We start from the raw sequence: 42,375 nt of genomic DNA on the forward strand, positions 1-42,375 counted from the left end.
TGGCGAATGTAGAGTAAAGCCATCAGATTAATGCCATCGAGGCGAATACTGTTAAGCACATGCCAGATACCGACTGGAGTTAAAAGTTTGCAGCGCCATAGCGCTTTAATGGCTTTCAACATTGTTTTCTCTTTACATAATAATAATTCATTTTTAACCAGATACCATTAAACAGTACTGAGATCAGTTGAACCGCAAGTGTCCACCAAGGTTTGTATTGGCGTTTACCTTTCAGTAATAAACGACAAATTATGTTTGCAGCCTGCTGGGGTCGTAATGCTGGTAATTGCTTATAAAGTCGCGTTGGCTCAATCATTCGGGTTTTAACCAGTGGAAGATAAGCGGTAGCAACACGAATATGTTGGTTTTCCAGCTCAGCGCTGGCACAACGTAGCCATTGATCAAAAGCTGTTTTGGATGCCTGATAGGCAGCCCAGTTAACGGTTGGCGCAAGCAAAACATTGATGGCTGATACGTTAATGATCTGTCCTTGTGTTTGTTGTAGCGTTGGAATCAAGGCAAGACAAAGCCGGACGGGGGCAAAATAGTTCAGTTGCATTGTTCTTTCGAAATCATGCTCTCTTTGTAAAGAATGCATGATGGGTCGGCAAATCGATATCCCTGCATTGTTGATGAGTATGTCAATGGGTTTGTGCTGAATATGATTGATAAATCGATCTAACTGAACGCGATCGCGCAAATCGATGGGGAAAATTTCTATTTGGGCTTTTCTATTAATAAGGAGTTGCTGAATTTGTTGTAATTTGCTTTCTGTTCTAGCCAGCAGGATGAGCTGGCAGTTGATATCGGCTAGGCAATGACAGAGTGCTTCTCCAATTCCGTAGCTGGCACCAGTAATGATGATGGTCTTATGCTGTAAATGCTGCTCCAGCTGCTTGAAATCAGGCTTAATAATGGGAAAAAGGACACAACTAAGTAGTGAATTCAGCGATCGCACGGTTCTTTTGCCGGTAATTTAATCAATTGAGTATAAATTGACGGCGAAATAAGTCAATGCAAAATGGGTCATTGAGCAGCTAAATTGCTCTATAAATTTGATGTTGTTTCGGTTTCATCGATGAGTGTAGGTGTTGATGCGGATGAAAAGTGGTGGAATTAAGGTGAAGAATGTGGCGCAAACGGATTGTTTACAGCGTTTGAATCAGCTTAAACCGTGCTTGTTGCTCGCCATTGATGCTGACTGTTTCATTAAACATTGATTTGGGGCGGACCCAAAAAGTGAAATCACCATACAAACACTGATAGACCACCATTTCTTCTTCTGTTTCACTGTGGCGGGCAGTGCCCAATACCTGATACAGTTTTCCTTTGTAATGTTGATAGATACCGCGCTGCATGATTGTTCCTGTTGAAAGGGGGTAAAAACCATTATTTTCGGGTTTACAGGCAATAATAGAAGATTTTGGGTATAGCTGACAAGCTGTGGACTCAGCCGTTTGAGCGAGCTCGAAGTGAGTCTCTAAAAGGTCTATTTTTTTGTCGAGGAGTAGATTTGACTGGGGAAATTTAATGGGTATCGGTCAAAACTAAGGGTGATTGTGCCGAAAACGTGGTTGGTAAGTTTTGGTTGGATAGATATAAAGAAAAAAAACTGTTTGGATTCAATCTTTGCTTAATTGAGATGTTAATTTGCGCATATGGATAAGAAACGTGTGGGTTGATCAACCTAACTGTTGAGGAAAATCAAGTTTAGTTCAACATTGCAGCCAAATGGCCATGAATTTAATTATGATTAAAATCATATTTTTATATCATTAATCATTGCAAAATAAAAAGTCTGAGTATGACATTAATTTGAAAAAGTTGTGGCAGACTGTTATAAACGCTTTAATTTTAACTGGTCGGATTGAGAAGGTTGCATGAATAAACCGAATGCAGGGATAGCAGCAGAAAAAAAGTTGTTAACACGGGAAGATACACGAACGCTGGTGCTATCATCGTTTGGTGGTGCGCTTGAATTTTATGATTTTGTAATTTATGTTTTTTATGCCAAGGTGTTGTCAGAATTATTTTTTCCTGCCGGTCTAAGTCCATTCTGGGCAATGCTTAATACCTACGGCATTTTTGCTGCTGGTTATCTGTTCCGCCCATTGGGTGGCATTGTGATGGCACATTTTGGTGATCTGTTCGGGCGAAAAAGATTGTTTGCCTTGTCTATTTTAATGATGGCGTTGCCTACATTATGTCTTGGTCTGATGCCCACCTTTGCCACCATCGGTTATGGCGCACCGGTTTTATTGTTAATCCTGAGAATGATTCAGGGTGTGGCCATTGGTGGTGAGATACCAGCAGCGTGGACTTTTGTTTCGGAGCATGTACCTGATAACCGGGTTGGTATGGCCAATGGTTTTCTGACCAGTGGTCTGTCTTTGGGAATTCTCCTGGGTTCGTTGATCGCTTTAGCCATGACAAAATGTTTTAGTGCTGAAACCATTTTGCAAGGTGCTTGGCGCATTCCCTTTATTCTCGGTGGACTGTTTGGGTTACTGACTTTGTATTTACGCAGTTATTTGCAAGAAACGCCAGTATTTCAGGCAATGCGGCAACGCAAGCAACTGGCTACGCAACTGCCTCTTAAGACACTGCTATCTCAATACAAAGAGGCTGTCTGCATTGGTATGTTTATGACGTGGTTTTTAACTGGTTGTGTGGTGGTTATTTTATTGGCGATGCCACAATTATTAAGCGGTACATTTGGTTTTTCCAGTGCTCAGGCTTTTCAAATGCAGAGTATGGCTATCGTGATGCAAATGATTGGTTGTATTCTGTATGGTTTTTTAGCCGATAAATTAGGGGTAGGTCGCGCCTTTACTATTGGCACATTGCTCACGGGGGTGATGGCTGGGTTGTTTTATTCTTCTCTAGGATCATACGGCTATAGTGTTATTTCGGTTTTATATTTGTTGCTCGGGCTGACTACGGGTGTCGCTGGTATTGTTTCTGCGGCTATGGTAAGCATGTTTCCGGCGCCTATTCGCTTTACGGGAATCTCTTTTTCATACAATGTGGCGTATGCGATTGTAGGGGGAATGACCTTACCTTTAGTGCAATGGTTGAACCGGTACAGTTCGATCGGAGCGGTGTATTACATTTTGCCTTTGTGCATGATTGGTGTTTTCAGCGGGTTGGTGTTTATGTATCGTTATAAATCTTAAGTGGTTTTAAGCTAAATAACCGTACATATTGATGGTTTGTGTGGTTGAAAGCAGTTTGAATTACTTCAACTTTGCAAGCTATTTTGCTGTAGTGATATTAAAGCTGGGGTAACAAAGTGATAAAAAAAGCTGCAGTATTTCGGGTTTTCCTGAAATACTGCAGCTTTTTACTTGATTATTGTTACGCGTTACCCGCGTTGGCCTGTTCTGCTTGATACATGGCTTCGAAATTAATCGGTGCCAGCATGACTGGTGGGAAGCCAGAGCGTGTGATGGTGTTAGAAACCGTTTCACGGGCGTATGGGAACAAGATATTGGGTGCGGCCACGGCCAGAAGGATATCGACATCTTGTTGCTGAATATTGGCAATGCGGAAAATACCGCTTTGAGCCACTTCATTTAAGAACAAAATACGTTCATCTTCCATTTTAGCGGTGACGGTGACGGTGACTGTAACGCCATAAAATTCATCTTCCAGTTTTTCTGCCGCAGTGGCTACACGAACTTCGATTTGAGGTTCGCCACCATCCAGAAAAATCTGTGGTACGTGCGGTGCTTCCAGAGACAAATCTTTCAGGTAAATTTTTTCAATGCTGAACACTGGCTGGGCATTTGCCTGTTCATTAATGGTTTCTTTATCGCTCATTCTTTTCTTTCAATAAAGGATGTAAGAAGTCTTTCAGTCCTCGTAGCATAACAGGATACGTGAGGTTAAGGAAAGTTAATCTTGGAGTAAAGGGTCTAGTTTACCTGCTTGGTTCAGTGCATTCAAATCGTCAAAACCACCAACATGGGTCTCACCGATGTAAATTTGTGGAACGGTTCGGCGACCAGTGCGCTGCATCATCTCATCCCTTACCTTTGGATCAGTATCAATACGGATTTCGTTAATTTCAGTGATACCCTTCTGTTTAAGCAAGGCTTTAGCCATCTGGCAATAAGGACATACAGCTGTGGTGTACATGGTTATGGCTGGCATGATTATCTCCTTGTGGGCTGAGAGTCAGAAACAGGAATATATTAGCATACGTAGTTAGAGGCTGCTGAATAGATGTATGCTTTCAACTACGTTAGGCTCGGGTATAATCAGAGCTAATTTAAACAAGCGGACTCAGACAGATGATTCGTTTTGAGCAGGTTTCTAAAACCTATCCTGGAGGATTTACTGCACTGAAAAACTTAAGTTTTTCAATCAGTAAAGGAGAGATGATTTTTATAGCCGGTCATTCAGGCGCGGGTAAATCTACCATTTTGAAGCTGATCAGTGGCATTACCAAGCCTACTCAAGGCAAAGTTTGGCTTAACAAACATGATCTTGGGCAGTTAAATGACAATCAGCTCGGTTTTTTGCGACAACATATTGGTATCGTGTTTCAGGATCATAAATTGCTGTTTGACCGTAATGTGTTACAGAATGTGATGTTGCCGCTACGTATTATCGGTTATGAATACAAACAGGCTGAACGGCGTGCACGCATAGCCATCGAAAAAGTGGGTTTGGCTGGTCGTGAACAGGCTGATCCCATTACCTTGTCAGGAGGTGAGCAGCAACGCTTATGTATTGCCCGTGCGGTGGTGCACCAGCCCAGTTTACTGATTGCAGATGAACCTTCTGCTAACCTTGATCGGGCTTACGCTCTGGATATTATGGAATTATTTAAAACATTTCATGAGGCCGGAACGACGGTCATGGTGGCCGCACATGATGAATCTTTGATGGCAGATTATGGTCATCGTATTATCCGTTTGCAGGAAGGCAGGTTATACGCATGAAGCAGTTAATATCATTGCATTGGGAAGCTGCCGGTAAGGCTTTACGCCAACTTGTGCGCCAGCCTATTGCCACGTTGCTGATATTATTCATGCTGGCTATTGCCATGACTTTACCCTTGGCGCTGTACCTTGGCATCCAAAGCGGGCAGCAGGTGTTGGGGCAGATGAATGAAACGCCTACCATGACGCTGTATATGCAACTGAATGCCAGTGCAGCGGATAATGCTGTGGTGCAAAAAGCGTTGGAAAGCAATCAGCAACTGGACAAGATTATTTTTGTGAGTAAACAACAAGGGCTGGAAGAATTGCAGCAAAGCATGGGTGGGCAGGATCTGGTTTCTATGCTGGAAAGTAATCCTCTGCCTGATGCGTTTACAGTGATGCCTAAAGTTGAAACACCCGCGCAATTGGATGCCTTACAGGCACAACTGGCACAGCTGCCGTTGGTGGAAAGTGTCAAAATGGATGCGGAATGGACGCAGACGCTTTATCAGATTAATCAGTTTATCCATCAATTGTTGTGGTTTCTGGGAATCACTTTGGGCTTAACCTTTGCGCTGGTGGCGTATAACACTATCCGCCTGCAAATTCTTAGCCACCGTGAAGAGATAGAAATTACCAAGCTACTGGGTGCGCCAGCATCTTTTATCCGTCGCCCGTTTTTATATTTGGCCGCATGGCAAAGTCTACTGGCCGCAGCAATCAGTATTGGTTTGTGTTTTTGGCTCAATCAGTTGACTCGTCCGTTAGTCAATGCCATTTTGCAGCCATATGGGGTCAACATGAGCTGGCGGTTTTTTAATTTGCACGAGATATTAATTATATTGCTGGTTGTGTACGCGCTTGGCATGCTTGGCGCCTGGCTTGCTACTCGTCAACATTTGCTCAGCTTTAAATCAGTACGCTAAGGGTTATAAGATTTATAGACTAAAACTACCCGCGCTAAGATAATTCAGACCAATATCTGAGATTGATGTAATCGAGAACCAAGTAGGGTTATTACATCTGTGGTTATGTAGCAAGGCGCAAGATTATCTCAGGTATGAAATTTTTGATGCGTTTTGGGGCGTTTTAAATGTTTTTGAGGCTGTTGTATCCCCAATAAAGTTTTGCGAGCTCATGGCAAAACTTACCGCTAATCCAGACATTCGCCTCCATTAATGCCTCGTTTAGCTGTGTTATCTCCCAACAAAAAACCAACCAGAATCGTGACACTGGTTGGTTTTTGTCTTTAATTTCAGATTTTCAAGCTTGTTGGCGCATCTGAGCTGCTTGTGCCAATAAGGCCAGCATAGCTTCAGTTTCTTCCCAGCCAATACAAGCGTCGGTGATGCTTTGTCCGTACTTTTCCGGTTTATCCTGTCTGCCTTCTGCTAAATTACTTTCAACCATCACCCCCATAATATGCTGTTCACCAGCCTGAATCTGAGCGGCAATATCCTTTGCCACAGTCATTTGCTGGCGGTAGTCTTTATGGCTATTGGCATGGCTGCAATCGATCATCAGGAAGGGCGTAACCTGATTATTCTGTAATTGCTCAACTGCTGCTGAAACATGCTCATGGCTGTAATTCGGTTCTTTACCACCGCGCAAAATAATATGACAATCAGGATTGCCGCTGGTGCGGACAATGGCTGAATGTCCTGCTTTGGTTACCGACAAAAAATGATGTGGATGACTGGCCGCACCGATAGCATCAATGGCAATCTTCAAATTGCCATCTGTTCCGTTTTTAAAACCCACCGGACAGCTTAAACCCGAAGCAAGTTCACGGTGAACCTGACTTTCAGTTGTGCGTGCCCCAATCGCTCCCCATGAGATCAAATCAGCAAAATATTGGGGCGTGATCATATCCAGAAACTCAGTGGCGGCGGGCATGCCCATATTGTTCAGTTCCAGCAATAATTTGCGCGCCAAACGCAGCCCGTGATTAATGTCGTATGAACCATTTAAATAAGGGTCGTTGATTAAGCCCTTCCAGCCAACTGTGGTGCGCGGTTTTTCAAAATATACCCGCATCACAATGAGGAGCTCTTTGCTGTATTTTTGACGCAATACATTTAATTTTTGAGCATATTCTACTGCGGCATTCGAATCATGAATGGAACATGGTCCAATAATCACCAGTAAGCGCTTGTCACGACCATGGACCAATTCGGCTATGGCCTGACGAGTATCATGCACCACTTCGGAAGCCTGTTCCGTAATCGGTAGTTCGTACAAATGAGCTATTGGCGGCAGCAGTTCTTTGATTTCGTTTATTCTAACGTCGTCTGTTTGACGCGATACTGCGTGATTCATATTCTTTCCTGTTTAATGCTTTATTCTGATAATATGGTTAGCAGCCTATAATGAAAGCCTTTAAAAAGCAAGGATTAAACTTTTTAAGAGCAATAAAATTGCTTAATATCTCACAATATAGCTATAAAATTACAAAATAAACTATTAATTAAATTGTTGTTGATATTTTATGTCAATAATAACCATTTTGTTGTGCATTGAGCACTATTATAGTGGTCAAAATAGTCATTTTGAGTCTGTCAGACTTTCGGGTACAATCTGCCTCCCTGTGGTTCGCAAACCTCCCACATTAAAAAACTAGGAAATCAAATCTATGCGTGCAAAGAATAATCTGGGCACGGTTAGCCAGTTGGGTAATCAGCATACTGTCTATCACAGTGATTATACTCCTGAGCTGCTGGAAGCCTTTGATAATCAACATCCTGATAACGATTATTTCGTTAAATTTATTTGTCCTGAATTTACCAGCTTATGCCCGAAAACCGGTCAACCGGATTTCGCTACCATTTATATTAACTATTTACCTCATCTGAAAATGGTTGAAAGTAAATCGTTGAAGCTGTATTTGTTCAGTTTTCGCAATCATGGCGATTTTCATGAAGATTGTGTCAACATCATCATGAAAGATCTCATTGCATTAATGCAGCCGAAATATATTGAAGTCTATGGGGAGTTTACCCCCCGTGGCGGCATTGCCATTCATCCGTATGCCAATTATGGCTGGGCTGATAGCCAATATGCTGAAATGGCAAAGCAACGGTTATTGAATTTTCAATTGAAATAATTCCCAAAATATTACCGAATTTTTGACAGATTAAATGTCCGCTGCCCGTCATATTTTGATGGCTTTTGCAGCTGGTTTGATCTTGTTCATCATTCAACAGGATAAAATTATGTATGAATTTTCCTCAGCCCAGCGTCTTAAAGCTTTGCGCTGGCTCACCTTTTGGCACATGCTGGTGATCGTAACCAGTAATTATTTAGTACAGTTTCCCTTTACCATCTACGGTCTGCATAATACGTGGGGCGCATTCACCTTTCCATTTATCTTTTTGACCACCGATCTAACTGTCCGTATTTTCGGTGCCCGATTAGCTCGGCAGATTATTTTCTGGGTCATGCTTCCTTCCCTTTTCTTCTCCTATGTCATCTCTGTGCTGTGGCAGGATGGGCACTGGATGGGTTGGCATGCTTTGGGTAATTTTGATCTTTTTGTCGCCAGAATTGCTCTGGCCAGTTTTGCTGCCTACGTGGTGGGTCAACTGATGGATATCATGGTTTTCAACCGGCTGCGCCGCAGCAAACACTGGTGGCTGGCGCCCAGTGCTTCAGCGATATTTGGTAGTGCCATGGATACGCTCGTGTTTTTTGCCGTGGCTTTCTATCATTCGCCCGATGCATTTATGGCGGAAAATTGGTTACAAATATCTCTTACCGATTATGGTTTTAAAATCACCATAGCCGCCCTGTTCTTTTTGCCAACTTACGGCATTGTGCTGCAGTATCTATTACGCCGGTTAACCACCTTGTCGCAAAATGAGCCAGCATGCCATAAGCGGGAAGTTTTGAATGTGGATTAATCTCCACCAACTATTGCATCAATCAGGCCGCCCATATTGCGGCCTGAAGGCTATATAAGACTCTGTTATAATATGTGCCTGTTTTTAAATATCTGGCTGAAGAGAACAATATGGAAGCGGAGCGCATTAATCAGTTAAATAATATTCTGGACGACATGCAGAGCCGGAATGATGATTTACGGAGGTATCTTTGACTACGCTGGCAAAAAAGATCGTTTGGAAGAAGTAATCGGGCTATCTGAAGACCCGGAATTGTGGAACGATCCTAAAAAAGCACAGGAAGTAGGAAAAGAACGCAAAGTACTTGAAGGAATTGTCCTGACTCTGGATCACTTGCATAATGGCATAGAAGACAGTCGTATGCTGTTGGAGATGGCTGTTGATGAAAATGATGCCGATAGTTTTGCTGCAGTAGAAACCGATATTCATACACTACAAGAAGAGTTGGCTGGGCTGGAATTCAAACGAATGTTCAATCAGCCGGCCGATGTGAATAACTGTTTTATCGATATTGTGGCTGGGGCAGGCGGCACCGAAGCAGAAGATTGGGCTGGCATGTTACTGCGAATGTATATCCGCTATGCTGAGCGCAAAGGCTTTAAAGTAGAAGTGCTGGAGGAAGACGAAGGTGAGATTGCCGGTGTCAATCGTGCAACCATTAAATTAGATGGAGAGTATGCATATGGTTTATTGCGTACCGAAACCGGTATCCATCGTTTAGTTCGTTATTCTCCTTTTGATTCCAACAATAAACGTCATACCTCGTTTGCTTCAGTTTTTGTCTATCCAGAAGTAGATGACAGTTTTGAAGTTGAAATTAATCCTGCTGATTTACGCGTGGATACCTATCGCGCTTCCGGAGCAGGGGGTCAGCATATTAATAAAACGGATTCAGCCGTACGCATCACTCATGAACCCACAGGTATCGTTGTGCAGTGTCAAAATGACCGTTCACAGCATCGTAATCGAGAAGAAGCGATGAATATGCTGAAAGCGAAATTATTTGAACTGGAAATGCGTCGGCGTAATGAAGAGAAACAAAATCTTGAAGCCAACAAAGATGACGTGGGCTGGGGACATCAAATCCGTTCTTATGTCTTCGACTCTTCCCGAATAAAAGATTTACGCACCGGCTATGAAGTCGGGAACATCAAAGCAGTCATGGATGGTGATCTGGATGGTTTCATTGAAGCCAGCTTAAAACAGGGCGTCTAATGACCTATGACTATAAGGCTGTTGGAATGATTCCGACAGCCTTATTTCTTATCTAAAATCTTTTCCATAGCGTGAATAAACAATTAAAAGCCTGGTATGAAAATACCTCTGGACAAATGAATGATTGAATCATCGTGTCCTCTATAATAAATTTCATGATCGTCAGATTTAAATATTTTATATGATCATAACCAATCAATAGACTAGACGAATTCGGAAATATTAAAAAAGTAATCACAACTTTTTTCTCAAAATAGTGCATCCGTGAGATAAGATTAGCATTGAGGAGTGGCTAAAAAAACTGGAGATAGCAATCACGGTAATATGCCAAAGATCATTATGTCTTTGAGATGGTGCTTAAACACACTTAGTCTATTTTGCTAAACAAATATTAAAGCATCTTGAGGAATTTGCCGTCGATATAGCGTCAGGGCAATGCAGCTTCGGCGCAGTCACTAAGATCAAATTAATTCCAATATATTAATCCCATGATAATCAATCAAATTAAACCCCATGCTTGAACCAGACAAGTTATCGCTATAGCAGATTGATATTAAAAAAATGGCTTCAAGGCCGTGTTTAAAAAAAGATTGATCAGAGCTGGAGCCAAAATAAATAATGAATTATTATTTGGTTAGCCGATTGATTAAATATCAATAATTGTATTTATTAAATTAAAAAAAAGAATCAAAAATAGATAATCTGCATCAATAAGAACTAGGATTTATCATGTAAAGCAACATGCCCAAATTTTAAATAAAAAAGTCAGTTAAATAAATAATAATAAAAAAATCGTGCAAGCCTAAAACAGCGGAGGTAATATACCTTACCCAGCAAAATGATCGTCATGCTACAGCGGATCATACGCTTAAAACGGAAACATCAATAATTCAGTAAATGTTAGTGCCCAGTACTAATAATATTTTGTTTTTTACTGTTCTGGAAATAAATTCAACATGATAAATCCTTTATTAGCCTTATCTCCTCTAGATGGACGTTATGCACAGGCTGTTGCCGATCTTCGCCCGATTTTCTCTGAATATGGTTTGATGCATGCACGAGTAACCGTAGAGCTGGGTTGGCTGAAAGCACTGGCTGCAGAACCTGCCATCAGCGAAGTACCCCCGTTCAGCTCAGCAACCATACAACAAATCGATCAAGTCATCGCCAACTTTTCCCCAGAAGATGCAGAAGCAATTAAGGCCATTGAAGCAACCACCAATCATGATGTTAAAGCCATTGAATACTGGTTGAAACAGCGTTTGGCTCGGGTGCCAGAGGTGATGGCGGTCAGCGAATTTATTCATTTTGCCTGTACCAGTGAAGACATCAACAATTTATCTCATGCATTGATGCTAAAACAAGCACGCGATGAAGTGTTGTTACCCAAATTAAATCAGTTAATAACCGAATTACGTGAGCTGGCACATACCCATGCGACTTTGCCAATGATGTGTCGCACCCATGGACAGCCTGCTACGCCCAGCACTTTAGGTAAAGAGATTGCTAATGTGCTTGCACGTTTGCAACGACAAATGCATTTGCTCGAACAACAACAATTTTTGGGCAAAATTAATGGCGCAGTGGGCAATTACAATGCTCATTTAGTTGCCTATCCTGCGGTAGACTGGGAAGGACTTTGCCGTCGGTTTGTTGAATATAATTTGGGCTTAACGTTCAACCCTTACACAATCCAGATCGAACCTCATGACTATATGGCTGAATTTTTCCAAAACATCAGTCGAATTAATACCATCCTGATTGATTTTAATAGAGATATCTGGGGCTATATTTCAATTGGTTACTTCAAGCAGAAAGTGAAAGCCGGCGAAGTCGGTTCTTCAACCATGCCACATAAAGTTAACCCAATAGACTTTGAAAATTCCGAGGGTAATTTAGGCATGGCCAATGCGGTGTTGGGATTTTTGGCAGAAAAATTGCCTATATCACGCTGGCAGCGTGATTTAACCGACAGTACTGTCCTGCGTAATATGGGTGTTGGCTTCGGCTACACATTACTGGGACTAACCGCGCATTTGCGTGGTTTACATAAACTGGAAATCAATACTGATGCTTTTGCCAATGATTTGGAAACAACGTGGGAATTGCTGGCAGAACCTATCCAGACCGTCATGCGTCGCTATGGTATTCCCAATCCATATGAACAATTGAAAGAACTTACCCGTGGCAAGCAAGTCATCACGCCAGCAAGCTTACAGGCATTTATTCAGCAATTAACCATTCCAGATGAGGCCAAAGCGCAGCTACTAGCCTTAACCCCCGCACTATACCTCGGCAAAGCGCAGGAATTGGCACAGCGCATCTGAAGTATCACTGCAAAGTTGGGCGACAGACTTGCCGCCATACGCACAACATGGTCTGCTGCAATCCAGGATTGCAGCAGTTTTGTAATTGATTTAAAAAATACGACTAACCACTCATCCAAAATAATCGATAGGATTGGTTTGCCTGAATAGGTTGCCATTGACACTCACCGATCATATTTAAGCGACACAACAGAATCTAAGTCGTTATTACCGCCGAAACGACAACCAATCTCAGCAGAATTATCTGTCAAAATGCGAGATTGAACATTGGTACCCGAATAAAAAAAACCACATAAAAATGTAAATTATTATAAATAATGTTATAATAACTAGTGTGACAATTTGTCAGATGTCATTTGCGCAAGTCTATAAATAGTTTATTTAAAGGAGTAATAATGAAAAAGAGTCTATTAATCACAGCGTTGGTAGCCAGTTTTTTTACTTTAAGCGGATGTGCCAGTGATGACTATGGTCATGTTTCAAGAAGTGGAGTTGGTTACAACATAAAATGTTCCGACGGATCGCTTGTGGGCAGATCAGGTCGCTGTGCCAATGATCCTGCGGGATCAAGCTTGACTATTGAGGTGCAATAACGCTCAGTGATAGCTAGCAATCATTAAAGAAGATGCTTAGACAGATAAAACTACTTGCTGTGATTGGGTGTTATTCAGCGATAATGCAACAAACAATCATGGCAAAGTAGTTCAGTTTTTTACATTGAATCATTTTTATTTTGAAAATCTTGATTCACAGAATAAAAATCCTTTTGTAGATTAAATTGATAATAGCCAATAAATGACAAATAAATATTGTGTTGGCAACAAGCAGAAAATAAAAGCGTTATTTCAATGCTGGTGTAAGTAAATACATTCAGTTGGGCGTAGCAAAATGTGGTGATATTTTCTTTTATCCATGGTTAGCTACCAGCGTGGCTAGTGGTGAAGAAAATAAATATTTGCCAGTTATCCCCAGCGGAAAGATCAGTTTATGTTAACCAGAGAATGATTATTTTGTGTATATCTACGCATTATAGATTTCAAATACTGAGCAAAATTAGTTAAGCATAAAGAATATCTATAGGAAAAAAATAAGGCTCAGAATGTTTTTATTCTTTATGATAGCTGATCATAATGAATAATTGGACAGCTCAATTAAATTATCATCTGGATCGCGGATATAAACAGACTTAATTTCTCCATTTGCCCCGCTTCTGCTGATCGGTCCCATTTCAATAGCCACCTGCTTTTGCTGTAATGTGGTCAGCACTTCATCCAAAGGTTGTTCCACAATAAAACATAAATCCGCTGAACCCGGTGTTGGATGCTGTGCTTTGGGTGCAAACTCGTGTCCTAGTTGATGTAAATTAATTTTCATGTGGCCAAAATGTAATGCCGTGCGGTTTTCCGCGAACGTAACGATGTCCATACCCAAAACATCAGCATAAAAGCGACATGAAACCTGAATATCCTTAACGGTTAATACCAAATGATCTAATGTTTTAACCTGCATTTTTTCTCCTTAAAAGTGTGCACTGATCGCCTAAAAATCATCTTTTTATCTATTATGTTCAGGAAACAGATAAAGAAGTCATCAATTATGCAAAACATAATCAAATAATCCTTTGATCAAGCAAAATTTAATTGAAAATGACGGATTTTGTAGTATGAAGACATATTGAAAATGATTGACGCTATTTAATTCGTTTTCAGCTTAATTTAAGGAGTAACCAATCAAATTGATTGATATTGGATATGTCTAAAACCAAATTAAAATAACCTTACCATATTGTATTCAGGCGAGATTACCCTACTGGAAAATAATGACTTTTTAATTAAGACCAATAAGTTAGCTTGAAAAATGGCATTCTCAATCCGCAGGTGCATCATTACTGCCATCAAAATTGATCATTATATGGATCAAACAAAGAGTTTACTGATAAGTTATTTAGACGAATATCATACAATTATATTGCTAAAGTGGATTTTTCTTAATTAAAAGATAAAAAAACCACCAACCTGCATCGGTGGTGGTTTTGCTTCATAAAAAATTATTCTGAGCGCAATTCTGCAGCACGTGCATGCGCAGTTAAGCCCTCGCCATGGGCAAGAATACTGGCAATCTGGCCTAATTTTTGTGCACCCTGAGCAGAAACCTGAATCAAACTACTGCGTTTTTGAAAGTCATATACCCCTAGTGGTGAAGCAAAGCGGGCTGTGCGACTGGTTGGCAATACATGGTTTGGACCGGCACAATAGTCGCCCAAACTTTCACTGGTATAAGCCCCCATAAAAATGGCTCCGGCATGACGGATTTTACTTTGCCATAAGTGCGGTTGCTGCACCGATAATTCCAAATGTTCAGGTGCCAGTGAATTGGCAATCTGACAGGCCTCTTCCAGATCTTGCACTAAAATAATCGCTCCACGATTGCTGAGTGAGGCTTCAATGATGGCTCGGCGTGGCATTTCTGCCAGCAAGGCTTGCATTTGAGCTTGCACTTCACTGGCGTAAGCGGCATCAGTACAAATTAAAATAGCTTGGGCGATTTCATCATGTTCAGCCTGACTGAATAAGTCCATTGCAACCCATTTGGCTGGGGTGGAACCGTCAGCAATGATCAATATTTCGCTGGGGCCAGCAACCATATCAATACCGACCACCCCGAATACCCGTCTTTTGGCGGCAGCGACATAGGCATTACCTGGTCCGGTAATTTTATCCACAGGTGCAATCGTGTCAGTTCCATATGCCAGTGCTGCAATGGCTTGAGCACCGCCAATAGTAAAGATTTGCGACACACCGGCCACATAAGCCGCGGCCAGAACGATATCGTTGCGCTCACCATGGGGCATCGGGACAACCATGATGATTTCCGCCACCCCTGCCACATGTGCCGGAATGGCATTCATCATCACCGAGCTAGGATAAGCCGCCTTGCCTCCAGGAACATAAATACCGACTCGATCCAGCGCGGTAATTTGTTGCCCAAGCAAAGTGCCATGGTCATCGATGTAATGCCAGGATTGCTGTTTCTGATGTTGATGATAGTCTCTGATCCGCGCTGCGGCTTGTTCTAATGCCATCTGCACAGGAGCAGGGAGGCGATTAAAAGCCGCAGCCAGATCAGCTTGAGTCAGCATCAAATCAGCCATAGACTGAGCCTGAGTGTGATCAAATCGATTGGTATATTCGATCACTGCCTCATCTTTGCGTTGCTGTACATCAGCACAAATCGCCGCAACGATGGCATCCACTTGTGGATCCTGCGCTGTTTCAAACGCTTGTAAGGCTTTCAGCTGTTCCTGAAAATCGGCGTCTTGGCTGCTAATATATTTCATACTGTTGTACAGCAAGTGCAAGCACTACACTGCCCAAAAAGTTAAATTAAATGCTGTTACCAAAGTTGTCATCATCAACATCGTTGGTGTTCACTTGGGTTTTGGCAGCCAGTTCATGTGCTGGAATGGTATTACCATCAACTTCAACATCATAAGGTTTAACTACACGCACACGTAAACCACGACCAGCTTTGCGGCTATCAATCCATTCGCTATTGATGGCGGTGATCGCATTATTGGCATTGTCAAAGCCATAATCTCTGGCATTGAAACCACCTTCACCGGTTACTAACTCACGTGCTACAGAGCTAACCGTTGCCCAGCCTTCGATATCACAAGTGCGCTCGATTGCCTTCTGAACCATGGGTACCAGACGGTTCCAGTAATGCTGATTAGAAATTTCTCCGTTTGACCGCACGGTTTTGCCGGTACGGGTATTGCCAAAGCTATTTTTGCTTGGACGACCGCGACCACGATTAACTTCTGGTTGTTTCGTCACACTGTCAAACGTGGTTTTACGTGGACGTCCACGACCGCGTTTGGTCTGTTCTGCTTTATTGTAATCATAACTATTGCCGTAATCAGTGGTTTGCGTTTCTACCTGAACCAGAACAGGTTTCTTTTTTTCTGGCTCGATGGTTACACTGATTTTTTCATTAGGCATTTCAGTGCTAACTGCCGGAATAGTAATAACTAGCGGTGCGTCGTCTTGAGCGACAACCGGTTCGGGCAGAGTATTAAACGGCTTGTTTTCGGGTTTACTGATAAAACCATTATTGCGTTTTTTCAGACGTAACCACAAATGATTACCATGCATCTGCGTCTCGAAGATATCTATAGCATTAATCAGATATGATAACTTGGTATAACCATAATTGCGGGCATCGAAATCTGAATTAACCTTATTGATATATTGACCGACTACACCAAGAGAAGTCCAACCCTCATCGTCAGCATGCTCTTTGACCGCATTGCGAAACAAATTCATCAATGCAGTATCTTGCTTCAGTTCAGCAGGAGATTTACGTTTGGTATGGAAAATCGGTGCTTGTGCTTTATCTTCACAAATTTCTGTCGCCGTATGACTCAGTAAATTTTCAGTATAAATAAATTTATCACAAGCTTTACGGAAAGATTCAGGCGTTTTTTTCTGACCAAATCCATATACAGTCAGACCATTTTCTCGTATACGCGAGGCCAAACGAGTAAAATCACTATCGCTGGAAACAATACAAAACCCATCAAAAGTATTACTGTAAAGTAAATCCATCGCATCAATGACCATGGCCATATCAGTAGCATTTTTACCTTTGGTATAAGCAAATTGCTGAACCGGTGTGATGGCATGTGGCAATAGAGCATCTTTCCATTTAGATAAACCAGAGCTCCAGTCACCATAAATGCGTTTAACACTGGCAATGCCATATTTGGCAATTTCTTCCAGTAAAGATTCAACAATGCTGGCAGATGCATTATCCGCATCGATCAGCACCACTAATTTAGCAGAATTTTCTGTAGTCATAATTTCGGTTTCCTATTGTTATAATGAATTATTCATATTCAAATGCGTTGTTTGAGCAAATATATCAATAATGGGTTGGATAGAAGAATATTTAAGTTTTAACACCGCCTTATTCACCACAAGCCGGCTGGAAATATCCACAATATGTTCTACCGCTTCCAAATTATTGGCTTTTAAAGTGTTTCCGCTGGAAACCAGATCGACAATGGCATCAGCCAAACCGACTAAAGGTGCCAATTCCATCGAGCCATATAATTTAATTAAATCTATATGAACACCTTTATTGGCAAAGTGTTCTAAAGCAATATTCGGGTATTTAGTGGCAACTCGTAAGCGACAACCTGGCTGAGATGCCGCCGTATAATTAAAACCTTTTCGCACTGCAACCATCATCTTGCAATTAGCAATATGTAAATCCAATGGCTGATATAATCCTTTGCCATTATGCTCAATCAACACGTCTTTTCCAGCTATGCCGAAATCTGCAGCACCATATTGAACATAAGTAGGTACATCAGAAGCACGCACAATAATCAGACGAATATTGTCGTGGTTGGTTTTAATGATTAATTTACGCGACTTTTCCGGATCTTCAACTGCGTGAATGCCCGCTGCTGCCAGTAACGGCAGAGTCTCTTCGTAAATTCTTCCTTTCGATAATGCAATAGTTAATTGTGCATTCATTTTTCATCAGTATAAAGATATGGCAAAATAATTTTGCATAATTTTATAAATATATTAATTATGAATATTAATTCAACAACACTTTTTATGGCATAAACCAGACAATTCAAGCTGAGTCTAATAATTTGTTTTCTTCAGAGAAGGCTAAACTGCAGTGAAAAGCATGATAAAAACCACTTAAATAATTAAATGCTACGCTGCTATTCAGTAAATCTGCTGAATTTCTATATGAGAAATATGCTTATTAAGCTCCTCTTTTTGAAATTTGTCTACTCGCAATGCCATAAAAGCCCAAATAGAAGCTGACATAAACCAAAAACATCTTTTTCTTGATAAATACATCGTCATAATCAGGCTGATCTTTCAACCAAATTGCAGCAGTCGGCTGCGAAACCATAAGCCTGTTGACTTTCGGATGCTGAAAATACCCTGAAATAAAACTTTTGTGTTTGAGTTTCGTCAACATAGAATACCGTTTTTCTATTTTAGTTATCCGTTTCATTGCTCCGCGAAAAATTTTGTTGCAATTTTTTTACGGCAAATGGTTGTGCGGACAATATTGCTAAAACGACAGCAGTAAAATTCATGTTTATAATTTCATTCTAATCAATCTCATCCAACAGACTGATTCAATCTCTACAGTGCAAAATAAATTTTCCAGAAATAAAAACTTAGTTAAAAAATAAGATGATGAGTTGTCATTTTTAAAGAATGAATAAAATATAAAAAAAATCAAATACAAAATCAACCTTATAAAGGTAAATCCCCAAAAAAACCGCTCAAATAAAAAAATACTTTACAGCTGCTAAAAATCCGTTATAATGCTGCTTCTTCGCTAGCCCAGGTGGCGAAATTGGTAGACGCAGGGGACTCAAAATCCCCCGCCGCAAGGTGTGACGGTTCGAGTCCGTCCCTGGGCACCAAATTTTAAAACACTGCTATTATGTTTAATAGCAGTGTTTTTGTTTCTGCGTACATGTCTTCTATTTTAGATTTATCCTATCTTGCTGCCATCGTGGACAAACAACGGGTCTGTAATTCAAGTAAACGATTCAAATCGATGTGCCGTTGCTGCACAGCAAATTCATAAACAGACAGCGTTATTTATTCAAGAGTTTTTTATGCATCATCACAAATTCAACGCCATCCCAAAATTCTGCAAATAATTAATGGTCATCACAATATTTTTATTAATTAGACAGATGTAATGTTTAGCCTAAAATCCGCTATCACGACAGCTATTTCTTCTCCACGTAAGCAAATTTGCTACCACCATATCTATATCCGTTAGAACAAGATCATCTTTAAACATGAATCGGGCAAATAGGCTGCAGCACGTAAAGGAGCAATAAATGGCTAAGCTTACCTCAACCACCATGATCACAAAATTTTCTGGTATGAGAAAGCATCAATTTTGTATCAAAATGTTAATAAAAAATTAAAATAATGACAAAACTTTACAAAATGGAATAAAAGAGCTAATATACCGAATAGATATGATTTTATTGCAAAATTTAGGGTGATATTTGTGTCAATATTTAATGAATGACATATCGTCTCCCATTATTTAAAGACCAGCATGATTATTAAAGAGATTGCCGATAAGTCACAAGATAAAAATATATTGCAGCAATTATTGCGCCGTCCAGATCTAATCCAGGGTACGCGGCAGAAAATAGAAGAAAAATTAAAGTACCTCAATTCAGGCATTAAAGGTGAAAATAAATCTGCTTATCAACTGAACTTTTATTATCGTAATAGTGAGGACTGGATTGTTATCCATGATCTGCGATTGGTGTTTCAACATCAGATTGCGCAGATTGATCATCTGTTGATCAATCGGTTCCTACAAGTTTTTGTCTGCGAAAGCAAAAGTGTGTCTGGTGATATAATCATCAATGAACAAGGTGAGTTTTCATATAAATATGCAACCAACACAAAAGAAGTGGCTTCACCTTTACGGCAAAACCAAAGGCATATGGCTGTACTAGAAAATATTTTTCGCTCAGGGCTAATTACCTTGCCGAAACGGTTGGGGATCAGACTACAACCAAGTTTGGAAAGTCTGATACTGGTGACGGAAAATACCAAGATAGTGCGACCGCAAAATCAGGTAGCTGGGATTGAGCGAATTATTAAAACTGATCAGGTCAAAGCCAAAGTGGAGGAATATACGCAAAAGTTACAGTGGTTGCGGTTATGCAAAAAAATTTCCTCTTCTACTTTGAAAAATATAGGCCAGCAATTGTGTGACTTGCATCGGTCGGCGCCAACCACCGATTGGTATGAACAGTTTGGTATCTATCCTTCTGATGAATTTAAAGCCGAAGCGGCTGCAGGAGCGTGTCCTGCGCCTGCAAGTACCAAAGCAACAGCCGAAGCTACCTTGGGTGAGCTATCCCAGTGTGCTGGCTGTGGAAGAAATCTAACGGCAGCAGAAAAACAATTCTGTGACCATCACCCAATGAAATTTAACTCACAGGCTTATTGTTACCCTTGTCAGCGCACGGTAGCAGCAAACGAAACCAGCCGTTGATATTATTTGACGCGAGCAGGAAAACTAAAATTGGCATATCATCGATCTAATAAACTGCTTAATTTAGCTATAACAATAGTACTGCTATGCGCTCGCATTGAATAGGTTCTAACATCTAAAATAGGCATGGCAACATTGTTCAAACAGAAAAGAATGATGTTATTAGTTTCCCGCAACCGCGACTGATTTGGTGGTAAAACCACGCTTTGCTTTGCTGTAGTCAACGCCACAAAGCCTGAAATAACATCTTGCAATTATGAATAATATTCATTATTCATAAATATAATGTGCTGCATAACCACTCAGCATTAGGTTTTAAAAAATGCGATTTTTTGAGCAGCTTAACTTAGAGTAAAAAAGATTAAGACGATCTAAATGATCTTGCAATGCGTTTACAAATTAAAACAGCAGATATATATTGTTTACCCTATTGTTCTGAGTTTAATTGAATAAAATTGTATGTCAAAAAAAAATTATTTAACGAGTAAATATATTATTTTTTTCCTGTTTGTCATCGTGTGTTTAACTTGGGGAACCACTTGGATTGGGATCAAATTTGCGGTTGAAACGGTTAATCCTCTTTTAGCTGCCGGTTTACGGTTTATTATTGCGTTTCCTTTTTTATTACTAATCACCTTTATCTCCAAATCCCCGATTTTATTCCCGCGGAAATCGTGGCCTTTCTTTATTCTCTTAACCTTATTTTATTTCACCATTCCATATTATCTGATCAGTTTCGGCGAACAGTACGTATCTTCAGGGCTAACGTCTCTTTTGTTTAGTTCAATGCCTATATTTTCGATCATCTTTTCTAAGATATTTCTCAAAGACAAAATATATTTAAATCAAGTCATCGGCATCACATTGGGTTTTCTTTGTCTGATTTATATACTGATCTCAGAAGGATTGGTGATCTCATATACCGACTTTTTGGGTGTGGCATCCATCCTATTGGCTGCTATCATGCATGGGTTTTTGTATGTCTATTCCAAAAAAGCCGGAGATGGCATCAATGTATTTACTTTCAATACTCTGCCGATAGGCGTGGCGGGGGTCTTGCTGTGTTTGCTCAGTTTTGTCTTTGAGAAAAACCAGTTGCACGCGATATCTTTAAATAGCTGGTTGGCATTAATATATCTTGGCGTGGTGGCGTCAGTAGGCGGCTTTATTGCCTATTTCTATTTACTCAAACGGATGAGTCCAGTCATATTGTCATTTATTTTTATCATTTTCCCGGTGGTTGCCATATTTATTTCAGCCATTTATGAAAATAAACCCATATCAACCCATTTTATTATTTCTACCTTCATCATGTTATGTGGTTTCGCTATAACTAAATTACCCACCAACTTGCGGAAAAATCATTAATCCAACAAAAAGTCACCTGATTCATTCGACACGATGTGGTCAGAATCAGGTGATGGATGGTGATCACCTTCCGTACGGCATTTTTGCATTAATACTGCCGACAGACAGGAAAGTGGCTAAAATCTCACTTACCAGGATAGTAGTGCTCAGGCACGTGGTTGTTTGGTGTAGGACGATAGCGCTCTAATAACAAATTTCTGAATTTATTGGTCGGATCCAGTTTCGATTTGAGTTGAAAAAATTCTTCAGCTCGTGGATAAGCCTGTTTAAACTGTTCTTCAGTGGCGTGTAATTGATAGGGTAAGAAATAACTACCGTTATTCGCCAATGCTGCATCAATTAACTCACGTGTCCAGATTCCCACCTGTTGTTGACTTTGTTGATCTTTATTTTGCTGATAATAAATTACAAAAGCATATACTTCAGTCTTGGCCCACGCCAGCAAAGATCCACTGTCAGCATTGGCATGGCGAATAGAAATATTGATTACATTAACATGGTGTTTTTTCAATATTTCGACCATTTGTGGATAGAATGCATCAAATTGATCAATAGGGATAAAATATTCTTGTAATGCATAGGATTTCTTTTTGTTTTGGATTGGTTCCAGCTCAGCTACCCGATGACTGGCTTCATAATTACGCCACATAACCGGTTGATGATGAAATTCAACATTGTCATGAAGCTGACGCAACTTTTTACCCGAATCTGAAGAAGAAACTATTTTTAGCTGTTGTTTTTTGATTGGATATTTTTTATGCAGTGGTCTTAACCGATCTTCAATGGTTAATGGTTCCTGTGTTTCAACAAAGGTTACGGCACGCACTTGCTCAAATTCAGGCGGATAAATTATGCCATTATGAAAAATAGCAGCTTTATCAGAGCGAATATGCTCAACAAAATAACGGTGATATTCAGCTATTGGCATAAGTTGGTTAACACGTTTAACCTTAACATTATCGCTTAAGCGTAAAGTCACTTCGGTGATCACGCCGATACCACCATAACCCCCAATAGCTGCGTAAAAAATTTCCTGATTTTCATGCGGGCTGGCCATCACGATTGAGCCATCAGCCAGCACCAATTTAATTTTTTCAACCGATAGAATAATGGGACCTTCACCAATATAGCGACCATGCACATTGACCCCTAACGATCCGCCAATACTGAAATTGGCAAAGCTTTGCATAATTTTGACGGCTAATCCATAAGGATCAATCAGTTGTTGTACCTGTTGCCAACTGGCTCCAGCCTCAATCGTTAACAGATGATGTTCAGGGTCGAACGCAATAACGTGGTTTAATTTACTGGTATCGATCTGCACCGCGTCGGTAAACGCTGTCTGCCCGCCCATGCTGTATTTGCCCCCGGCGATACTGATTGGCCCAGACGTGTTTTTGACCAATTCCGCTACTTGCTCGGTCGATTCTGGTTGAACCACCTTTTTAACCTGAACAGGAGTCATGCCAGTTACATCATTTACCTCGACTGCATAGGCCGAAAGAGTCAGCAATAATCCACAACAGTAACAAATATATTTTAATATGTTCATTATTTCACCAGTCGTTTAGTTGTTAGTATCGTCGTTTGGGCTTAACAAAACCTATTGGCTAAAAGTAATATGGAAGTTTAATCTACATTCTGAAGTAATCATTCTTATTCAGCAGAGGCCTTTTTGCGTTTGAGTGAACTCCTTGAATATGCTCTGTCGCCTACCGATACACAGCTTGATTACATCAAATATCAACTGAAAATGCAATGCGAATATTTGATTGCCTTCTAAGCTTAATTGGTGTCAAAACTAGTTGACAGGTCTATGAACAGCCTGTAGTTTTTCTAATCATTAAGCGTTTTGCTTGATTCGGCATCTTTTCCAGCTGCACTTTAAATTATTTTCCATCGCAGACATTGATGTGCTTTTCGCTCGCGATAGCAGAGGTTAATTTAAAGCAATGCATGATGCACAGTCTATCCGCACATTCAAATGCTTTATCACTGACATGCTGCCAAAATCTTGGTGCCTGTAGAAAACAGGCTGATACACTGTATGAACCTGTCTCTATTATTGAGTTAGATTTACCGCCTTGCAGTGCAGCGGTAAATGGATAACATTGCTGAAACGCTGGACAAGAATAATAGCATCATTTCTCCCAACAATAGGAAAGCCATATGAACATAGTTGATATTTCAAAACAGCGTTACACCACTAAACATTACGATAAAAATAAACGTATTCCTGCTGAGCAATTAGCTCAATTGTTGGAAGTGATCAGAAACAGTCCAACTTCAGTGAACTCACAACCCGGTCATTTTTTTGTGATAGATAATGATCAGGCTCGCGCTAAAATCATGCCGGCCATTATGGAGCCCAATCAGCAACGTATTGCTGATGCCTCACACACAATCATATTCTGTGTAAAAAGCCCGTTAAGCGAACAGCACTTACAAAATCTGCTGGCTCAGGAAGACAAAGATGGTCGCTTTACCTCTGCAGAAGACAAACAGATGATGGATCAGGGACGGCGTATGTTTGTTGAATACAACAGCAACACACCGCAGTGTCAGCTTGAGTGGGAAGCAAAACAGCTTTATATCTCCTTGGGGCAATTGTTATTTGCAGCAACAGCCATCGGAGTAGATTCAACCGCGATGGAAGGTTTTGATAAAGCCAAAATGGATGAAGTTCTTGATTTAAACCAGCAGGGCTTACGCAGTGTCTTGGTGGTTACCCTAGGATATCGCAGCGCAGATGACAGCAATGCCAGTCGCCCAAAATCCCGGTTGCCAAAAGAGCAAATATTTACTCAATTATAATACCGATAAAAAATTAAGCCATCATTGAATTGCTGGTTTGCGCACAAATCACTGGGTGCCTGAAACAACCTCGGTGCCTAGTGATAAGCTTATTCTAAAAGCTCATTTCTTAACTGACCACCGTTCTATAGCATCAAAAACGATCCAACTTGCTGAAAAAAATTATAAACTCGCTAAGTTCCATATTAGATAATTTTCTATGTATCGATGTCAAAGCCAATAGCCTAAACAGCTCTGTGCTTTGTTAACATGATAATCTCATCATTATGTTCATTTCAGACTCTTCAATCCATTTTCTTGCTTTGCTTGTAGCAAGAATATTTTATTAGTAGGCAATGATTTGACGTGAAAATAGCTAACTATTGTATAGCGGATAGCGTCAATATGAGCCAAATAACCCAACTAAATGCTCTAATTATGATGATTGAAAATACTGATAGCCTTGTTCACTGACAAATACTGGGATAGTAATATCGTGTTGCTCAGTCGCAATGTGTTCAACTTGTTGGCAACTAAAACCGACACCAATTAATCGCGGCTTAAGCTGGTGATGTTTGCCTAGGGTAGCATCATAGTAACCGCCTCCTTGTCCCAGCCTGTGCCCTTGCGAATCAATACCCAGTAGCGGCATTAACAAAGTATTCAATCGATGCACTCGAATTTTGTCACCCTTGAACTGCGGGATTCTCCCCTGCCGCCCGTACAAATTCTGTAGTCGCAGATCGCGCTTAGTCACACGTTGACCGACTAGACGTGGACATGGGGTAAACCATAACTGACGAGAGTGTGCTTCAATATAGGGTAAATAAACGGTTGCTCCACGTTGTTGTGCAGTCACAATCCACGATAAAAGTGACAGTTCACTACCCATAGCCCAATATACACCAATACGCTTTTGACGGCGGATATAACGATACAATAGACGATTCACCCGCTTAGTTGCCGCTTGTCGGCTATCTCGGCTCAGTGACTTACGTCTTTGTCGCAACTTGAGTCTTAATTGTTGTTTTTCTACGTGGGGAGTCATCGAAATCGCTTTATCATTTAAAGTGCAATGAGGAATATAATTTTATTTGTTTTAAGCATAATACCGCTTCTACTGACTTGTAGAAACCGGTTTTTTTCTGTATTATTTCACCGTTTTGCCTCGGTAAAATTTTTTGAAACGCTCGCATCGTACGCGAAAGGGTGCTCTGAAAAGAGTTCTATGTGTGGCGATGTCAGGCTTTAACCCTTTAAGGATAAGAATTATGTCACAAATTACTATGCGCCAGATGTTGGAAGCAGGCGTTCACTTTGGTCACCAGACCCGCTACTGGAATCCGAAAATGGCTGAATACATTTTCGGTGCTCGCAACAAAATCCACATCATCAATTTGGAAAAAACTTTGCCAATGTTTGTGGAAGCTCAGGATGTAGTTCGTCGTCTGGCTGCTAATAAAGGTACAGTGCTGTTTGTTGGTACCAAACGTCAAGCGCGCGACATCATCAAAGAAGAAGCGATCCGTGCAGGTGCGCCTTATGTAGACCATCGTTGGTTGGGCGGTATGCTAACCAACTACAAAACCGTTAAACAGTCTATCAAACGTCTGGAAGAAAAAACTGCTGCATTGGAAAATGCTACTGAAGCAGGTTACGGTAAAAAAGAAATTCTGGAAATGCAGCGTGAAGTAGCCAAACTGGAACGCTCTTTAGGCGGTATTAAAGACATGAAAGGTCTGCCAGATGCCATTTTCGTTATCGATACTGGGTACCAAAAAGGTACTTTGGTTGAAGCGGCTAAACTGGGTATTCCAGTAATCGCTGTTGTTGATACCAATAACAGTCCTGATGACGTGAAATATGTGATTCCTGGTAACGATGACTCTGCCAAAGCAATCCGTCTGTATTGCCGTGGCATCGCTGACGCTATTTTGGAAGGTAAATCTCAGTCATTGCAGGAAGTGGTTCAGGCTGCTCAAGCTGCGGAAGAAAAACAGGCTGCCGCTGCTGCTGAATAATCTGATATTTACAGTTTTTGTAAAAGAAGGGGACATCAGTGCCCCCTTTTTTTAAATAATTTTCCGGTCGGAGGGTGTCCGACTGAATGAAATCAAGTTTAAGGAGTAAAACATGGCTGCAATTACTGCAAAAATGGTAGGTGATTTGCGCGCTGCTACCGGTCTGGGCATGATGGAGTGCAAAAAAGCATTGGTAGAAGCTGACGGTGACATGGAAAAAGCTGAAGAAATCCTGCGCATCAAATCTGGTGCTAAAGCCGGTAAACTGGCTGGTCGTACTGCAGCTGAAGGCGTTGTGGCTGAATATGTTGATGGTCAGGTTGGTGCTTTGGCTGAAATCAACTGTGAAACCGACTTCGTGGCTAAAGATGCCAGCTTTATGGCATTTGCTCAGTCAGTAGCAAAAGCCGTTGCTGTACATAATCCAGCATCATTGGAAGCATTGGCAGAAGTGAAAACTGATGACGGCGTGACTGTGGAAGAAGCCCGCAAAGCCGTGATTGCTAAACTGGGTGAAAACATCACTGTTCGCCGCTTCGAACGTATCGAAACCGCAGGTGGGCTGGTTACCTATATGCATGGCAACAAAATCGGCGTTATGGTAGAACATACCGGTGGTGATGCACAGGCTATCCGTCAGGTAGCGATGCACATTGCTGCGTCTAAACCAAAATGTGTATCAGCCGCTGAAGTGGATCCAGAATTGGTTGCTAAAGAGCGTCATATTTATGAAGAACAAGCTGCTGCTTCTGGTAAACCAGCCAACATCATTGAGAAAATGGTTGATGGTCGAGTGCAAAAATTCCTGGCAGAAGTAACTTTGCTTGGTCAGCAATTTGTGATCAATCCTGATCTGACTGTGGAAAAATTCTTAAAAGAACAAAACGCCGTTGTGAATCGTTTTGTGGCATTCCATGTCGGTGAAGGCATTGAGAAAAAAGAAGTGGATTATGCAGCAGAAGTAGCCGCCGCTTCCAAAGTTTAAGGGAGCTAAAGCCATGGGCACTCTTGATTCAGATTCCTGAATCAGGGTGCTTTTTTTTCAGCCATTTGTTTTTCAGCAAACAGAGAACTGAAATAAAAGTTCCCTAAAGTACGATTTAAAATTAAAGTGATAGCTAAAGGCTATCCAGTGCAAACGACAGAAAGAGCGATTATGACTAAACCAGCAAAATACAAGCGAGTTTTATTGAAATTGTCCGGTGAGGCATTAATGGGGCCTGATGCTTTTGGTATCAATCGCGACACCATCATGCAAATAACCGCTCAGGTCAAAGAAGTGGTAGAGATGGGTGTAGAAGTGGCCATTGTTATTGGTGGTGGAAATATTTTCCGTGGTATGGCACAGTCAGCCAAGGGTATGGAACGAGCCACTGCTGATTACATGGGCATGATGGCCACCGTGATGAATGCACTGGCATTAAAAGAAGCATTTGAAAGTCAGAATGTTAAAGCACGCGTTCAGTCGGCACTCAGTATGCAGCAAGTGGCTGAAACCTATGCCCGACCAAAAGCGATTCAGTATCTGGAGGAGGGCAAAGTAGTCATCTTTGCCGCAGGTACTGGCAACCCATTTTTTACTACCGATACTGCAGCCAGCCTGCGTGGTGTAGAAATGAACTGTGATATTATGTTGAAAGCAACTAATGTCGATGGCGTTTATGCCGCAGATCCGAAAACCAATCCTGATGCTAAACGCTATCAGGAAATTACCTTTGATCAGGCGATCAATCAGAATCTTAAAGTAATGGATGCCACCGCATTTGCTCTGTGTCGTGAACAAAAACTGAATATTGTGGTGTTCGGTATATTCAAGCCGGGGGCATTGAAACAAGTTATTATGGGCGAAGATGTCGGTACATTGGTACACGTTTAATCTAGTCCATACAATCCTAAACAACTTGTGGCAACGAGTATACTGGGTTAGTATGCGCGTTTGCCGCTAGCCGGTAGCAGAAAATTCTGCCCGGAATGACATTAACGCAGCCGAATCAGACAGGAATTTTCATGATTAACGAAATTCAACGCACTGCTGAAACCAAAATGCAGAAATCCATCGAAGTATTGCGCGAAAACCTTTCAAAAGTTCGTACCGGACGCGCACATACTGGTCTATTGGATCAGGTAGAAGTAGAATATTATGGTAGTATGGTTTCAATCAGTCAGGTGGCCAGTGTTACCTTGATTGATGCACGCACTATCGGTGTTAAACCGTACGAAAGTAAAATGGCTGCAGCGATTGAAAAAGCCATTCGCAATTCAAGTCTAGGTCTTAACCCTGCGGCAATGGGTGATCTGATTCGTGTACCCATGCCAATGCTGACCGAAGAGCGTCGTAAAGACCTAATAAAAGTTGTCCGCGCAGAAGTAGAAGATGGTCGGGTAGTGGTGCGCAATGTCCGTCGTGATGCCAATAATGATCTAAAGCGTCTGCTGAAAGATAAAGAAATCAGTGAAGACGAAGCGCGTCGTGGTGAAGAAGGCATCCAAAAAATTACCGATAAATATATTGCAGACATCGATAAAATGTTGGCCACCAAAGAAGCCGATTTAATGGCCATCTAGACCTTACATGGCAAAAAGGAAGTACATTGACTATCAGTAGTACTCAAAACGTTCCTGCACATACCGATATACCACAGCACATTGCGGTGATTATGGACGGTAATGGTCGCTGGGCAAAAAAACGCCTAATGCCTCGCATAATGGGGCACAAAAAAGGGCTGGAAATGCTGGAAGAAATGACCGCCAATTGTTCGCGTATGGGGGTTCGTTATCTCACCGTATTTGCTTTTTCCACTGAAAACTGGCGTCGACCGCTGGACGAAGTGAATTTTTTAATGGGGTTATTTTTGCAATCATTGCAAAAACGAGTGCAGAAACTGCATAAAAACAATCTTCGTTTACGGGTCATTGGTGATCGCAGCCGTTTTGCGGCTGAAATTGTTGCTGGTATAGAAGCTGCGGAAACACTGACAGCCAATAATACCGGCTTAACCCTGACTATCGCTGCTGATTATGGCGGTCGCTGGGATATTCTTCAGGCAGTCAACCAGGCCATTGAAGCAGGCGAAAAACAAATTACCGAAGCATCGATTTTGCCTTATTTATCTTTGGGTGATGCTCCGGAACCAGACCTGTTTATCCGTACTGGTGGCGAAACCCGTATCAGTAACTTTCTACTCTGGCAGTTGGCTTATACCGAATTGTATTTTACCCAAGTGCTTTGGCCAGACTTTGATAAGACCGAACTAACCCGCGCTATTGAATCATATCAACAACGCGAACGTCGCTTTGGTCGTACTTCCGAGCAATTACCCATAGCTGAACAGCGCCCATAACACTTATGCTTAAACAACGTATACTCACCGCCTTAGTGATCTTACCCTTAATGATAGGAATGTTGTTTTGGGCAAATAATATCGTGTGGGCAGCATTTTCCGGACTCATTGCTTTATTAGCATTGTGGGAATATGGGCGGATTGCTGGATTGAGTCCATGGCAGAATGGTTTTTATCTACTCATTACTGCGTGTGGTGGTGCTTACTTGTATCATCAGCATGGACAATTAACGTCATGGTTGCAATGGTTGGTGCTGTTCTTCTGGGTGATTATTGTTCCATTGTGGTTGAGGTTTAAATGGAAAATCAAAGCCAACATCTTTGCCCCATTGATTGGCTGGATATTGATGCTGCCATTTTGGTATGCCTTGGTTTACCTGCGTCCAGATAGCGCCGCTGCGTGGTCATTGTTGACCATTCTGGCTTTAATTTGGATAGCAGATATTGCCGCATACTTTTGTGGTCGAACCTTGGGCAAACACAAACTGGCCCCTACCATCAGCCCGAATAAAAGCTGGGAAGGTGCCATTGGTGCTGTCGTCTTTGTGGCCATTTATACCTTTATCTTACAACAACAAGGTTGGTTGCCGATTAAATTGCCTTTATGGCAGACCCTGTTGCTGGCATTGGTTTTGACGGCAGTTAGCATTATTGGCGACTTGCTGGAAAGCTTATTAAAACGTTCTGCTGGCGTTAAAGACAGCAGTCAGCTTCTGCCAGGACATGGTGGCGTGTTTGACCGTGTTGATTCCATGATTGCTGTGTTAAGTGTCTATGCTGCATTGCGCTGGCTTACCGCTTTAGTATAAAGTGATCTTGCTCATGTCTAGTCATCGTCCAATTGCCATCACCATTCTTGGAGCCACTGGAAGCATTGGTCTGAATACCCTAGACGTCATTAGCCGTCACCCAGACCGATTTCGAGTATTTGCCTTAACTGCCCATCGACAGATTGAGCGCTTAGCCGAATTATGTTTGCGTTTTCAACCTGAATATGCTGTGGTGGCTGAATCGGCCGATGCGCTTCGTTTGCAGCAACAACTGCAAGCGGTGGCGTGTACCACCAAAGTATTGTATGGCGAGCAGGCTTTATGCGATGTGGCTCAATCTAATGATACCGACGCTGTCATGGCGGCAATTGTCGGTGCGGCTGGATTGATGCCGACATTAGCTGCGGCACAAGCCGGCAAAATAATCTATCTGGCCAACAAAGAAACATTAGTCGTGGCCGGCGCCTTATTTATGCAGGCGGTACAACAACATGGAGCGCGTTTGCTACCAGTAGATAGCGAACACAATGCCATCTATCAGGTATTACCGGATAATTACCAAGGTAATCTTAAACAGGCAGGAATACAATCTCTCATACTTACCGCTTCCGGTGGTCCTTTTCTGCATACCGCTCTAAAAGACTTTGCTTCTATCACACCTGAACAGGCAGTCAGACACCCAAACTGGAGTATGGGTCAAAAAATTTCCGTTGATTCCGCCACCATGATGAATAAGGGGCTAGAACTAATCGAAGCACACTGGTTATTTCACGCCCCCGCCGATCAACTTGAAGTAATCATTCATCCACAAAGCGTCATTCATAGCATGGTACGCTATATTGACGGATCAGTTTTAGCACAACTGGGTGTCGCTGACATGCGCATTCCCATCGCCCATTGTTTGGGCTTACCCGAACGGATTGTATCTGGAGCCAGCAGCTTAGATTTTACTCAGTTAAGCGGGTTACATTTTCTCAGCGCAGATTTTAATCGTTTTCCATGTTTGAAATTGGCTTATGATGTCTTACATAGCAGTAATCCAGCCAGTTCATGCGTCTTAAATGCTGCGAACGAAATAGCTGTGGCTGCTTTTCTACATAACCAGATTGCTTTCACAGATATTGCATCATTAGTAGATTGTTGCCTAGAATCATACAGTGGTCATGCTGCAATACACGTTGAAGAATTATTAGCCTTAGATAAGCAGGTACGAGCTGCTGCACAAAAATGGGTAAATAGCCGCATGAGCAAATAAAAACGGAGAGACCATGTTGTTAACCATCATTGCTTTTATTGTGGCAATATTATTGTTAGTAAGTTTGCATGAACTAGGACATCTGATCGTGGCGCGGTTATGTGGTGTCAAAGTGTTGCGTTTCAGTATTGGCTTTGGAAAACCATTTTTTCGCTACCAACGTGCCGGCATTGAATGGTGTCTGGCTCCCATTCCCTTGGGTGGTTATGTCAAAATGGTCGATACGCGAGAAGGCGACGTAAACCCAGATGATCTGCCCTATGCATTTGATCGTCAGCATCCCCTAAAGCGCATTGCCATTGTGGTTGCCGGTCCATTAACCAACCTGATTCTGGCGGCAATATTGTATACTGCCAGTTTTGGTATTGGTGGTGTGACTCAGCTCAAACCATGGATAGGTATGGTTGAACAGGGTAGCGTAGCAGAAAGAGCCGGATTTAAGCCAGAAGATCGCATCACCAGCGTCAATGGTGAAACAGTGACCGATTGGGCTGATGCCCAAACGAAAATCATGTTGAATTTAGATAGTGGCACAGTACAGGTTGCCGTGACAACGCCAACTGGTCAACAGGCGATCCGATCACTAAACATTGCCGGCACAACTGCTGCAAAAGAAGCGGCACAGTCTGGCTACATCGGTTTAGTGCCGTCTAAAGTCACCAACCGCATTGGTGCCGTGTTGCCTGACAGCGTGGCTGCCAAAGCTGGGTTGCAAGTTGGAGATACCTTATTGAGCATCAATGGCGTCAAAGTGACTAGCTGGCAGCAATGGGTAGAAATTATTCGTGCCAACGCCGGTGCCAAACTGGATATCAGCTTTGCGCGTAACAACCAAATTCAGACGACCAGCCTGCGTCCTGACTCAGTCCAACAAAACGGCGAGATAATCGGTCAAATTGGTATTGGTGCCATGCGTGACGAAGTTTGGGAAAAACAAATTCGTCAGCATTATCAGCCCAATTTGACCCAAGCCATTCGCTTGGCGTTTCAGCGTACCTGGGATTACATCAGTATGACTTTGTCACTTTTTGGCAAATTATTAACAGGTCAGGCATCTTTACATTACCTGTCCGGCCCGCTGACCATTGCTGATGTGGCCGGGAAAACCGCCGCTTTAGGCTGGCAAAGCTATACAGAATTTCTTGCCTTAGTGAGTATCAGCTTAGGCGTATTGAATTTATTACCCATTCCCATGTTAGATGGCGGACATTTCATGTATTATGCTGTCGAATGGATACGTGGCAAACCTTTAAGCCTGAGAGTACAGGAAATTGGACTACGTATTGGCATGGGCGCCATGTTAATGTTGATGTTAGTAGCTTTCTTCAACGATATTACCCGTTTGTTTGGATGAATAATGAAAATAAAGCAGATTACCGTCAGTTTAATGGCTTTAGGCCTAACTTCACTGGCTTTTGCAGTCGAGCCGTTTACAATTAAAGACATTCGGGTCGAGGGTCTACAACGTACCGCACCCACTACCGTATTTAGCTATTTACCGGTGAAAATCGGTGATACCTTCACCGATGGCGAAGGGGAGAATATTGTCAAAAAACTGTATGCTACCGGTTTTTTTGATGACATCCGCGTCGAGACCATGGGAAATCAGGTTTTACTCACCGTAGTTGAACGTCCCATTATCAGCAGCTTCGATGTCACCGGTGGTAAAACCATCAACAACAATGATATCAAAAAGAATCTAAGCAATTTTGGTCTGGGTCAATCGCGCGTATTTAATCCGGCGATGTTACAACAAGCCGTAGAAGGCTTGCGTGACGCTTATCGGCAAAAAGGGAAAACCGCCGTCACCATCACACCTAAAGTAACCCGTCTTGAGCGCAATCGCGTTGCTGTAGAGCTGAAAATTGATGAAGGTACCACCACCACCATCAAAACCATACAATTCCAAGGTAATCAGCATTACTCATCGCGTACATTACGCAAACAAATGTCCCTTAGTCCGCACAACTGGATGAGCTGGCTATCCAAAAACGATCGTTTCTCAGAAAACCAGTTCAAAGATGATCTGGATAATCTGAGTAACTTTTATCAGGATCATGGATATCTCAACTTCCGCATTACCGATGTTAATGTCAGCAATAGCGATGGTAAAGTCTCTCAGGCGATCAGTATCACTGTCGATGAAGGCGAACGCTATCGCTGGGGTAATGTTACCGTAGGGGGTGATACCCGCGAAGTTCCACTGGAAGCCCTACAGCAACTGGTCAAAATCAAACCAGGTAAATGGTATAACCGTGGTCAAATGATTAATACCATCAAAGCCATTCAGGATCGCATGGGTAGCAATGGTTATGCCTTTAGTCAGGTCGATGTCCGTCCGATGGCCAACGACAGCAACAAAACCGTTGATTTTGTCCTCAACGTTATTCCTGATCGTAAAGTCTATGTTAACCAGATCAACATCACCGGTAATAACAAAACCCGCGATGAAGTGTTACGACGCGAGCTGCGTCAGATGGAACGCGCACCATATGATACTTACAAAATCAACCGATCCAAGGAACGTATTCAGCAGCTTGGATACTTTGATAATGCTCAGGTAGACATTAAATCCGTTCCCAATACGCCAGATCAGGTAGATTTGGATATGAGTGTTAAAGAGCGCTCAACTGGTTCCATCAACGTGGGTGCCGGCTGGGCGCAAGATGATGGTCTGCTTCTGTCGGCCGGTATTGCACAGGATAATTTATTTGGCACCGGTAAATCCGCTAGTCTACAACTGTCACGATCTAAAGTAAGTCAGGTTGCCGGCTTATCCTTTACCGATCCCTATTTCACACCGGATGGAGTCAGTCTGGGCTACAACCTTTACTACCGTGGCTATAATCCGAGTAAATCAGAAAGTAACGCCATGGATTACAAAACCACCACTGTAGGTGCTGGTGTAAACCTCGGCGTTCCGGTAACCGAACATGACCGTGTTAATTTCGGCTTGGGTGTAGAACATTTGTCTGTAAATGTATATGGAGATTATGCTCCACAGCGTTATCAAGATTTTGTTGATGAACATGGCAAAAATAATTGGATCGTTAAAGGTACCGTAGGCTGGGGACGCAATACTACCGATAGTGCGGTATGGCCAACACGTGGTTATATCATCAATGCCAATATGGACAGTGGTCTGCCAGGCGGAGATTTACAGTACTACAGTTTCAGCCATGATCAGCGCTGGTATTTCCCCTTAAGCAAAAACTTTACCCTAATGCTGTATGGTCAACTTGGTTATGCTGATAGTTATGGTAAAACCAAAGATCTGCCTTTTATGTATGCGTTTAGTGGCGGTGGTTTAGGTTCCGTACGTGGGTACGAGTCTGGAACCCTAGGTCCGAAATACTATAATCGATATAAAAGTGGTAGCTGGAGTAGTGATAGCACCAGTTATGGTGGTAATTACATCGCCACAGCCTCCGCTGAACTATTATTCCCAGTGCCAGGTATTAAAGATCAACATACCGTACGCTTAAGTATGTTTGCTGATGCTGGTAGTGTCTGGGATAATAAAACTTATACTTTTGTAGGACAAAAAAATCCCTATTCAAGTCAAAGTCATAAATCTAGCCTCAGTAATGAAGCACGTTATTCTGCTGGTTTGGCTGTGACTTGGTTATCACCCATGGGACCCTTGAAGTTCAGTTATGCTTATCCGATTCACAAAAAACCGGAAGACCAGTTACAGCGCTTTCAGTTCCAGTTAGGAACAACGTTCTAATCGCTGTTAGATAAGGACAGATTAATGCTTAAAAAAATTGCTTTTGCGTTTGCTTTAGCCAGCCTGTTCTGCCGATTTACCTGGGCAGAAAGTATCCAAAAGCTGGGTTTTATTGATACCAGTCGCGTCTATCAGCAATCTATACAGGCACAATCGATTCAAAAACAGCTGGATCAAGAATTCAGTGCTCGCCAGAAAAAGCTTCAAATCATGCAAAATGAAGGCTTGAAGCTTAAAGAAGCGATTGAGTCAGGTAAAGTTCCTGTAAATGAACGCGAAGCAAAAATTAAGCAAATGCTGGAAATGGATCAGCGCTATAAAGAAGCTGCAGCTAAACTGGCTGAAGACTACAATCTTCGTCGTAATGAAGAATTTGCTTCATTACAGCAAAATGCCAATAAAGTCATCATAGAACTGGCGCGCAAAGAGGGTTATGACCTGATCATTCAGGATGCCATCTTTGTCAACAGCAAATTTGATATCACTGATGCGGTGATTAAGGCACTTAATGCACAGAAACCATAAGGTATTTTCATGGCTTTGAACCAGATCACCGCCACCGAGTTGGTCCGCCAACTCGGTGGACAACTACGTGGTGAAGATGTTCTCATCACCAACATCACCTCATTACAACAAGCTGGTGGCAACGATATCAGCTTTCTTAGCAATCCGCGCTTGCGAGCTCAGGCGCAGGATAGTCGAGCCGGTGTGCTGATCGTAACGGAAAACTCAGCCGAAATCTTGTCAGGTCGCACCCTAATCGTAACGGATGACCCATATCTGTACTTTGCTCGAGTGGCTCGACTATTTCATCCACGCAGTCAACCTCAGGCAGGAATTCATCCCAGCGCCGCTATCGCCGCCACTGCACAAATCGCACCAAATTGTGAAATCGGTGCCCATGTGGTGATTGGTGAACGTACCGTAGTGAAAGACAACACACGTATTTTGGCCGGAACAGTCATCGAAGAAGATTGTACTATTGGTCAAGATTGTGTCATTCATCCCAACGTCACCATCTATCATGGTTGCCAATTAGGAGACCGAGTAGAATTACACTCAGGATGTGTGATTGGCGCAGATGGCTTTGGCTTGGCTTGGGATAAACAAAAAAATCAATGGTTCAAAATAGTGCAAACCGGTGCAGTTATACTGGGTAATGATGTCGAAATTGGGGCCAATACCACCATAGACCGAGGCGCGATTGAAAACACCGTCATTGAAGATGATGCTAAAATAGATAATCAGGTCATGATCGGACACAATGGCAAAATTGGTGCCCATGTGGCGATTGTTGCCTGTACAGGTATCGCCGGCAGTACCGAAGTAGGTGCCAATTCCGTCATTGGTGGAGCGGCCATGATAGGCGGACATCTAAGCATACCGCCCAAAACCACCATCGGTGCAGCCACCGCCGTCAGCCACAGTATTAAAGAAAGTGGTCACTATGCTTCCATTTTTCCCTTACAGAAACACAAGGATTGGGTTAAAAATGCAGCTCATATACGGCATCTGCACGAAATGAATCAGAAAATAAAAGAATTGGAACAGCAACTGGCTCAACTAAGCAGCCAATTATCAGACCCTCAGGAATAAAATAATGGATTTGTCTTTACCCATCGACGTTCGTACCTTACAAAAATTATTACCTCATCGTTACCCGTTCTTATTGATCGATCGGGTCATCGCCTACGATACCGAGGCCTTGACCTTAAGTGCCATTAAAAACGTCACCGCTAACGAACCCTTTTTTCAGGGTCATTTCCCAGATTTTCCCGTTATGCCCGGTGTGTTGATTATCGAAGCCATGGCACAAGCCTGTGGTACCTTAGCGATTCTAAGCCATGGTGGTCGAGAAGATGATGAAATATACTTTTTCGTTGGCATCGACAATGCCAGATTTAAACGTCAAGTTGTACCAGGAGATCAGTTGAAATTTGAAGTACAGCTCTTAGCCAACAAACGTGGCATTGGTAAATTCAAAGCAGTAGCATTAGTTGAAGGTCAGATTGCAGCCGAAGCTGACATCATGTGTGCTAAGCGACAGGTAGAAAAATAACCTTCTAATGCAACTCAACTTCAAACGTTTTAAACAAATTAAAACCTGATTAACCCAAATTGTTTCGGTTAATCAGGATAAAAGCAGGAAATATACATGACTCAGATTCACCCTACAGCCATTATCGATCCCAAAGCAGAACTGGATAGTAGTGTCTCTGTGGGTGCCTACACCGTTATCGGCCCGCATGTACAGATCGACAGCAATACTGACATTGGTCCCCATGTTGTCATTGATGGACATACCACTATTGGCAGCAATAACCGCATATTTCAGTTTGCTTCATTAGGGGCCATTCCTCAGGATAAAAAATACCGTGATGAACCCACTAAATTAATCATCGGGAACAATAACACCATCCGTGAATTTACCACCTTCAATACCGGTACCGTAACCGGAATTGGTGAAACGCGCATCGGAGATGACAACTGGATCATGGCTTATGTCCATCTGGCACATGATTGCGTAGTCGGCAATCATACCATCTTTGCCAACAATGCTTCACTGGCAGGACATGTCGTCATCGGTGATTATGTATTGCTGGGGGGATATTCACTGGTTCATCAATTTTGTATCATCGGCGACTATGCCATGACCGCTTTCGCTGCCGGCGTCCACAAAGATGTACCGCCTTATGTGATGGCTGCCGGATATCGGGCGGAGCCTGCTGGACTCAATACCGAAGGATTGCGCCGCCATCATTTTACCCCTGAGCAGATTGCCAACATAAAGCGCTTGTATAAAATTCTGTATCGGGAAGGATTAACCTATACTGAAGCCCAAGCCAAAATCATGGCTGAAGCCGATAGTGCTCCAGAGTTACATGTATTCAAAGAATTTTTTTCGCAATCAACTCGTGGTGTCATTCGTTGATTAGCATCTTGTACCCTTCGGCAGAATAGTTAATATTATTCTGCCGGTTTTCATTAGCAAACTTAATCAAATATTCATTCATCAACACAAAAAAAGCATCTTCTTACTGTTCGAACTTCAGCACCATCAACCTTATCCATACATACTAGCTAAATCTGCACCTCATGACCGGTAAAGAACGTCGCAAACAACCATCTTCAGTCAATGCTAAGTAGCTTAAATCTCTGTTTGTTACCATAAAAGAACCAGCAAACAGTAAGAATTTAGTAACTGCTTAAAACAATTTGCCTGCCATCAAAAAATATTCGCATGTAGAAAGTACTGATCGATATTTGATAGTATTAAATCTTTCTTAACCAAAAAACCATTTTGACCATGTTTACTTTATAAAAAATGGGTCAGACCACGTATTAAAAATTTTAATCTGGGCTTAAATAGCTATCGGCAAAAATCCTGTTTCAGTTTGAAATTAGTCATCAGAGAATATTCAATCCAGTGACACACAGAATAGACCTAAACAACTAAACTCAAAAGATGGTCAGAGAGTCAACAAATCAATACCAACATAACATTAAGTCAAAACCACATCCGCGTATTTAGATTCAGGTAATCAAATTCAGCAAAAGCTAAGCTTGCTTAAATTATCGACAGTATTCCACCTTGCCGTCTTAATTCTTTCTATTCCTATTTCAATTAATGAAGCGCGCCAGAATATTTACAAACATCGAAATGCTCATAAACACCTTTAGCATCCTAATACGTATAAATAAACTGTATCTTGTATACTTAGAAGCTTAATTTCCTTCACGGCCGACCCCATTCAGATTCTTACAATAGTAGCCCAAAGTTAATCCGAACCACCTTAACTGGCCATTTCAGCGAAAAAAAGGTTTTCTGCTTAGAGAAAACCCATATTGATTCAAGTTTTAATTAAACTCAATTTTTTTCATTTTCTTGTGTAACAAATCCAACCTTGACAAGACCTGCTTCACGAGCTGAAGCCAATACCTGTGCAATTGAATCGTAGGCAACATTCTTATCCGCCGCAATGGCCAATACCACGTCTGGATCGTTTTTTACTTGTGCACTCAAATTTGAACGTAATTGAGCCAAAGTGATTGCCTGATCGCCCAGCATAAACTGACCATTTATATCAATCGCCAATCGCAGTGGTGCTTTTGGTTCTTTTTGTTGTTTAGCCATCGTTGCTTGTGGAGTAGGCAAAGATAAGGGTATAGAGTGTGTTAGTACCGGCATAGTAATCATAAAGACAATCAACAGCACCAACATCACATCCACTAAAGGGGTGACATTAATTTCTGCAGATTCATGTGCCTCATCATCGCTAAAATGACCAAAAGCCATGATTAATCTCCACTATTCAATAACTGATCATGCAAATCGTGCGCAAATCCATCCAGATCACGAGCCAGATTTTTTTTACCACGAACCAGTCCGTTATAAAATAACAGAGCAGGAATAGCTGCAAACAGACCTATCGCCGTTGATATCAGCGCCTCACCAATAGGACCGGCTACGGCAGCAATATTCATCTGTCCAGTATGGCCAATATTAATCAGTGCATGGTAAATGCCCCATACAGTACCAAATAAACCAATAAATGGCGCACTGGAGCTGATAGACGCCAATAGAGTTAGTCCTGCCTCATAACGGCGCATGATCTGTTCCATACTGTTGCGAATCCGGCTGGTCAGAAATTGATTGAACGGTAAAGCTGCGGCTAAAGTACGATTAGATCGATCATGGTAATCTTGCTTTGCCTGAATAGCATCTTTAGCCAATAGCGCAATGGGTGAATAATTGTCTACTAATTGATTGCGAACTTGAGCTAAACTTTCTGCAGTAGAAAAACAAACTAAAGCTTCGCGATTAAACTTCTTAGCGCGCCACAGACTGTAGCATCGTATCAGAGCAATAATCCAAGTCATTAGACTCATCAGCACCAGAATTGCCAATACAGTTAACAAAATCCAGCCACTTTGAGCATATATAGAACTAATATTACCATCCATAAATCACTACCTTGAAAACATTAAATAATTAAATATTTATCATTACCATCTTAAAGCGTATCCACATCATGACTTAAAAGAGAAATTCACATTGAACGTATACGAATAAGGTATGGCGACACCATTCCTGGTTGCCGGTTTGAATCGATGTCTTTTTACTGCAATAGTTGCAGAGCGATCCAAGCGACCAAAACCACTTGATTTCACAACCTTGACATTCAAAGGGATACCTTCAGCAGAGACCGATACAGAAATCCCTACAACCCCTTTTTCACCAGCTGCTATAGAATCTGGAGGATAGGTGGGTCTCAGCCCAGGCAAATAATTGCCTTTATATTCCTCAGGAACTTTAATTCCTTTTTCTGATGGACCCTTACCACCTCCTTGAGAACCCTTACCATTATTGTCTTTATTACCAGAATTTCCATCTTTAGAACCCTGATCTTTGGTATTTCCTTTTGATTCTTGATTACCAGATGAGTTTACTTCCTTAGAGGATTCCTCTTGCCTAGGTTTAGTGACTACCGGCGGAGTTTTTGTCGTGGTTTGCTGGGTCTGAAAATGACTGACTTTTTTGGTGGCCACCACCGGTTTAATATATGTGCGTTCTGGTGTTGCCTTTTTGATTGGATGACTAACCTTGGGAGGTGGAGGAGATGAAAAGGGTGTCGCAGGAGTATCGTCAGAGCCTGCACTCTTCCCATCTACTCCCAAATCAACATAATCAAGAGATAGATTGTCATCATATTCGATATGTTGCCCCTTAAAAACTGCCCAAAACAGTAAAACATGCATTATTAGAACAAAGACAACAATCAAAAAATTGGCTTTTTGTTGGTTTTTCATATCGACTATATGTTAATGTAAATTATTATTGTTCGCAATAAGATGTTAACTTAATAGCATTGAAGAGTTCTTTGATAACCCTTAAAACCTCAAAATGGCGCGCTGTTTGCAACTATATAAGCAGTGATAATACGAAAAAAATCAATATAACCTATTCTTATTATTCAATCGCACCGAAACAACAAATACACAAGCACCATCAGAATAAATAAATATTAGCATCATCAATCTGAGACGTAACCTGAATATAAATTAAGCCACTCATCAAGATTGAAAACAGCAAACCATAGGCGTGTTATTTTTTTATTGGCCACTTTAGCCAGAAATATATATATGAATCAGCAAAAAAGAGATTGCTCATCATCGCCAATTCAATTTTGCTTATTCAAGAGCAAAAAATGGTTCCGCTCGTTTAACTTTTTGTTGCTTCATCGCAGCCCCTTCGTAACAATTGAAAGAAAAAAGTATAGACAGCGAGGCAAAATACAGATGAGTGATGGGTATATACAGTTTATCTGCGCCAAAGACAAAAGCAGATAGAGAGTGAGCAAAACAGCAAAAGGGGCAAGAAATAAAAATACCCACAATTAATAACCTATGCACAAACAGGAGGTTTAGCGTGGTTGGGCAAAAAAATAGCCAATAAGGCGATAAAAAGAGTTGACATGAAAAATGATGGGGCGTATAGTTCGCCTTCTTCGCTGAAGACGGTCCGAAAAAAACCAAGCAGTTTAAAGTAGAACGCAGTCAGAAGCAACGCTCTTTAACAAACAGATTACCGATAAGTGTGAGTGCGGATAAGCCTCACACTGATTCAGAGAGACAGGATAAAAAT

40 protein-coding genes, 1 tRNA gene and 1 riboswitch (1 of these 42 cut by a window edge) are annotated in these 42,375 nt (G+C 41.7%); of the genes, 25 read left to right on the top strand and 16 right to left on the bottom strand.

The annotated features are described in order from the left end of the window. The 3 genes from J3U68_RS09080 to J3U68_RS09090 form a co-directional block, all read right to left on the bottom strand. Nucleotides 1-122 carry the start of a class I adenylate-forming enzyme family protein gene (locus J3U68_RS09080; protein ID WP_267376313.1) on the bottom strand. Its footprint begins 1,432 nt before the window's first position, so the window shows 122 of its 1,554 coding nt (coding positions 1-122); it begins with the start codon at nucleotides 120-122; its stop codon lies beyond the left edge, outside the window. Next, on the bottom strand, nucleotides 116-958 hold the full coding sequence (locus J3U68_RS09085; protein ID WP_267376315.1) for an SDR family NAD(P)-dependent oxidoreductase: 843 nt from the start codon (nucleotides 956-958) through the stop codon (nucleotides 116-118). The genes J3U68_RS09080 and J3U68_RS09085 overlap by 7 nt, the downstream gene beginning before the upstream one ends. A 190-nt stretch (nucleotides 959-1,148) precedes the next feature. Then, nucleotides 1,149-1,358: a DUF1653 domain-containing protein gene (locus J3U68_RS09090; protein ID WP_267376317.1), complete on the bottom strand. Its 210-nt coding sequence runs from the start codon at nucleotides 1,356-1,358 to the stop codon at nucleotides 1,149-1,151. Between the two features lie 522 nt (nucleotides 1,359-1,880). Between J3U68_RS09090 and J3U68_RS09095 the strand changes: the two genes are divergently transcribed. Next, on the top strand, nucleotides 1,881-3,176 hold the full coding sequence (locus J3U68_RS09095) for an MFS transporter (protein WP_267376318.1): 1,296 nt from the start codon (nucleotides 1,881-1,883) through the stop codon (nucleotides 3,174-3,176). A gap of 181 nt (nucleotides 3,177-3,357) precedes the next feature. Here the strand turns inward: J3U68_RS09095 and secB are convergent, their stop codons facing one another. After that, nucleotides 3,358-3,822, bottom strand: coding sequence for a protein-export chaperone SecB (gene secB, locus J3U68_RS09100; RefSeq protein ID WP_267376319.1), 465 nt, complete (start codon nucleotides 3,820-3,822; stop codon nucleotides 3,358-3,360). 75 nt (nucleotides 3,823-3,897) lie between these two features. Next, nucleotides 3,898-4,155 carry a glutaredoxin 3 gene (gene grxC / locus J3U68_RS09105; RefSeq protein WP_267376321.1) on the bottom strand — a complete coding sequence of 86 codons (258 nt, stop codon included), beginning with the start codon at nucleotides 4,153-4,155 and terminating at the stop codon, nucleotides 3,898-3,900. A 140-nt stretch (nucleotides 4,156-4,295) separates the two neighbouring features. On the opposite strand from grxC, the gene ftsE reads away from it, so the two are divergent. Both ftsE and ftsX read left to right on the top strand, forming a co-directional pair. Next, complete coding sequence (gene ftsE / locus J3U68_RS09110; protein WP_267376322.1) at nucleotides 4,296-4,949, top strand: cell division ATP-binding protein FtsE; 654 nt, start codon at nucleotides 4,296-4,298, stop codon at nucleotides 4,947-4,949. After that, nucleotides 4,940-5,857, top strand: a complete 918-nt coding sequence (gene ftsX, locus J3U68_RS09115) for a permease-like cell division protein FtsX (RefSeq protein WP_416384663.1) — start codon at nucleotides 4,940-4,942, stop codon at nucleotides 5,855-5,857. The genes ftsE and ftsX overlap by 10 nt, the downstream gene beginning before the upstream one ends. Before the next feature lie 337 nt (nucleotides 5,858-6,194). Here the strand turns inward: ftsX and aroG are convergent, their stop codons facing one another. Then, entirely contained in the window at nucleotides 6,195-7,250 is a 1,056-nt protein-coding gene (aroG, locus tag J3U68_RS09120) for a 3-deoxy-7-phosphoheptulonate synthase AroG (protein WP_267376324.1), read from the bottom strand. Nucleotides 7,251-7,512: 262 nt separating this feature from the next. Next, nucleotides 7,513-7,557, top strand: a riboswitch (PreQ1 riboswitch). A 6-nt stretch (nucleotides 7,558-7,563) separates the two neighbouring features. Between aroG and queF the strand changes: the two genes are divergently transcribed. The 5 genes from queF (at nucleotide 7,564) to J3U68_RS09145 (ending at nucleotide 12,965) form a co-directional block, all read left to right on the top strand. Continuing rightward, the gene (gene queF, locus J3U68_RS09125; protein WP_267376325.1) at nucleotides 7,564-8,034 is read left to right on the top strand and encodes a preQ(1) synthase; all 471 of its coding nucleotides are present in this window, start codon (nucleotides 7,564-7,566) and stop codon (nucleotides 8,032-8,034) included. Nucleotides 8,035-8,143: 109 nt separating this feature from the next. Continuing rightward, on the top strand, nucleotides 8,144-8,830 hold the full coding sequence (locus tag J3U68_RS09130) for a 7-cyano-7-deazaguanine/7-aminomethyl-7-deazaguanine transporter (protein ID WP_267376355.1): 687 nt from the start codon (nucleotides 8,144-8,146) through the stop codon (nucleotides 8,828-8,830). Nucleotides 8,831-8,940: 110 nt separating this feature from the next. Then, a protein-coding gene (prfB, locus tag J3U68_RS09135) for a peptide chain release factor 2 (protein WP_267376326.1) occupies nucleotides 8,941-10,045 on the top strand; the annotation gives its coding sequence in 2 pieces (ribosomal slippage) (nucleotides 8,941-9,021 and nucleotides 9,023-10,045; 1,104 coding nt in all). Nucleotides 10,046-11,001: 956 nt separating this feature from the next. Next, nucleotides 11,002-12,372 (top strand): adenylosuccinate lyase, encoded by a 1,371-nt coding sequence (purB, locus tag J3U68_RS09140; RefSeq protein WP_267376327.1) that lies wholly within the window; start codon nucleotides 11,002-11,004, stop codon nucleotides 12,370-12,372. Nucleotides 12,373-12,767: 395 nt separating this feature from the next. Continuing rightward, nucleotides 12,768-12,965: a hypothetical protein gene (locus tag J3U68_RS09145; RefSeq protein WP_267376328.1), complete on the top strand. Its 198-nt coding sequence runs from the start codon at nucleotides 12,768-12,770 to the stop codon at nucleotides 12,963-12,965. A gap of 532 nt (nucleotides 12,966-13,497) precedes the next feature. Here the strand turns inward: J3U68_RS09145 and J3U68_RS09150 are convergent. The 5 genes from J3U68_RS09150 to J3U68_RS09170 form a co-directional block, all read right to left on the bottom strand. Next, nucleotides 13,498-13,881, bottom strand: a complete 384-nt coding sequence (locus tag J3U68_RS09150) for a VOC family protein (RefSeq protein ID WP_267376329.1) — start codon at nucleotides 13,879-13,881, stop codon at nucleotides 13,498-13,500. A 538-nt stretch (nucleotides 13,882-14,419) separates the two neighbouring features. Further along, a complete protein-coding gene (gene hisD, locus J3U68_RS09155) occupies nucleotides 14,420-15,709 on the bottom strand; it encodes a histidinol dehydrogenase (RefSeq protein WP_267376330.1) in 1,290 nt (429 codons plus the stop codon). A 46-nt stretch (nucleotides 15,710-15,755) separates the two neighbouring features. Beyond that, a complete protein-coding gene (locus J3U68_RS10720; protein ID WP_416384662.1) occupies nucleotides 15,756-17,231 on the bottom strand; it encodes an NYN domain-containing protein in 1,476 nt (491 codons plus the stop codon). 18 nt (nucleotides 17,232-17,249) lie between these two features. Beyond that, a complete protein-coding gene (gene hisG, locus J3U68_RS09165; protein WP_267376331.1) occupies nucleotides 17,250-17,915 on the bottom strand; it encodes an ATP phosphoribosyltransferase in 666 nt (221 codons plus the stop codon). Nucleotides 17,916-18,159: 244 nt separating this feature from the next. Further along, on the bottom strand, nucleotides 18,160-18,381 hold the full coding sequence (locus tag J3U68_RS09170; RefSeq protein ID WP_267376332.1) for a hypothetical protein: 222 nt from the start codon (nucleotides 18,379-18,381) through the stop codon (nucleotides 18,160-18,162). A 372-nt stretch (nucleotides 18,382-18,753) separates the two neighbouring features. On the opposite strand from J3U68_RS09170, the gene J3U68_RS09175 reads away from it, so the two are divergent. The 3 genes from J3U68_RS09175 (at nucleotide 18,754) to J3U68_RS09185 (ending at nucleotide 21,819) form a co-directional block, all read left to right on the top strand. Further along, a tRNA-Leu gene (locus J3U68_RS09175) sits at nucleotides 18,754-18,838 on the top strand. Nucleotides 18,839-19,494: 656 nt separating this feature from the next. Then, nucleotides 19,495-20,451, top strand: coding sequence for a nuclease-related domain-containing protein (locus J3U68_RS09180; RefSeq protein ID WP_267376333.1), 957 nt, complete (start codon nucleotides 19,495-19,497; stop codon nucleotides 20,449-20,451). Nucleotides 20,452-20,910: 459 nt separating this feature from the next. Further along, entirely contained in the window at nucleotides 20,911-21,819 is a 909-nt protein-coding gene (locus J3U68_RS09185; RefSeq protein WP_267376334.1) for a DMT family transporter, read from the top strand. A gap of 124 nt (nucleotides 21,820-21,943) precedes the next feature. Here J3U68_RS09185 and J3U68_RS09190 read toward each other — a convergent pair whose 3' ends face one another. After that, nucleotides 21,944-23,371: an FAD-binding oxidoreductase gene (locus tag J3U68_RS09190; protein ID WP_267376335.1), complete on the bottom strand. Its 1,428-nt coding sequence runs from the start codon at nucleotides 23,369-23,371 to the stop codon at nucleotides 21,944-21,946. Between the two features lie 617 nt (nucleotides 23,372-23,988). On the opposite strand from J3U68_RS09190, the gene nfsB reads away from it, so the two are divergent. Further along, nucleotides 23,989-24,633, top strand: coding sequence for an oxygen-insensitive NAD(P)H nitroreductase (gene nfsB / locus J3U68_RS09195; protein WP_267376336.1), 645 nt, complete (start codon nucleotides 23,989-23,991; stop codon nucleotides 24,631-24,633). A 415-nt stretch (nucleotides 24,634-25,048) separates the two neighbouring features. Here nfsB and J3U68_RS09200 read toward each other — a convergent pair whose 3' ends face one another. Further along, nucleotides 25,049-25,660 (bottom strand): 5-formyltetrahydrofolate cyclo-ligase, encoded by a 612-nt coding sequence (locus tag J3U68_RS09200; protein ID WP_267376337.1) that lies wholly within the window; start codon nucleotides 25,658-25,660, stop codon nucleotides 25,049-25,051. A gap of 223 nt (nucleotides 25,661-25,883) precedes the next feature. Here J3U68_RS09200 and rpsB point away from each other — a divergent pair, with 223 nt between their 5' ends. From rpsB to lpxA, 13 genes are all read left to right on the top strand, one after another. Continuing rightward, nucleotides 25,884-26,633 carry a 30S ribosomal protein S2 gene (rpsB, locus tag J3U68_RS09205; protein ID WP_267376338.1) on the top strand — a complete coding sequence of 250 codons (750 nt, stop codon included), beginning with the start codon at nucleotides 25,884-25,886 and terminating at the stop codon, nucleotides 26,631-26,633. Between the two features lie 112 nt (nucleotides 26,634-26,745). Further along, a complete protein-coding gene (gene tsf, locus J3U68_RS09210; protein WP_267376339.1) occupies nucleotides 26,746-27,618 on the top strand; it encodes a translation elongation factor Ts in 873 nt (290 codons plus the stop codon). A 171-nt stretch (nucleotides 27,619-27,789) separates the two neighbouring features. Further along, nucleotides 27,790-28,509 carry a UMP kinase gene (gene pyrH / locus J3U68_RS09215; RefSeq protein WP_267376340.1) on the top strand — a complete coding sequence of 240 codons (720 nt, stop codon included), beginning with the start codon at nucleotides 27,790-27,792 and terminating at the stop codon, nucleotides 28,507-28,509. Nucleotides 28,510-28,640: 131 nt separating this feature from the next. Then, complete coding sequence (gene frr, locus J3U68_RS09220) at nucleotides 28,641-29,198, top strand: ribosome recycling factor (RefSeq protein WP_267376341.1); 558 nt, start codon at nucleotides 28,641-28,643, stop codon at nucleotides 29,196-29,198. A 32-nt stretch (nucleotides 29,199-29,230) separates the two neighbouring features. Next, the gene (locus J3U68_RS09225; RefSeq protein WP_267376356.1) at nucleotides 29,231-29,974 is read left to right on the top strand and encodes an isoprenyl transferase; all 744 of its coding nucleotides are present in this window, start codon (nucleotides 29,231-29,233) and stop codon (nucleotides 29,972-29,974) included. A 5-nt stretch (nucleotides 29,975-29,979) separates the two neighbouring features. Beyond that, nucleotides 29,980-30,783, top strand: a complete 804-nt coding sequence (locus tag J3U68_RS09230; protein WP_267376342.1) for a phosphatidate cytidylyltransferase — start codon at nucleotides 29,980-29,982, stop codon at nucleotides 30,781-30,783. A gap of 13 nt (nucleotides 30,784-30,796) precedes the next feature. After that, nucleotides 30,797-31,999, top strand: coding sequence for a 1-deoxy-D-xylulose-5-phosphate reductoisomerase (gene ispC / locus J3U68_RS09235; RefSeq protein WP_267376343.1), 1,203 nt, complete (start codon nucleotides 30,797-30,799; stop codon nucleotides 31,997-31,999). 16 nt (nucleotides 32,000-32,015) lie between these two features. After that, complete coding sequence (gene rseP, locus J3U68_RS09240; RefSeq protein WP_267376357.1) at nucleotides 32,016-33,353, top strand: RIP metalloprotease RseP; 1,338 nt, start codon at nucleotides 32,016-32,018, stop codon at nucleotides 33,351-33,353. Nucleotides 33,354-33,356: 3 nt separating this feature from the next. Continuing rightward, the gene (gene bamA / locus J3U68_RS09245) at nucleotides 33,357-35,729 is read left to right on the top strand and encodes an outer membrane protein assembly factor BamA (RefSeq protein ID WP_267376345.1); all 2,373 of its coding nucleotides are present in this window, start codon (nucleotides 33,357-33,359) and stop codon (nucleotides 35,727-35,729) included. Between the two features lie 24 nt (nucleotides 35,730-35,753). Next, the gene (locus J3U68_RS09250; RefSeq protein ID WP_267376347.1) at nucleotides 35,754-36,254 is read left to right on the top strand and encodes an OmpH family outer membrane protein; all 501 of its coding nucleotides are present in this window, start codon (nucleotides 35,754-35,756) and stop codon (nucleotides 36,252-36,254) included. Between the two features lie 9 nt (nucleotides 36,255-36,263). After that, nucleotides 36,264-37,325 (top strand): UDP-3-O-(3-hydroxymyristoyl)glucosamine N-acyltransferase, encoded by a 1,062-nt coding sequence (lpxD, locus tag J3U68_RS09255; RefSeq protein WP_267376348.1) that lies wholly within the window; start codon nucleotides 36,264-36,266, stop codon nucleotides 37,323-37,325. A gap of 4 nt (nucleotides 37,326-37,329) precedes the next feature. Further along, the gene (gene fabZ / locus J3U68_RS09260; protein ID WP_267376349.1) at nucleotides 37,330-37,788 is read left to right on the top strand and encodes a 3-hydroxyacyl-ACP dehydratase FabZ; all 459 of its coding nucleotides are present in this window, start codon (nucleotides 37,330-37,332) and stop codon (nucleotides 37,786-37,788) included. 96 nt (nucleotides 37,789-37,884) lie between these two features. After that, nucleotides 37,885-38,661, top strand: coding sequence for an acyl-ACP--UDP-N-acetylglucosamine O-acyltransferase (gene lpxA / locus J3U68_RS09265; protein ID WP_267376350.1), 777 nt, complete (start codon nucleotides 37,885-37,887; stop codon nucleotides 38,659-38,661). A gap of 936 nt (nucleotides 38,662-39,597) precedes the next feature. Here lpxA and J3U68_RS09270 read toward each other — a convergent pair. The 3 genes from J3U68_RS09270 to J3U68_RS09280 form a co-directional block, all read right to left on the bottom strand. Further along, entirely contained in the window at nucleotides 39,598-40,026 is a 429-nt protein-coding gene (locus J3U68_RS09270; RefSeq protein WP_267376351.1) for an ExbD/TolR family protein, read from the bottom strand. Nucleotides 40,027-40,028: 2 nt separating this feature from the next. Continuing rightward, nucleotides 40,029-40,694 (bottom strand): MotA/TolQ/ExbB proton channel family protein, encoded by a 666-nt coding sequence (locus tag J3U68_RS09275; RefSeq protein WP_267376352.1) that lies wholly within the window; start codon nucleotides 40,692-40,694, stop codon nucleotides 40,029-40,031. 66 nt (nucleotides 40,695-40,760) lie between these two features. Then, nucleotides 40,761-41,540 (bottom strand): energy transducer TonB, encoded by a 780-nt coding sequence (locus tag J3U68_RS09280; RefSeq protein ID WP_267376353.1) that lies wholly within the window; start codon nucleotides 41,538-41,540, stop codon nucleotides 40,761-40,763. Nucleotides 41,541-42,375 lie beyond the last annotated feature (835 nt).

Source organism: Snodgrassella sp. B3882, assembly GCF_026535915.1.
In the GTDB taxonomy this organism is placed as follows: Bacteria; Pseudomonadota; Gammaproteobacteria; order Burkholderiales; family Neisseriaceae; genus Snodgrassella.

Bases quoted from the DNA above. Each gene is read 5' to 3' on its own strand.
- J3U68_RS09090 (WP_267376317.1), bottom strand. From the start codon at position 1,358: ATGCAGCGCGGTATCTATCAACATTACAAAGGAAAACTGTATCAGGTA.
- J3U68_RS09095 (WP_267376318.1), top strand. From the start codon at position 1,881: ATGAATAAACCGAATGCAGGGATAGCAGCAGAAAAAAAGTTGTTAACA.
- secB (WP_267376319.1), bottom strand. From the start codon at position 3,822: ATGAGCGATAAAGAAACCATTAATGAACAGGCAAATGCCCAGCCAGTG.
- grxC (WP_267376321.1), bottom strand. From the start codon at position 4,155: ATGCCAGCCATAACCATGTACACCACAGCTGTATGTCCTTATTGCCAG.
- ftsE (WP_267376322.1), top strand. From the start codon at position 4,296: ATGATTCGTTTTGAGCAGGTTTCTAAAACCTATCCTGGAGGATTTACT.
- aroG (WP_267376324.1), bottom strand. From the start codon at position 7,250: ATGAATCACGCAGTATCGCGTCAAACAGACGACGTTAGAATAAACGAA.
- queF (WP_267376325.1), top strand. From the start codon at position 7,564: ATGCGTGCAAAGAATAATCTGGGCACGGTTAGCCAGTTGGGTAATCAG.
- J3U68_RS09130 (WP_267376355.1), top strand. From the start codon at position 8,144: ATGTATGAATTTTCCTCAGCCCAGCGTCTTAAAGCTTTGCGCTGGCTC.
- purB (WP_267376327.1), top strand. From the start codon at position 11,002: ATGATAAATCCTTTATTAGCCTTATCTCCTCTAGATGGACGTTATGCA.
- J3U68_RS09145 (WP_267376328.1), top strand. From the start codon at position 12,768: ATGAAAAAGAGTCTATTAATCACAGCGTTGGTAGCCAGTTTTTTTACT.
- J3U68_RS09150 (WP_267376329.1), bottom strand. From the start codon at position 13,881: ATGCAGGTTAAAACATTAGATCATTTGGTATTAACCGTTAAGGATATT.
- hisD (WP_267376330.1), bottom strand. From the start codon at position 15,709: ATGAAATATATTAGCAGCCAAGACGCCGATTTTCAGGAACAGCTGAAA.
- J3U68_RS10720 (WP_416384662.1), bottom strand. From the start codon at position 17,231: ATGACTACAGAAAATTCTGCTAAATTAGTGGTGCTGATCGATGCGGAT.
- hisG (WP_267376331.1), bottom strand. From the start codon at position 17,915: ATGAATGCACAATTAACTATTGCATTATCGAAAGGAAGAATTTACGAA.
- J3U68_RS09170 (WP_267376332.1), bottom strand. From the start codon at position 18,381: ATGTTGACGAAACTCAAACACAAAAGTTTTATTTCAGGGTATTTTCAG.
- J3U68_RS09180 (WP_267376333.1), top strand. From the start codon at position 19,495: ATGATTATTAAAGAGATTGCCGATAAGTCACAAGATAAAAATATATTG.
- J3U68_RS09185 (WP_267376334.1), top strand. From the start codon at position 20,911: ATGTCAAAAAAAAATTATTTAACGAGTAAATATATTATTTTTTTCCTG.
- J3U68_RS09190 (WP_267376335.1), bottom strand. From the start codon at position 23,371: ATGAACATATTAAAATATATTTGTTACTGTTGTGGATTATTGCTGACT.
- nfsB (WP_267376336.1), top strand. From the start codon at position 23,989: ATGAACATAGTTGATATTTCAAAACAGCGTTACACCACTAAACATTAC.
- J3U68_RS09200 (WP_267376337.1), bottom strand. From the start codon at position 25,660: ATGACTCCCCACGTAGAAAAACAACAATTAAGACTCAAGTTGCGACAA.
- rpsB (WP_267376338.1), top strand. From the start codon at position 25,884: ATGTCACAAATTACTATGCGCCAGATGTTGGAAGCAGGCGTTCACTTT.
- tsf (WP_267376339.1), top strand. From the start codon at position 26,746: ATGGCTGCAATTACTGCAAAAATGGTAGGTGATTTGCGCGCTGCTACC.
- pyrH (WP_267376340.1), top strand. From the start codon at position 27,790: ATGACTAAACCAGCAAAATACAAGCGAGTTTTATTGAAATTGTCCGGT.
- frr (WP_267376341.1), top strand. From the start codon at position 28,641: ATGATTAACGAAATTCAACGCACTGCTGAAACCAAAATGCAGAAATCC.
- J3U68_RS09230 (WP_267376342.1), top strand. From the start codon at position 29,980: ATGCTTAAACAACGTATACTCACCGCCTTAGTGATCTTACCCTTAATG.
- ispC (WP_267376343.1), top strand. From the start codon at position 30,797: ATGTCTAGTCATCGTCCAATTGCCATCACCATTCTTGGAGCCACTGGA.
- bamA (WP_267376345.1), top strand. From the start codon at position 33,357: ATGAAAATAAAGCAGATTACCGTCAGTTTAATGGCTTTAGGCCTAACT.
- J3U68_RS09250 (WP_267376347.1), top strand. From the start codon at position 35,754: ATGCTTAAAAAAATTGCTTTTGCGTTTGCTTTAGCCAGCCTGTTCTGC.
- lpxD (WP_267376348.1), top strand. From the start codon at position 36,264: ATGGCTTTGAACCAGATCACCGCCACCGAGTTGGTCCGCCAACTCGGT.
- fabZ (WP_267376349.1), top strand. From the start codon at position 37,330: ATGGATTTGTCTTTACCCATCGACGTTCGTACCTTACAAAAATTATTA.
- lpxA (WP_267376350.1), top strand. From the start codon at position 37,885: ATGACTCAGATTCACCCTACAGCCATTATCGATCCCAAAGCAGAACTG.
- J3U68_RS09270 (WP_267376351.1), bottom strand. From the start codon at position 40,026: ATGGCTTTTGGTCATTTTAGCGATGATGAGGCACATGAATCTGCAGAA.
- J3U68_RS09275 (WP_267376352.1), bottom strand. From the start codon at position 40,694: ATGGATGGTAATATTAGTTCTATATATGCTCAAAGTGGCTGGATTTTG.
- J3U68_RS09280 (WP_267376353.1), bottom strand. From the start codon at position 41,540: ATGAAAAACCAACAAAAAGCCAATTTTTTGATTGTTGTCTTTGTTCTA.